Here is a 47,676-nt window from a genome sequence, read left to right on the forward strand (position 1 = left end):
AGTCTTGCTCCATTCCATTGCAGATGTTCATGCAACTTTTCGCGAAATAGGTTAATCTCTTTCACAGGGGTTTTATTGGCGATGTGGTTATCTTTTATAAAACCCCTTCCTGCCTACTTTTGCAACTTTTTGTCCTGTACTAAGAGGACTGCTATATACTTCATTGCTATTGTTCATTGCTGCTTCCAGTCTTGTTGCTAGGTTTGTCCATCAAGCAATCAGTGGTATTGAACTATCCTTGTGAATGCAGGTTTACCCATGGGGCGACCTCTGATACTGTCCAGTCTTTACTTGTTTCCACTGTTGAAGCAAAGACGACTCTATCTACAGTTCGGGCTTGGTGTCCCTAGGGGCAAAACGAGTTTATCTCTGCTTTTGCTTGTTTGGATTGTAGTAAAGATTTTATCCTTTACTTTTCTTCCTAGATACAAGGGGCAATTCATGAACTGCCCCTACAGTTCGTTCTTTTGCATAAGTCTTATTTCTTTAAATACTTTCAATGAGATTGATCGCCTGATTAAACAGATCTTTCCGATTAACCATTGTGTCTAATTCTTGAGGTTCATAGCGACCTTCAAATATTTCTAAAGAAGCGCCATCGATCGCATCGTTGTAAGCCTCGTGCAAAATATCCAGCAAATCTTCTTGATCTAAATAAACCCCACCAGACTTGCGGCGTTTATTTTTGCGCTGAATTTGGCGGATCGAATTACGAATCGAAAGATCCCAAGAACGAGTAGTACGATTTTCTATTTGTTGTTTAATCAGATGCATGAGTAAGATGATTGCGTAGCTAGTAATATTGTTGATTTTATCGTCTTTGCTCATTTCTTCCATCTCATCAACAATGGCTAACGCTCCAGATACGTCACCCTTGATCAATAAGTCTCTCAATGTTAATAATTCTTCCATTGCGATTCTCCAATGATTGCCAAGAGGCTCGCCAAGCGAGCCTCTTGATATTTACGCATTAACTAGTTCCTTCATTGGTGCAGCGAGAGCTTCTTCCAATGGTGCGCGTCCAAGACGCTCCTCTAGAATATTCATCACGGTACGCCCGAAGTCGTCATCATCACGCTTCCATGCTTCTAAACAGACTTCACCAAAGAAAGAACCCAGAGGCTCAGGATTCCAAAGTAGCTTCTTGGCCGTCCAAGGCATCATGCTCATAGGGTTGTAGTCGGGTTTGAGAATGTTGTTTTTGAAAGCATAGTCTTCCAGATGGGTATGGGGTTGTAAGCCAATGAAGAAGATCGCAGGTTCCACTTTGTCGGCTCCGAAAATCGCTTCCAGTTCTCGGTGATAGGCGATCGTCTGGCGAATTGTTTCTAGGGTTTCATCGATAACATTAAAGGAATAGTTAACCGATACCAACTCATTAAAACCTGCGGCTTTGAGATCGCGACAATTTTGTAAAACAGACTTGAGGTTATAGCCCATTCGCATTTTACGAACAAGCTCTTGCGAACCGCTAGTGATGCCAATCTCAAAATAGCTCATGCCTGTCTCCACCATTAACTGACAGAGGTAAGGCGTAAGATTGTCCGCACGGATATAGGCTGCCCAATGGATGTCAGTCATACCCGATGCTTTTACTTTTTCTAATAATTCAACGGCATCATCAATGAATTTTTTTGCAGGAATAAACTGAGCATCGGTAAACCAGAAATTGCGAACACCGCGATCGTAGAGTGTTCGCATTTCCTTGATCACTTCATCGGTGGGATTGATGCGAACCTGTTTGCCTTCGATAACGGTGTAAATGCAGTAGCAACAGTTATGGGGACAGCCGCGCTTAGTTTGCACACCTATATAAAAGTCGCGATCGCGGAAATAGTAATTAAAATCTTCCCAAATCGATTCGATATATTCGTAATCGCAAGCGCTTTTTTCAATCGGTGCGGGTTGCTCATGGATTAATCTAGCGCGAGGCTTCGTTTCACCGACCACATAGCAGCGATCACTTTCAATTTCTCTCCCTTGCACCAAACGCTCTAGTAATGATTCACCTTCACCAACCGAAATAATCGTGCCTTTGGGTAAGACATTACCTAGCTGTTCATAAAAAACGCTGACCGCACCGCCACCGATCACGGCTTTAGCCTCAGGGTGATAGCGTCTAGCACGAGCTAATCCGCGTTTGATTAACTGTGAATTGCGCCAAAGTTCGGTGTAGTAAGAGGTAAATAGACGTAATCCATTCACAGCCCCACGTAATTTCTTAAAAGGATTTTTGGCGTAGTAAAACTCAAAGGCATTTTGCAGAGGATTACCACCGCGTCCGCCCACAGGCGCATAAATCTGAATATCGCGCCATGAAAATACTAATAAGTTGGGTTGAAACTTGTCGATCGCCCGATCTAGAGCTGCATAAAAATCAAGGGGTGGCACAGTACCTAAATCAAAAATATTTTGCTGTACATGGGGCGCAACCTTATGAATGTGATCGGATAAATAAACTACGCCAATCGGAAAAATCGGGTTGCATGGTAGGCGAATGTAGAGAATGCGATCGCAGCCCACAGATACACCAGATCGATCTCTCGTTAAATCAAGGGGATTTCTTATGGAATCAGTGGTGGACATAGGATTTTATCTCTGATCTAAATTTTTTCTTAAGGTTTTTATTATTTTTGGGGATTTCATCGCAATTTCTACACTGAGAAATCGCAAAATATTGAGCGCTAAGTCTTTACATATCTTAATTATATTCACTTTACGGCTAGTTCGGTAATCATGGGGATCAACAAAGTGGGGATCAAATTAGTGATCGCTGAATTATTAGTTGGTAGTAGTGTTTACAATCGTTAATTAGCCTTGAGTGTTAGTTTTATGTACGAGCAAAATGGCAAGATTAGTATTCTTGTTAATTTCAAAGAGATCGGCAGGGTCTGTTTGACTTGATTAAGGATATTTTTGGATTTATGACTAATCTAGGTTAGTTTGAGGTTCAAAAATCTTGTTAATTTTTGCTTAAACAACTTTATATAAAAAATACTATGTCCATATTTGATCCGTTACCTGCTGATTTACACGACAAAATAATTGTCTGCTCCTATGTAAATGCCACTAGCAAAATCCAAATAGCGCGGATTACTAATGTCCCACAGTGGTATTTCGAGCGGGTCGTGTTTCCTGGTCAAAATCTCATCTTTGAAGCGATCGCGTCGGCACATGTTGAGATTCATACAGGCATGATGGCAAGCTCCATACTTTCGGATACAATTCCCTGTGTCCAATTACAGGTAGAAGAAGCTAGCTCCACCTTACCAAGCTGGGTTCCCATTAAACATCTTGATGATGACCTACTTGATGATCCTTCGGTGCTGCTAAATCTGCCTAAGCCTGAAGTAGTCTCCTAACGATGGATTTTCTACCCCTCCAGTTTTCTCAGTTTTTGTCTGGCATAAAAATGGATTTTTTATCCCTTGATTATGCTCAATTCCTGATTATCACAACAATTGTTTATTGGCTCTTACCCAATGTGCAAGCACGCTTGTTAGTTATTTTGACGGCAAGCTTAATGTTTTACTCATTTATCCAGAGACAGTATGTCTGGCTATTGCTAGTGATGTTGGCAGTTAATTTCTGGCTAGGAGGAGAAATTCGCAAAGGAGATAAATTCCTAAAGCAGTGGCTGCTGTTTGTGGGGATATTTTTTGACGTGCTACTGCTATTTGGTTTTAAATACATTCCGTTTGTAGCGACGGCGATCGGCAATATTACGGGTTTACCAGTGGGGAGTTCGCTAGCAATCTGGGCGAAGGCAAACATCGTACCGCCGATCACCCTCAGCTTTTTTGTATTTGAGTTAATTGCTTACCTGATCGATACCTATAGCGGTAATAGCCCCGCCAAGGATTTTCTCCACTTTGCCGCTTATAAGTTATTTTTTGCCAAGCTACTATCGGGGCCAATTACCCGTTATCAAGAATTTGCGCCCCAACTCATTACGCGATCGCGCCCTGTTTTGCCTGACATTGCCGAAGGTATCTGGCTATTCGCCTGTGGAGCCGTCAAAAAAGGGATCATCGCCGACAATATGGCGCGACTCGTCGATCTGACTTTTCGGAATACGGAACGCGCAGGTAGTGTTGATCTATGGCTAGCACTCTTCGCCTATGGCATTCAGATTTATTGCGATTTTAGCGGCTATATCGATATGGCAAGGGGTAGCGCTTTGTTACTAGGTTTCAAGCTACCCCCAAATTTTGATTTCCCCTATTTTTCCGCAAGCATCTCTGATTTTTGGCGACGTTGGCACATGACCCTCGGCGCATGGATGCGAAATTATCTTTATATTCCCCTCGGCGGCTCACGGGGTGGGCTTTGGCGCACTTGCCTGAACTTGATGATCATCATGCTCGTAGTTGGCATTTGGCATGGAGCTAACTGGGGCTTCATTATTTGGGGAGTCTGGCATGGGGCGGCGCTAGTAGTACATCGCCTCTGGATGGAAGTTTGCAGCGTATTTGAAGGTTTACATAAGATTTGGAAACCTTTACCAATGCAGATTTTAGCAATTGTGATCACGCAGTTAGTGGTCTTTTTAGGATGGATTCCTTTCCGTTTACCCAATTTAGCCGATACCAATATGTTTTTGCAAAGGCTTTGGGGCTACGAAAGCGATCCCCAATTTGGTGTGAAAATCTATGTGGAGTCCCTTGGGATCACGGTGGGGCAAATCTCGTTATTAATGTTTACGATAGTTCTTTTGTCACTGATTGCCTATCGCTGCGATCGCGCTAAGTGGCAATTAAACTGGCAAGTCAAATTATTCCTAGTCCCCGTCAGCCTATTTCTAGTGAGCATCCTCAGCCCCGACAAGAAACTACCCTTTATCTACTTTGATTTTTAGATTTTATATTTCTACTGCCTCTTGAAAAATGCGATCGCCTATGCAATTACAAATTCAGGTAAAACACTTTGAAAATTAATGTAAGTAAGAAACAACTCTTCGCCCTCAGAATTCTCTAGAGCATCTACATAAGATTCAATGCCTCTAGGTTGTGGGATTGGTTCGTTATCGTTGGCGATCGCTTGCAAATGAAATGATAAAGCAGATTGCATATTATTCCGATTTTCTTCTAAAGTTTCACCTGTAGTAATACAGCCCAAAATATCAGGGGAATAAGCCGAGAAACCCGTAATGCTTTTTTTTAAACGATAAGGTATTTGTCTATTTACTTTAATCCTGCTTGCTTGAGAATGCTGTTTAATGTTCCTTTTTTAACATCATCAGGCACTAGACAGTTAAAGCGGGATCGACGTATTTACGTCTTTTTTGTCGGCATGAAATTGGCGTTTCAGCAGCTATCCCTGATTAGCTGACCAGTACCTAATAGTTAGAGCGATATTAAGATAAAAAAACAAATCTCAAAGAGAGTGCTGGTGCAACTCTCTTTGAGATTTTGGCTATAGATATATCTAATTTATTTAGAAAGTGAAAGTTGTGCGGATAGCGCCAACAGTGATCGTGTCGCTGCCTGAAGTTTGCACAGGATTAAAAATAAATAGTACCCCTGGAGTAATACTAATATTGTCATTCAAACGCATCCGATAAAACAACTCTAAATGAGTAGTTGAGGCAGGCTGACCGCCAAAGTCACCAGGGGCAACACCAGCCAAACCGATCGCACTAGGAATGTTAAACGCAGGTACGCCATTTTGAGTAAGGTTACTGCTGGTAATCTTAGGAGGTTGTCCCACGTAGATACCGCCCAAGTTACCTTCAGCAAACAAGTCGGGGAAGTTTAAAAACGCCATCCAGTTAAATGTGTCAACTGAACCACCGAGTCCTGCATCTCTAGTAGCGGATGTAGTGTAGCCAGCCCATCCACCCAAAGTAATTTGAGGAGAGATTCTCCATGTTGCCGTACCACCAAAGGCATTGGTTGAAAAACGTCCTGCGATTGGACCGATTAAGTTATCACCAACGCCTGTGTTTAAGCTGGCATTGGTAGTATAGGAATTAAGGTAATACAGTGCAAGATCAATAGCATCACTGGGTGTGAGGGCAAGTTGTACGCCTGCGGTAAAGGGACCACCTGTTAAACCATTGTTTGGATCTGAAGCTAATGCTGCTGCATAAACACCTTGCAAGCTAATGTTATCGCTGATTTGCCAGTCAAAGCCAATACCAGCTTGCCCTGGGAAGTTGAGGATGGGGTTGCGTTGAGCAAAGGCGGAGAGCGCACCTTGACCCGCACTTTCATAACGGTTGGGACCACGAAATACACTTGATGGAGCAACTCCTGCTGCACCCACGATCACCGCAAGGTTATCGCCCACTAAAAATCGATAGGACAAATCGCTCAATTGGATTGAATTGGCTGTATCCAGCTCATATCCAAGGCGAGTATAGGTATTGGTCAGAAAGTTATTGTTGGCAAAAAGGGTGGAAGCAGTAGAAGCATTTCCTGCTTGAATACCTGTTAACAAAAGACTGCGATTGTCAAACTGGGTGACTAAGCTGAGTTGCAGGTTATAGCCAAAGGTAAGATTAGTCGCATCATCGACGGTGTTGCGTGTACCATCTCTTGGAGTGAGATTGCCAGTATTTGGCAATCGGCTTTGCAGTCCAAAAATAGCTTGCCCAAACAGCTTCGTTGTTGTCGAGAATTGCTGAGCCTCTAGCTTGGCGGTTTTTGCTTCGAGTGCATCAACTCGACCGCGCAAAGTCGCAAGCTCGGCAGCAAATTCCTCTTGCAGTTTTTTCAACGTGGCGAGATCTTCTTGGCTAACTTTGTCAGCTAGCCCTGCGGAGATGATTTCGTTGATTTTGTCGAGACAAGCGTTTAAACCTGCAGCAAATTCATAACGGCTTGTGGCTTGTCTACCACGAAAGGTGCTATCGGGATATCCTGCAATGCAACCATAGCGCTCAACGAGAGATTGTAATGCTGTAAAAGCCCAGTCTGTAGGTCTGACATCACTTAGTTGCGAAACTGAGGTAACACCCTGCGCGTTAAGATTTGGTTTGGTGCGATCGCTGGTTTTGACTGGTTTTGACTGTACCAATTCAGTATTAATCGCCCGAATAACTTCTGAATCAGTACTAGGATTGGTGGGAGATTGCAATGTCTGTGATTGATTAGCCGTGGTGGTAGGCATGATCATTGGATCATAGCCAATTGACCGCACTAGTTCAGATTCATTTGAGGCGATCGCTGCTTCTTTTTGAACTTCAGCCTGAGCATAGTTGGGATGTAAAGCACTTAATATTAATGTTGATGAGATCGTTGTTGCTGTCAGCGCAACTAAATTGATTGAGGCTTTAGGTTTGATTTTAAGCATAAAAGTTTACAATCCTCACATGGTCACTTTTTTAGATACAGAAGCACACTTCTAGCGAAAGACGAATTTTAAAAAGATTAGTTCCTAAATATTTAAAACATTTTTGCGAACTTTTACAACCCTTGAAAACATAATTACACCATTTGTACTAGAAATGCCTCGTATTCCCAATCTCACCTACGATCGCGGAACCTTAATTCTCCATCCACCACCTAAAGGCAAATCATGGATTGAATTTGCTACATGGGATGATCGCATTGAGAAGTTTCGCATTCCTGCTAATCGTTATCGTGAGTTGATTTTGACTCTGCGCTCAGAAGGCATCGCCATCGAAGATAAGTCACGGGGATATCAAGAAGTTAACTTGATTTCTCACACCAAAATGGAACCATATCCACATCAGAGTGAGGCTCTAGCCGCATGGCAGCGAGTCGGCAAATGTGGCGTGGTTGTTTTACCGACAGCCGCAGGTAAAACTTATTTAGCGCAGTTAGCGATGCAAGTCACCAATCGCAGCACCTTAGTGATTGTGCCGACTCTCGATCTGATGCATCAGTGGTATGCCCATTTATTAGCGGCGTTTCCTGATGTGGAGATTGGTTTATTGGGAGGTGGTTCACGCGATCGCACAGCAATTCTCGTTTCAACCTATGACAGTGCCGCAATTCAAGCGGAAGCTTTAGGCAATCTCTACGGCTTGATCGTGTTTGATGAATGCCATCATTTACCTACTGATTTTAATCGCGTGATTGCTGAATATGCGATCGCCCCTTATCGGCTGGGATTAACCGCCACACCTGAACGTAGCGATGGCAAACATGCAGATTTAGAATTTCTAATTGGTGAAGAAGTCTATCGCAAATCTGCTGACGACCTAGCAGGTCAAGCTTTAGCCGAACATAAAATTGTTCAGATCAAAGTTTCTCTTTCGGAAAAAGAACGCGAGCGCTATGATTCTCTAATTCAAAGTCGCAATCAGTTTTTAAAGGAATCAAAAATTTCTCTCGGTAGTCTTGAAGGCTGGCAAAGATTTGTCCAAGCAAGTGCGCGATCGCAAGCAGGTCGAAGAGCAATGCTTGCCCACCGTGAATCGAAGGAATTATCTTTAGGAACAGAATCAAAATTACGAGTCCTGTCAGATTTGTTGGCTCAACATTTCGGCGAAAGAATACTGATTTTTACCAATGACAACGCTACGGTTTATCGCATTTCACAGGATTTATTAATTCCAGCCCTTACTCACCAAACTCCCGTGAAGGAACGCCATGAAATTCTAACGTTCTTTCGAGAAGGTAAATATAAGACTCTAGTTGCTTCCCATGTTTTAAATGAAGGTGTTGATGTGCCTGATGCACGAATTGCCATCCTCCTATCGGGTACAGGTTCAGCCAGAGAATATATTCAGCGTTTGGGGCGGGTGTTGCGGCGTGGTACTGAGGCAAACAAGCAAGCAATTCTCTATGAAGTGGTGACTGAGGATACTAGTGAAGTAAGAACTTCAGAAAGACGAAGGGGAATTGAGCGATCGCGTCCCGAACCGAAACAGGACAATGTGGTGCAAATAGGAATTAAGTACGATTCAGATATCCATAAAACACAACCAATCGCTGCGGAAATTTCCAACGATTACGACAAAAAATAGAATGGGGCGCTTCGCGCCCCATTCTATTTTTTTGCTTGCTAACGAGCTACAAGAAAAAAAATTTGAAAGCGTTGTGATACAACGCTTTCAAATTTTTTTTCTTGGTTTGGTTTTGAGCGCAAAGCGCTGTAAAAAACATGTATACATTTTTTGACGTAAGAAACCAGAAAAAATCGTTTAAAATAAGTTAGACCGCAATCATTTGGTAGCCATTATGGAACTTGCAGCATATATATATGATGCATGGGCATATGAACAAGCCAATCAAGGAACGACAGATCACCATCTGCTTACTTGTGATGAGCTTTGTGCTGACGAAGAGCAGGTAAATAAGTTTGACTGGAATTTCATCACGATTAAACAGCAAGCCTATTTACTATCAGCGATCGCCTTTACTAGCCTTAGTGGGATGGGCTGGAATTTAACTCCCGCTATGGCTGCCCATGTACTAGAGCCATCGGTGAATGTTGCGCCTTGGTGTAACAACTTATATATCTGCAATACCAGCTACATGTTAGAGGTGCAGACTTTACTAGCTCAACGTGGATTTGCGGTGGGTGCGATTGATGGGGTTTATGGTCGCTATACTAAGCAAGCGGTGATTGACTTTCAAAGAACTCAAGCCAATCTCGTTGCCGATGGTATTCCTGGGGAGAAAACCTTGGCTTTGTTACGAAACTCATCAGTGAGTAAGCCTTTAGCACCTCAGCAACCAAATCAACCTACAGGAAACCTGACTCCTAGTGATCGGGTAAGCCAGTCACCAAACCAAACAATTGTGATTGTGCGGTCAAATAACCCTCCAGCCAGCAACTTTCAACAGCCAGCGATAAGTGAGATTGGCAATTTGCAAATGCTACTGAAACAAAGGGGATTTTATCAAGGTGAAATTGATGGACAGTTAGGGCAAACTACAACTAACGCCATACTGAAAGCGCAAAAAGCCTACGCCTTATCTCAGGATGGCTTTGTAGGTCCCTTAACTATTCGCGCATTATTAGCTGGTGGCAACAATCTTCCCCTCACTCAGCCTGCTTTTCCCAGATTGCCAGCTACTCAGGATGTCTTGGCAATTCAAACGTTACTTAAGGAACGAGGCTTTTATGATGCAGATCTTAATGGTTTATACGATATGCAGACTAAGGCAAGTATTTTGAAGGCTCAGCTTGCTTATGGACAAGTCGCCACGGGTGATTTGTCCGCCGATGTAGCGACAGCTCTTAAATCTCAAAATCCTGCTCAGATTATCGCTCAAACCACTTCCAGTAATGCAAATCAAACTGTTCAGACAATTTCCAGTCCTAGCAGCACTCCGTTAGGAAATGGAACTCAAATTCCAACCTCTAGTCAAAATGTGCCAGCAGCTAAAAATTCTAATTCATCCTAAATATCCACATAAAAAAAGTTGAGTAACTTCCGTCAAGTTCTCCCAAGTTCTCTAAATTTTTCTCAATCGCAAATCTTAATTTTTAATCTCCCAAAGGTCTAATTATGGAACTCTTAGCATATATCCAAGAAGAATCTATCTACACTGATGATGCGATCGCCAATGAAAGTACTGAAACCTTCCAAGTATGGTTCAACAAATTAACTACTAAATCTGCCAAACTCAGTTTGAATGTACTCCTGACAGGGACTACTCTCATAATTGGATTAGGTTCGACCCTAAATGTTTTAGCGGCTGAAGCTCCATCGTCGGATGTGAAATATGTACAATCGCTACTAGCAAAAAATGGCTTTGACCCTGGGGCGATCGATGGTGTATCAGGAGCTTCAACAAAAAATGCCATTCTTCGCGCCCAAAAAGCCTTTGGACTTAATCCTGATGGCATTGTAGGTAGTCAAACGATCGCCGCACTCGAAGATGGAAAAGCCCCAGAGGCGATCGCCACAACAGTTGATGTTGCTGAGACTGTTGCCGTAGGTGAAACTACCACCAGCGTCTCATCGACTGTGATGAATCTTCAGAAATTACTGGCTGACCGTGGTTTTTACAACGGTGCTGTCGATGGCATCATGGGATCTCAGACTCGCTCGGCGATCGTGGCAGCTCAGAAAGCTTATAACCTCACAGCCGATGGTGTTGCAGGTCCGCAGACCCTAGCGGCGCTAGAGTCAGATGGCAGCAGCAAATCTACAGCTACCCTCATCAGCGCTACAGCAACTACTAAAAGTGCCGATGTCTCCAATCTGCAAGAATTGCTCAGCAAGCGTGGTTTTTACAATGGTGCAGTAGATGGCATCATGGGATCTCAAACTCGCGCAGCGATAGTCGCGGCTCAGAAAAACTATGGCTTAGCTACTGATGGTATTGCAGGCGCTCAAACTCTTGCAGCCCTAGAATCGGGAGCTAGCAATGTGAGTATTGCCACCAAGAACACCACCACAACTCCAACTGTGACAACTAGTGACAAAAATGTTGTGGACTTGCAGCAATTACTAGCCAAGCGTGGTTTTTACAATGGAGCGATCGATGGAGTCAAGGGGGCGCAGACTAATGCCGCGATCGCTGCTGCTCAGAAAGCTTATGGCTTAACAACTGATGGCATTGCAGGTGCTCAAACTATTGCTGCATTGCAAGCAGATGCAAGACCATCAGCCACCGTAACACCTACAAGTAATCAAGCTGCTAATAATGTTACTGCGGCTAACGATGGTGGAGTCGCCAATTTACAGAACTTGCTGACCGATCGCGGCTTTTATAATGGCCCAATTACAGGTTTTCTGGGGACACGTACTAGAGATGCAATTATTGCTGCTCAAAAAGCCTATGGTTTAACGGCGGATGGCGTGGCTGGAGCAAGAACGATCGCGGCTCTAGAAGCAGGTGCGCCGAAACAACAGATTGCGGTAACTAATGTCACGCCAACTGTCACGCCAACTATTCGTGTGGAACCCAAGCCACAGGTAACTCCTCAACCAACGACTCAACCCCAAGCAGCCGCAACTCCTCAACCCACAATCCAAGCAACTCCTAAACCGACAACTCCAGTAGTACAGCCCACAACAGCCCCAGTGGCTAAGCCTACGACAGCCCCAGTAGCAACAACTGCCAACACTCAAGTCTCAGAATTGCAAAGATTACTGGCTCAGAGAGGCTTCTACACTGGTAAGGTGGATGGGGTATTGAGTGGCGAAACTCGTAATGCAATCGTTAGAGCGCAAAACTTTTACACAATTAGTCCTGCTGATGGTGCACCAAGCAATAAACTGATTGATAGTCTTAGCAAAGATACATTCATTTCCGAAGGCAATTAATTCAGATGCGGTTTCGTAAACTTGCAATTAATTTAAGTGCGATCGCTGTTTTTGCAGCGATCGCACTCGCATTGCAATTTCCCAAACTTAATCAAAGATTGAGTGGACAAACTTTAGAAGAGACGCAGAAAGCCGTCAGAGATGAAGAAGCGCGTCTTAAACTAATTCGCCAATTGCCGCCCCGTGGATTTGGCTTTAATAACATGATTGCTAACTTTGCTTTTTTGCAATTTCTACAATACTTTGGCGATGATGTTGCTAGAAACAACCTGAAAACGGGGTATAGCCTAAGCCCACTTTATTTTGAAAATATTATTGATCGAGATCCTAGATTTACTAGTAGCTACATATATATGTCAGCGAGTGTTTCAATTTTTGCGGGAGCCGCTAGTAAAGCGATCGAAATTTATAGTAAGGGTTTAAAATTTTTAGACCCTGATCAACAGCCTAGTGCTTATACTGTATGGCGATATAGAGCCACGGATCAGCTATTGTTTTTGGGTGATGCTAAAGGCGCAAGATTTTCTTATCTCCAAGCTGCTAAATGGGCTGATAGAGCTAGCTTGTCAGGCAAGAAACTTGTTGAAAATCCTAAGCTTGTCGCTGAGGCATCTCGCCAATCGGCTAAATGGCTAGAAGAAGAACAGGATTTAACTAAAGCGCAGATTGGCGCTTGGTCAGTAGTTTTACAAAATGCGACTGATAAAAAAACTGTGGAGATTATTGCTCAGGAGCTAGATAAACTGGGCATGAAGATTGAAATTAAAGATGGTGTACAAGCTATTGTGCCGAAATAAAAATAAAAAGGGGTGCATCGCACCCCTTTTTTTCTAGTTAGCAGTCAACCACTTTTGGGCTGTTAAGCGTTGAATCACACCAAATACAAGTAAATCGAGTGGAGCTTTACGCTCATCGATCAAGAAAGGCTCAATTGTACTAGGCGATCGCCCAGCATCAGCACAGGAAAAAGCTTTCTGAGCATTGAGATCTGCTTTAGAAAAATAAACCGTAAACTGGCGTAGCCCTTGCGCCCAGATCCCATGTACTTGAGAATTGCCAAATTCCAATTGCAGATCATCTACACCTTGCTTAGCAAAGGCTTTAGTTAACGCAGGTAGATAATGCTTGTTAATAAATTCGTCAAAGGGTAACTCTTCGATCGCTGGAGGTTTCTCGGCTTTGGGCTTTGCGGCAGGTTTTGCCTTTGGCTCTTCAGAAGTTGATACAGTGTTTTCAGGCATAGTTTTTGAGTATTGCTAAATTTGATAACGAGAATAAACAACGTGCAGCGGTGTCTATATCTCTATTTGGCTTCAGTGTTGACGATCTGCGGTAAACCCATACTGTAGTTAAGCGATCGATGATTGAGATTGTAAGTAACTTCGCCCTCTTGTAATAGCGATCGCACAAAATGCTCTAAATCTGAACCAATGCGACGCAAATTGTAATCAGTCAGGTCTGCGCCTTTATAATCCTCCACAAGCTGATCAAACTTGCGGTATACCTTTTGCAGAGCGCCATCTGTCCAGTTCAGTTCATTATCAGGATCTACATCTAGGGTGAGCATATTTTCGCTATCGATAAGCTCATCATTCTGCTCCTCAACAATGGCAGCATAAATCTGAATATGACGGGTTGTAGATTTGAGCGGCATAAAGATTGTGACTTGGGTAAGTATTGAAGAACTAACTCTAGATTATTGCAAATTTTCAAGGCTTAACTTTTATAACTTTCAATAAAAAATAAGTGCGACTCTAAGAGCCGCACTTATTTTTAACTAGCCAGATACTCTTGCATTCTGGTTTTGCGCTTGCGTAGATAATCCATCGCTTGACGCTCTAATTGTCTTACTTGTTCGCGGCTGAGATCCATGCGCTTGCTAATACTAGCTAACGACATTTCCTGTCCATCCTCAAGCCCGTAACGCAAAATCATCACTTGACGTTGCTTTTCGGGTAACTCCTTAAGCAAGCTTTGAATATCTGTCCGTAAAGACTCGCGCTCTACATAGTTATCAGGAGAACGTCCTGTATCTTCTAATAACTCAGCAAGTTCGGTATCTTGATTATCGCCAATGCGTAAGTCAAGAGAAATTGGCTGACGCGATAGGGATAGACATTCGCGAACTTGATCAGTCTTGATATTTAGCTCATAGGCAATTTCAGCTACCGTGGCAACTCGACCAAGATCTTGGGAAAGTTGGCGTTGGGCTTTTTTGATTTTGTTGAGCTTTTCGGTAATGTGAACTGGTAAGCGAATAGTCCGCGCTTGCTGAGCGATCGCCCTCGTAATCGCTTGACGAATCCACCAATAGGCATAGGTCGAAAACTTAAAGCCCTTAGTAGGATCGAACTTATCTACGGCTCGCTCTAACCCCAGAGTTCCTTCCTGCACTAAGTCCAGAAGTTCTAAGTTCCGTTTTTGATATTTCTTCGCGACAGAGACCACTAAACGGAGGTTTGCCTCGATCATTTTGCGTTTAGCGCGTGTGCCAACGCGAATGAGGCTAAGCAAAATCTCTGGCTCTAGTCCAACAGTTTCCGCCCACTCTTGTTCCGTTGGTAGGCGATCGCTATTTTGAGCAATCTTTTCTTGAACTTCAAACAGCGCCATCATCTGCTGCACTTGCTTGCCATAGATAATCTCCTCTTCATTGCTAAGTAGAGGGATTTTCCCGATTTCATGCAAGTATGTGCGAACCATGTCAGCAGACAGACCGACCTGCTTGTTAGCTTGCCTATCCACTGTCTTTGGTGTGGTTTGGGTCAATGGTTCTTCAGACATATCGCTCCTACTTTTTTTAAACTATGCGTTTTCCAAGAGTGCTTCTCTAAGACTAGAAGTCTGATACTAAAGAAGACCCAGTAATTTTAAAATCCAAATCCATGAGCTTGATAGCTTAAAATCATAATCTTTAAGTTTTATAAAGTTGATCTAATAATGTGTCATTTGCTCCAAAGTTGATTTGTATAATACATGATCAACCTTTTTTTCTCTTGCGTCTGAAGTTACATATTATTACAAATTAACTATAAAAGTCAAAGGACGGCTATTACTATCTCTCTAAAGATTTTGCTAGAATTTGACTAAGTATTTACACTCATTATTTTGGGTATTTTATGATTTTCATGGGATTAAGAAAGCCAACCTGCTGTTATTAATGTAATCGGATCGCCTTAATGCTTAGAAAAGATTACAAACTAAAACTATGAATCTAAAAAATCAAATAACAATTAAAGTTACGTATGCAACTACTTATTTAGATTTGATTAGATTTAATTAAGATTCCAGAAATACAATTGTTGAGAGCAATTGTTCCGATATCGAGATTTGGATAAAGAAAAAACTGAAGCTCTGAATCTCTAAACTTAAAATGTGTAATGGAAATATACACAAGTTTTGGGTAAGAATACCTGACTAGCTTAACTGCCGAAAATGCTTTACTGGTTTTACTGACTGCTAGGTTACATAGGACGCGGGGAATAAACTACAGGTTCCCGACAACCCTAATTTAAGAATTAGCCCTATAACGTTGACTAAAGGGAAAGTTCCATAATATGAACTTCATATTAATTATTCCCTGTGATTACCTTTGGTTATCTTTAATTTTGCTTAAGAAAATTATATAAATTCAGCCAGCACTCCCAATCATCTGATCGATAAACTTTAGTCATTAGCTTTATGATCAATTGTCACAAATGCTTCATTTGAGCGATCACATAATTTGCTAACCTTTATTGTTAAGGAAAATCTGCAAAATGCAATCACTCATCTGGGTGATGTCAAATATCGAAATCAGTAACCTAAAGCCAATTTTTAGATATCATGAAAGTGATTTGATGTAATTTGTTTGTGAATCGTTTTGTAGTGATGATCTAGGGTGTAAAGAGCAACTTCTCTGAGGTTGATTAGGTCATTGTTCGCTAAAACACGGAAGATCTGCAAGTTTGACTTTGACTATAAACTTGAAAGGAGAGGTCGTGTTTTTCGCCACTTCTCCTTTCAAAATAAAAATATTTATAAAAATATTTTTATTTTGAGGGAACTTGTTATCACAACTTCTCGACCTGAAACCTATAATTAGGCTTTAGTAAATTGATGTTGTCCTGTGCTGAAGCTAGTAAAAACAACTGGATAATTACAACTGGGATGATTACAACCATGACTTCAACGAAGACTCACCTTAAAATCAGTATCAAAAGAGCAATCGCTCTCAGCACAATCTGTATAGCATCTGTCGCAAGTCCGACATTTTTGGTGTCTGAGGCGTTTGCTAAATATGGCTTAGGGTTACCAAAATCTGCAAGTTCAGGTGGTGCAACTAGGGGAGACTTACCTCTGATTACGATTCTAGGACTTGAAGATGGAGCAAAGACTTTAGCGGCTCGTCCAACATTGTACTGGTACGTTGCCCCTCAAAATACTGCCACAACTACATCAACGACAGTTCCTCAAATCAATAGTGGTAAAAGCCCATTTAAAGTGACTTTCTTTTTGCGTGATAGTCATGACAGAGCAGCAAAATCAGTTTTTGTAGCTGAAGGTAAAGCCGATGATTCAGGACTCTATAAATTCACCTTGCCAGAAAATGCGCCTGAGTTAATGAAAGGAAAAGCGCAGCGTTGGCAAATTCGTTGGCAAGGTAATGGTGGTGCGTCTCAAGTTGATGTCTATGCTTCCATCCGTCGAGATGATGAACCTGTGGTTTCAAAAGCGATCGCTGCTGCCAAAAATGATTTAGAAAAAGCAAGGATCTATGCAAAAAATGCATATTGGTATGATGCACTCGATGCTTATACTAGTTGGCTATCCAAAAATCCTAAGGATGATGTAGCTCTCACCGAGCGCAGTGATTTAGTAAAGGCTGGTTTAAACAACAACTCAGTTTTTATGAAAAGAGATGAACAAGGTAAACTCATTCTCCCCGCAGAACTAGATCCCAAAAAATTAGCAAACTTCCTCACCAAACTAGATGAAAGCAAAGGTGCTGCATCTATTTTGTTGCAACCTAAAATCGGCACTAGACCATCACTATAGCTGCTTTTTCGTGTTTGCGATGCTGTAAGGCTTTGCGATTTAATAAAGAACCAATTTTTTGTAGTGCGGCTTTGTCGCACCACAAAAAATCGGTTCTTTATTTTACTGTGCGTCCCTAACGTAAACCAAAATGATATGATGTGCCAAAAGTCTCACTGTTTAAGTAATGCTTAAGCACCATTCAATGTTGTTGAGATCGTTAAGGCAAAGCTATGGCAGATAATTCAGGTAATTTTTGGGGAGGCTTTCTCTTCGGGGCTGCTGTCGGTGGCGTAGTTGGCGCATTGGTAGCGATTAAGCTCAGTGAGCCAGAAGATGATCTTGTCGATCAGCAAGCTGATCGACAAGATCACCTCATCGATAAGCCTCAAACTTCTAATGAATTTGCCCGTCGTAATCTCGAAAAGAAAATTGCCCAACTGAATGCGGCGATCGACTCAGTTAGTCAAGAACTAGCTACGGCTGAAGGAAAAAATGGTCGCAAGCAAACATCGATTGAATCATTACGAGATATGACTGTTGATGATAAGGGTTCTACTTAATAAAGAAACCCATTTTCTGTGATGCAGCGAAGCTGCATCACAGAAAATGGGTCTTTATTTGAATTCGAGATCCTATAGTAATTATAAAAAGCCTTATTTCTGTTGCATTCAGTAGAATGATGGTATCTATTTACTCTAATTGTTCTTTAACCTAACCAATCTCCTATGGCAGTTATTCTTGGTACAGTCAGCTCATTCATCTCGATCTATTTGGGCTTGCTCTTTATCCGTGTCTTATTGACTTGGTTCCCCAATATTGATTGGTACAACCAACCCTTTGCAGCGCTCGGTCAGATCACCGATCCCTATCTCAATCTATTTCGTTCGATTATTCCCCCTCTAGGTGGCATGGATTTTTCACCTATGCTGGCTTTCCTTGCGCTTAGTTTCTTGCAACGCGCCCTCGCTCCATTAGCAGCAAGCGCGAGTATGGGCTTTTAAGGTAAGCTTATTTCTAATTACAAATTACGAATTACGCTGCGTTCACGTTAGGAAATATACATGACGGGTTTGTTAGATTTGAGCGGGAAAACTGCTCTTGTGACTGGAATTGCCAACAATCGTTCGATCGCTTGGGGTATAGCCCAAAAGTTACATCAGGCTGGCGCTAAGCTTGGTATTACTTACTTGCCAGATGATCGCGATCGCAACAAAGGCAAAGTTGCTGAGTTGACCGATTCCTTAACACCAGATTTCTTGTTGCCTTGCAATGTTCAGGATGATGCCCAAGTAGATTCATTGTTTGCCTCGGTTGCCGAGAAATGGGACAAGATCGATATTTTGGTACATTGTCTAGCATTTGCTAATAAAGAAGATTTATCTGGTAACTTTACGGACATTTCCCGCTCAGGTTTTCAACTCGCCCTCGATGTGAGTGCCTACTCCCTCATCCATTTATGCCGAGCCGCCAGACCGCTACTCAAAGATGGTGGTAGTGTGATCACTCTTACCTATATTGGTGGCGCAAAAGTTGTCCCTAACTACAATGTGATGGGGATCGCTAAGGCTGCTTTGGAAATGAATGTACGTTACCTCGCCTCCGATATGGGACCAGACAATATTCGGATTAATGCAATTTCTGCTGGTCCGATTCGGACTCTTGCTTCGGCAGCGATTGGTGACTTCCATAAAATGTTGCACCATTACGAAGAAACTGCACCTTTACGTCGCTTAGTTACTCCCGATGATGTCGGCAATGTGGCAACTTTCTTGGGAAGCGATCTGTCAAGTGCTGTAACTGGGCAAATTATTTATGTAGATGCTGGTTACGAAGTGATGGGTGCTTAGTTTGATTGACTAGTACTCCAGAATTCTGAATCAATTGCCTTTCGATGTGTAGCGCAGGCTCTTTGTCTGCATAGCTAATTGCAGGTAAGAGGCTTGCGCTACGGTTCTTACAAGATAAGTCTTTAAAAAAATTCCCATGCAAACGGATATCTTCAAAGAGCTATTTCCACTATTCGATGCTGCTAGCGCCGAAACCTTGGAATGGCTCCTCGCTGAAGCAGTAGAACGTGACTATCCCTCGGGACGAGCGGTACTAATGGAGGATGCTTGGGGCAATGCTGTATATTTCATTCTTTCGGGTTGGCTAAAAGTTAGGTTTTTGCGAAGTCAGGATGCGACCACCCTTGCCATATTGGGAAATGGCGACTTTTTTGGGGAAATGGCAATTCTGGATGAGTCACCTCGATCTACGGATGTTGTGGCTTTTACACCAGTGCGTGTTCTGAGTGTCCCTGCCCAAAAATTTATTCAGTTTTTATTTAAAGATCCCCAGTTGCATCATCGGATGTTGCAGTTGATGGTGAGACGATTACGTAAAACCAATCAACGCATTCAGTTACGTCAACAAGTCCCTGCGGTGCGGATTGCCACTATTCTGACTAGTCTTGCCGATACCTATGGCAGCAAGACTGATGTGGGTATTGATATTTTTAATATCCCCGTACAAGATATTGCTGATCTCTCAGAGGTAAGCCCTGAAGACACTACCAAGGTATTAGATAAACTTAAAGAAAAGGGTTGGATTGCGATCGATCCTAAGCGTCAAGTCATGAGTATCGCTAACGAAAAACAAATGTTGCAACTAGCAACATTTCGCTAAAAAATAAAAAGGCTTGCAAAGCAAGCCTTTTTTATTTTTTAGATGGCGATCACAATCTTTCCTGTCATGGAGCCAGTCTCCAATAATTGATGAGCTTTGGCTGTATCCGCAAGCTGAAACACATCGCTGACATGAATTTTTAGTTTGCCTGAGTCAAATAGTGCTGCACATTCACTCAGAATTTTAGCCTGTTGATTTTGGAGATTGGCTTGTCCAAGCAACATTGGGGTCAGCATCAGTTCAAAGCTAAATCGTAAATTACGGGTACGGGCAACTTTCCAACTGATATCAGTGGATGGTTCAAGAATAGTGACGATATCGCCATAGATTTTGACGGCGGGAAAAGTTTGCTCGATCAATTTGCCGCCAACTGTATCAAAGGCAAGATCTACACCTTCACCCTTTGTCCATGCGATCGCAGATTCTACAAAATCAGTTTGTTTATAGGCAATGGGTAAATCCGCACCCAAATCTCGGACAAATCTTGCCTTAGCTTCAGAGCCAACAGTAGTACAAACATTTGCACCTCTGAGCTTGGCTAGTTGAATAGCCACATGACCAACACCTCCTGCTCCTGCATGGATTAAGACATTGTGATTGGTTGATAATGGTTGTAAATTTCCGCGATCATACAGGGCTTCCCAAGCTGTGATTAGTACCAATGGAGCAGCGGCAGCTTCCTCAAAACTGAGGGATTTGGGTTTATGGGCAGCGAATTTTTCGTCAATCGTGGTTAGTTCTGCATAGTTGCCCTGATGAAAACCTAGACCACCGTTACAAAAATAAACTTGATCGCCCACTTTAAACTTAGTGACCTCTGACCCGATCTCTTCTACGATACCTGCCCCATCGCAACCTAAGATAGAGGGCAAGCAATTGGGCTGAAATGTGCCACGGCTACGCAGTTTAGTGTCTATAGGATTAATGCCTGCGGCTTTGAGTCGCACCAAAATCTCGGTTGGAGTTTGAATAGTTGGTTCTGGTACATCCGCCAGTTGCAGCACATTAGGATCACCTGCTGCGGTCATCAAAATTGCTTTCATAAATTTCTCCTGAATAAAAAAGATTAGCTGTTATCCCAAATCACAAAATGACACAGCTACAGCGCTGGCGCTGGTTTAAACCCCAGAAGACGAGTAGCGCCGCTACTCGCTTTTGGGGTTTATACAAATGACTACAGCTATAAAACCTTACTGGATTTACTGTTAACCCATATAAGTGCTGTCACGCTTGCGTGAATTAGTAAACCAAAATAAGAGAGGTGAAGCCTAGCTTCACCTCTCTTATTTTGGTCTATTGTGGAGGAGGCGTGGGTTGTGGGGCTGTAGTTGGCTTGGCAATAGGACTACTAGGCGGCTGACGGATAACATTGTTGTTGTCGCCAGATCGAGGAGCGCTTTGCACAGAACGAGTTTGCCAATCACCAAAAAAACGATTCATTGCTGTAAAGCCTAAAACTGCTGCACCACTCATAATTGCTAATAACACAATAATCGTTGTCCAAGTCTCTACAATCTCGGCAATGCCATAGCGAGTGCGATAGGGATCGATTTTGCACTGATTATCGCGATCGCGTGCAGTGATGGGACGACGAAACCGTAATCGATGATCGTCAAGCTTTTCTAATAAAATCCATCCTGCTTGTGACTCTTCAGCACAGACTTTGTTTAAAACTTTACGACTGCGGAAACCACCGCTACTAGTACGCAAGATTTTAAATTCCCAGCCCTTGGGCTGATCGCTAGATGTGTTGGACTCGTAGCGAGTAAGATTTTCTTCTTCCACTTCTTCCCGCCGCCTATTACCTTGTTTTGCTCGAAATATTCTGTCGATAATCACGGACTGAATCCCAACATCGAGAATGATAGTACTGATGATGATTGCATTGACGGTCAGCATATGTGCGTGACTAATTCTAATAGCAGCATAGCAGCTTGATAATCAGCAAAAGTATACATGCTGATGAGACTATTGAAATCAAGATTTTGCCTGAAATTCGGCTAGGGATGTCAGAATTTTGGATGATCGCTTAGCGATCGCGATATTATGGTGATTAATAAAAATAAGCCATAAGCTTTTGATAAAACCCTATGAACTCTATTGTCTTAATGGCCGAAGTCCTGACCGATCCAGAGCTACGCCGTACTCCTGATAATCAAAGCTCGATCGCTTCATTTCTCGTCCAGTTTGCAGGTGGACGCGCCGAGGAAGCCCCTTATCGTATCAAGGTCGTGGGTTGGAATAACTTGGCGGATGAAATGGTGGAAAAGTATCACAAGGGCGACCAAGTTGTAGTTGAAGGTCGTCTACGTCTAGATACGGTTGATCGCGGTACTTATAAAGAGAAACGGACTGAGTTGATCGCTCAGCGTGTCCATAGTTTTGGTGCGGGTAGTACTGCTAGCATCTCTACAGATGCATCAGCTACAACTACACGCAATGTTAGAGCCAATCCATCTAGCGCCTCTGTACCGACGGCAACACCAACCTATGTTCCTGTAGCAACACCAGCAAGTGATGCTCCCGATTATGACGATATTCCGTTTTAATTAAAAACAGAGGGGGATGTTTACCCCCTCTTTCGCATAGGAAACAAAGTTAAATGCCTGATTTGTTTAGCCTAAAGTTCGCCTAGCCTACTTCTTCGCCTTAGGTTGTATGAGATTATTTGTTTTTCACAACTCAAAAAGCCTTGCAATGCAAGGCTTTTTGAGTTGTGAAAAATTAAAATAAGCCGATGATGAGATTTGAACTCACGGCCTGCTGATTACGAATCAGACTACCTATTTTATAGATTGTAGTCTGCAAGCCAGTTTTAAGATAGTCATTTTTAGACTAGCCTAAAATCAGGACTAAATTTGCGGGGGGATTAACCATCATTCGAGAACTTTTGCACATCGATCGCAGTGCCAAACATAAGTAGGTCTGGCGGCGATCGGATTCTTTTTGCGGTAATGCTTACCAGCTTTAAAAACACCTTTTGAGCGAAGTTTGAGCAACTGACGGGGAGTAATGCCAAGCTCTACGGCGGCTTGATCTGTTTCTAGCCACTCCTTTTTCATGGTGTCACCTCTTCAGGCTTCACGATCTGGGTAGTACCTTCAATCCAGTTTTTATTCCTTACCTCTAATTGACCATCCTCTCTGATAGCAAGGATTTGAACTCTTTGCCCTGAGAAAAAGCCACTCTTTAGAGAAACAGTTTTTCCCACTTCAAGTTTTTTTGTTTTTTTCTGTGAGTAATTATTAGTTACTTGTAGATTTGGTTCAGTTGGTTCTTTTGGTTCAGAAATGGCGTGGTTGTCAGCTTTTTTTGGTTCAGCACCAAAATTATTTGGTTCAGGATGTAAATTTGGTTCAGCCTTAATTTGGTTCAGGAAAAATGAACCATTATTTTTTGGTTCAGGATTTGCTTCAGCCATTGAAACCCTTTCTATATCTATATTTTCTTTTTCACCTGAATCAAATGAACCAAAATTAGGAGAAATTGCAAAATTTATAGATTGAATACCAATAGCAAAGAATCCATATTCGGTTTTTTCACTGAAACGCACTTTGGGAAAGATTTTGGTTAAGCTTTGCCTCATCAGTCTTGATGCTCTAACCCAAGGATCGAAGCGGCTACCTTCATCTAACCATTGATATTTTTTGTTACCTTTATCGGTAATTTCGATCTCTAAAATGCCTTGCTCTTCATACCAAGCAGTAAGGCTATCAAATAGATCGCCTAATTTAATTCGCCCATTGCCTTGCTCCAACTTGATATCTGCTGCCCATCGGATAAGGTGACAGCTTGCCTCTTTGGCTTCTTGGATTGCCCCAGATAAAGGTTTATAGTCAACACCCTCAGTCATGAGGCGGACAAGAGCATCTAGCAAGCGATTGAGCAAAGCAGGGCAAACATGATCTTGTAGGAAGTCTGGATCGTTCTTAAAACGTGGATCGACGGGTAATTGATCGGGATTTTGGGGATTTTCTTCAAAACTTTTTGTAAATTTAACGATTGCATATCGGGATTCAATAGCCTTCTGTGCGCCAACAATTGAAGGGGCTTCATTACAGTTCAAAAGCACAATGCAAGCGGGTTCGATACTGTAATCATCGACACTTTTACGCTCAATATCGATCGGATCGCCAGTCAGCACATTTTTGAGTGATTGCAGACTGTCAAGACTCAAGCGTGAATGGTTTTCTGATGCCCAATTTATACGGCTAAATTCTAGTTTTGCTAGTGGGAATTTTTTGGCGTTGTCATATTCTTGGAAGTCTCGCAAGGAGCAACCAGTAATACCAAGGGCAAATATTTTAGAAATTGCTGATCTGAGAGAATCTTTGCCGTTGGAGCCATCACCTTGCAGTAATAATCCACGCAAGCGAGAGGGGTTGAACTTGCGAACAGTCCTTAAATCAAATGATGCAGCTATGGTTTTGAGAAATACGTCTCTTTGAGCATCATCTAGGGCAATTAAGAGGCGATCGCATGGTTCAGGATCGGCTTTGGGGTTGTATTTGACCTTTGAGCAATAGGTATAAACTAGCTCTGGGTGATGCTTTCTAAGTGTCCAGCTTGGTATTTTGTCTTTCCATTCAATAGTCAAAATGCCATTAGCAAGATTTAAGCCTGTGGAGTTGACAGTCTGCGGATCGATACCGAATTGGACTTTAGCCCATTTAAGGACAGCGTTAACGCTTTTCTCATCGGCATATTTATAAGTCCGCTTGTTGGTGCGATCATCGTAAACCAGATATTTATTACAAAATTCGCTAATGCGACGCTTTTCGACTGGATCGGGACTTGCCTCGTAATGTGTCCCGGTCCAATAGTGCAAAGTATCGTGGATGCAAACCCAACGGCGATCGCTAAATAGTTTTTTCTGGGCGATCTGGTTGAAATGTTCAGAGATGGGCGGCGCGTCAGGGTCTTCCCGTTCTAGTTCGATAATTTCCTGTTTGCGGTATTCCTCAAAGGTGACAGCTTTCTCGACTAACAGATCTAATATCTGTCCACCTTTGGCGGCGATGAGGTCATCTAATCCCTTGGTTTCATCGTTGTGTTCCCAGATTAATAGCTCTGGGACTGCGCCATGTTTGGCAATGAGTCGAGATAGGCGATCTAGTTCATGCTTTACGGCTGGTTTGATGTGCAGATCGCTATCAAAGGCAAGGTAAACGGATCGACCAGTTCCGACAAAATCTTTAATCATGGGAGAGATGCGCCCATGAAATTGACCATTACTCACACCTGCAATAGAGATGCAGACATAACCATTAGTAATAGTTGCCCCTGCTTTCTTAGCTCCCTCAGTGAGAATGATAGGCACACGGCTATTATTCTTAACCCATTGCCAAAAGCCTTTTTGATAGTCGTCTGGCAGGATCGGAACTTCCCATTTTTTGGCTATTTTTTCCCAGATATGATCGGGGATTTTTAAAAATAGTGGTTCTGGGGGGGCTTCTTTATTAGATTTGATAGGCGATTCATACTTAAAGATTTTCTCTTTATCGCCATTGACAACAATTCGGGGGCTATCAGGCTTAAATTGTATTCCCGAATATTCGAGGTTACGTCCGAGGCTATCACCCCAAACAAACCAACCGCCCCCGTTTTGCCAACCGCTTTTCCAGCGTCCTGTTTTCCAGCCTAAAAGATAGCTGATTGTTCGCTCATCAGTCACAGTGCTGACATTCATCCGCACTATGTCAGGGTCTGTTTGCTCCCATTCTTTGAGGTGAGCTTGAGAAAGTTCATCAATTATTTGTGTTGAGGGCATGGTTTTAAAGCAGTGACATTTGACCAAGACGCTCGGCTTTGAGCCGTTTTTTCAATTTCATTTGTGAGGTGTCGTATCTGGCATGGCATGGGAAGCAGAGAGCTTTTAAGTTTTCGGGTCTGCAATCTTCAGGCTGGTGGTTGAGATGTGCAACGGTGAGAGTAAATCGGTGTGGGCGTTTTTTGTATCCCCATTCCCCAGTCTCATCACAAGAGATATAGTCTGAGGTGTCGTCATACCATCCTGTTTTGCCTTGGTCTAATAGCCACTGAACAAAATCAAACCAAGCAACTTTTGGCTTTCGGCATGGTCTGCCACAGTTTTGACAAGTCCAGTTAGCTGCCTCTTTGATTTGAAGTGCGATCGCTTCCCAATTAGGCGGATAAAGTTTGCGATTCATCGGCATAGGTCGATCCTCATATTTTCAATTTCTCTAATTCCTTTGCTGCAACTAACTCGGTGTGATAAATGGGTTTACCTTTGGTTGTGAAAATTCGCCAATGGATGAAGTATTTTGTCTTGGCACAGTTGGGAACAACATTCAAAATGCATGTTGGGGGAACGGCTAAGAAATGACAGGCTTTAAGGTACAAATCAGCTTTGGTTAAAGGCTTTTTGAGTTTCCTTGGCATGGCAAATCACTTAGTTGGTCTATCTGTTTATCAAAGGCATCAATAATCTTGCGGCGGCGATCTATGTCTCGTTTCATAGCGGCTGTGTAGCCACTGACAAAGGCTGTAGCAATCCTAAATTTTGTGTTTTCGGAATAGGATTTACCGCCGAGATTTTCTATTAGGAAAGCTTAAAAGTCTGCTTTCAGTTCGGGGGGGAATCGGTTTTCATAAAGTTCTTTAAAGTTTTTGAAGTCGGTTGATTTGCTCATATTTTTTAGTGCGATCACCTAAATTCACCAGTCGGAATTAGGCGATCGCGTGATTGGTTAAAGCTTGGTCACAGAAGAAACGCTTAGATAGCCGTCAATAAGCTGGACAAGGATGTTGCCGTCAATGAGTAAGGGGTTGTATTCATGCGGTTCAATCAAATGGCGGCGAATATCATGCTCAAAGGCATCTCTACGCTCTTTAGATTCGGTCAATTGATCGGATAGAGATTCAAAGCGATCCTTTTCCTCTAGATAGGCTTGTACTAATTGGGCTGGGGATAGATTGTTTTCCATAGGTTTGATAAGTGGGTAACGTTTGAGATATTTCAGGAGCTTGACTAGATTGATTTGCACGTAGTTTTCGGTGTAATAAATCTCGCCATCCTCTTCAATTTCGATTTCTTCAAGCCAGATTGTGCGATGGCGCGAAATACCTTGGGAAAGATGAAGAGGCTCATCAAGTCTGTATCTGGGCATTTGCCATCCTCTGAATGACTTTGAGAGTGGCGCGGCAATCACCAAGAGCAGAGTGATCGCCTGATGGCAGTTTTTGCCACTTGTAATTCCCATAGCGATGATTCCACTCACCGACAAACTCGGAATATTGCAGCATTACGCATTCAGCCTGAAAGTCTAGATAGGTTAATCCGTAGGCTCTACAAGCATTTCGCAAAACGCGCAAATCGTAGGGGGCGTTGTAGATAAGCAAGGTGCGATCGCCAATTGCCCAACAAAAATCGTCAAAGATATCAGCAAATGAGGGCGCGTCTTTAACGTCTTGATTGGTAATCCCATGTACGTCAGTAGCTCCTTGGGTAATTGGGATAGAGGGCTTTACTCGCAAAGTAACTAGAACTTTGCCAAGTAGGTCAATAACTCCAATATCTACAGGTTGAGCATTGTGTAAGCCTGTGGTTTCGGTGTCTAAAATGCAGTATTTGTCAGGGTGATCAAGCAAATTCTTAGCCCATTGTTGAGGTGTCATTGCTGCACCTCGTCGGTAATCAATCGGGCTAGGGTCTGGACTAGGATGAGGCTCTCGCGAATGGTGAGAGACTTGAGCCACTGGGTAGTTGTGGCGCTGAGAGAGAGAATCTCAAACCCGTCGATCGCTTCGGTGACTTCGCTTGCTATTTCGTTTAGTAGCAATGCCTTGGAAATGGTGGGAAGCTCGATAATTTCGGCGGTTACGTCTGAGGGCAAGGGCTGAGTAGCGGGAGCAGGTGCGATTGTCATGGCGTGTCACGAATTTATTGATAAAGAATTGGATTTCGACTGGGTTAGGTTTCATGGGTTTGGCGGATGAGGTCTAGGCATTTGCTCCAGATTTCTTGGGGGAGAAATACTTGGGCGGGAGAGCGATCAATAAATCCTGCGGTGATGGCGACATGGATGAGTGCTGCTTCGCGAACTACATCCAGTTCGATAAATCTTTGGATTGAGATGAGTGGTTGGCGCTGGTTTTTGGTTGCTTCTAGATAGGTATCTATATGGAATGTGAGCGCGGGGTTTTCGGTGCAAGTTTTGAAACTGACCATGTTTGTCATGGGTTTAACCTTCAATTGGTGAATTGATGATTTCGGGTGAGTAGCCTTGCTCGATTAGTAGTGCGTACTGTGCATCAAGGGCACGGCGAAATCGAGCAGGGTTTGGGGCGTGGCAATGCCCTGTAAGCACGCCATCATTTGTTCTGAATGTGTATCTGTTGTTGGATACATAGAAAGTTGCTTTAAGATGATTTGGTTGCATGATTACCTCGGCGTTAAATTGCGGTACTGAATGCAAAAAAAAGAAGAGGTCGATTGCCTAGCTCGTAACTAGCGATCGATCTCTTCTTTTTTGTTGGTGAGTTGTTTTTCGAGTTTTGTCAAGAAATGATGACTTGAGAAGCAATGCTCAAGGGCAGCACTCGCAATCGTGCTGTTATCGACATTGTGTTCAGCCGCAAGAAGTCTAAGCTTTTTAGCTAGAGACTCGTTGAGCGAGATTTGAGTTTTTGTTCTAGTAGCGGCGCTCATAGTTACCTTGCATTAAATGAAAGTTACCTTGCATTTAGTTCTAACACATAGCAAGTTAGCTTGCAAGTATTTCAAGTAAGCTTGCAGGCTAGCCATGTTACTGTAGTTGAAAGCTAACTTTCAACATATATGAACCTAGAAGCTAGAGACAGACTTGCTTCTCTGGTCAACCAAGCCAGAGGCAATTTATCCAAATCGGCTTTTGCTGAACTACTAAATGTGAGCCATACATCAGTAGCTTCATGGGAAAAAGGTACTTATATGCCTGATGTAAGGAGCCTTTTGCGAATATCTGAACGTCTTGGGATGACTGTTGAAGAGTTTGTTTTGGCAGTAGAAGGTAAACCCAAGCCAAAAAAACTAGATGAAATGGTAGACAAAATTAAATCTTTGCCCTTAAAGCAATTAGCTGTAGTCGAGAGGGCTGTTAGTGATAGGTTGTTTGCGATCGCGGAGAGTGCAGGTCGTTAGCATGACTTCAACACCACAAAACCACCACAAGATCGACATATTGAAAGGTTAGGTCGATAAGTTGAAGACACAAATTTATTGCGTAGCCGATCAAGTATTAGTGCCTGCGGAAATAAAAAAGTTTAACCAAAAGAGCCTAGATGACTTTATTACATTTTGGCGATCGCGAATCCAGCCACAACTACAGGACGAAGTTTACTGGAACTGGCTAGACAAATATCGAATGTATGGTTCAAAAGATAACTATGAAGCCTATGCCATAGAGAACGAGAGTGAGCAAATAACCCAAGGCATGATGCTAATCGAGACTCAAAATCATAGGTCAAAGTTTAATCGAAAAAGGAGGATAGTCTATGTCGAAACCATTGAAACAGCACCATGGAATCGCCCAAACTCACAACCAGACCCACAATTTAAATGGGTTGGGACAGCCTTATTAAGATTTGCTCAATGGCGAAGCGAACAGCTAGGTTACGACGGAATAATTGGTCTACACTCGTTACCAGAGTCCGAAAATTTTTATAAAAAACGAAAAATGATCAGCGCTGGTCAAGACCCCAAAAAGGACAACCTTACTTATTTTGAATGGTACAACACTGGAGATGAGCTATGACGACAGACGAATTTTTTATTGACGAAGCACAGATTCTCAGGGATATCCAGATCGAAGATGAGTCAGGCTGTGACATCAGAGCAGGAATCAACCACGGCACAAACCTTGGTGGCTATATATGTCAAGCACTCAGTGGCACTACCTATGACAGATTAAAAGAGTTATTAAGCGCCAAAACTGGGAAAGTATTTTCGACCGAAGATGTAGACCAAATTGTATGTGAACTTCAAAGAGAGATGCTAGCCTCAGCCTCAGAGGAAGTATCCATGCCCACGGCAAAATCAGCTTAGACTAATTAGATATGCAATTCCCCTCCGATCCAAATCAAGACAAAGTTACACCCTTGAGCAAAGGCAAAGCCAATCAGAGAGGGGAAGAGCTTATTGGGATAACAGAATTTAGGCTAGAAGAGGCTTTGGACAAAGTGCTTAGCCGACGATTTTATGGGCTACAGCAGCAAAATGAGCAGATTTCCGAGCAAAATGAGCAGATTTCCAACAAGATAGAACGACTGCAAAACAGCATGGATCGCATAATTTCTCAATTTACAGCCATAAAAAATGGAGAAACTCAAGACCCAGCCTTAGTAGTTACAACAGACACTAGCAAAGCAGACCTTGCAGTTGCTGAAGTTAAAATGTATCAAGAGGACTATTACACCTATCTCACCAAAGAGATAGCCAAGGAGCTTAATATCAATATAGACAAAGTGGTGAAGTTGTCTAACAGTCTAGGTTTGCGTAATAACAGCGATTATCACAAAGCAATTAAATCTGGGAAAAATAAATCTGGAGAAAATACTTATGTACAAAAGTATTCTCAGCCTGCATTCGATAAGATTAAGCAGGAAGTAGAGCGAGAAAAGGGAATAAACAAGGAAGGCGATCACTAAACTAGCTCTAGGTATGTTTCCGCCTTCATATTTTGGCTATTTTGTGCGGTTGTAAATAATTCCGATCTGAATTACACAAAACTGCAACAAAGAAGGCGATCGCGGATTATGCGATCGCCTTTCTCGTTGATGGGGTGTTTTAAACTATTTTTCTAAAAATCCAAGCTTGATAAAAATCCAGCTTGATAAAACTTGATCTCTAATGAGTCTGAATATTCACCAAATGCATCCTCAGCTTCTTCATAGGTTTTAAATACACCAGAAAGACGAATACCCCTTGAACTGAAGATGTAAAAGCCATCCTCTTTCATACCTATGTCAGAACATCTTTTAGTGCCATGCAATCTAAGCTTTGTCATTGGATTTTTTGTAACGCCAACCAATCTATTATTACTTAGTCAATGGTAATTAAGCCATTTAAACGAGCAAGGCGATCGCTAAATTAGCGATCGCCTTGCTATGCTGCCAAATCCCGCAAAGTCACACTGGTTAAATATTCGCAAATAGCTGTATAGCAATCATCCTTACAATTTTCGCCATTGCCTAACCGATCGGCGAACTCATTCAGCAATTGCGTAACGCTATTTTTATAAGCCTTTAACTCATCAAATAACCTCAAAACATAATCTCTCTCATCAGCAATTTGTGCAGATTTATCTCGGTCAATATGGTTATTCGCACGGCTTAAACTTTCCGCATTGCGAGACTTTGCGACGGTACGGAATAGGCGACGATCACGTGACAATCTCTGTTTGATATATGCCTGTAATTCTGCAAGGTGTAAGGCATTGCTAACCATAAAACAACCTAAATCAAATAGCGTTACGCTATTCTGTCTAGAAGCATTTAGCACGATATCAGCTAACTCTCGAATCACATCAGCGCTGATATTGCGTCTCTCTTTTTTGAGAAGTTCATACAAATCAACTTGCAGATCTCGATCTGGCAATGTCTCACCAATGGCAACGGCGATCGCTAAACTTATTTCGCCTTGTACCAGATAGTCAAACAAATCATCATGTAGATTGGCGATCGCTAAACCTTGCGAACAGATCGTTTTTTTCATATCGATATTTTTAGGCAAGTTACCAGCGCTTAACTTTCTATCTCGAAAGAACTTACCAGCGTCTATCGCAGTCCCCTTATCATCCGCAATATTTGCGAGCGCACCGATCGCCCTTGCTTCTATATCTGTATCAGCATTGATATATCTAACCCATAAATCACTAACACCTAAATTCATCGCTAGGGTTACGCGATTGTGACCATTAACCACATAGGTTTTACCGTCAAAAGGATCGAGCCATACCAAAATTAAACCTGCTAGATTGCTATCCCATTGCTTAATCTCTCTCAAACTTCCTGTAGAGCCTGTAGAGCCATGAATAAGCTTATATTGAAACCTCTTAGGATCGAGATTTAATAGCGTAACGCTAATCTTACATACTTCATTTTCTGGGATAAAGCTTTGCTGACTATCTGACTCAAGACTTTCTAGATAACTTTGGACTTGGTTAACTAAAGCGATCGGTATCCTTACAGGTTTAGTCTTACCCGCAAAATATTTGTTTTTAAAATTTGGGTTTCCACGTTTAGGCAACTCTAGATCGAGTTCCGTTTGTGATGGATTGAAAAAATGTAATTGCTGACTCATGACTTATTTTAATAGCGTAACGCTATTGACAATATTAGATTATTACCTTAAAGTCAATAGCATTACACTATTAAAACAAGCTAACAGCAATGAATAGATACTACAGAAACAAACAAGGAACTCTCATTAGATTTGAGTACGTCGATCGTGATGGAAACATTGTCAGTAAGGGGCTTTTTACTGATGAATGGTGGTGGCTTGAGCCTATTACTCCCGATCATTTTGCTGCAAACACTATAGAAGTCAGCCATTTATTTGCTTAATCACACAAGAGATAAACCAATGAAAAAAGACGATCGCATTATGGGAACTGGTAAGCGGGAAAACCAGATCGGGACAGTACTAGAAGTTAAGGGCAAAATGGCTCTAATTCAATGGGATAGCTCTCAAGAACAGACTTGGAAACCTATCAAGAAACTAGCTCTTCTTGGTTCCGCTCTATTCGATCTTTCAAGCTTTAGCCAATAAGGGGATAAATCATGAGTCTCACTGAACATTACCAAAAACAAGGATTTCGCCTTGCAACCGTTACGACGGAAAACGGCTATGCATGGTCAACCGCCATTAATGGAACTGATGAAAGTATCTGTGAATATTTTCTAGGCAAGTATTTCAATACAAAGCCGTTCCCTTTTGAAGAGATGTCAATGGTGACATCAGTTTCTATTGATGGCAAAACTTATCAAGGATAGACAATGATTAAATTTTTTCTAATTTCTATCCTTTGCCAAATTGAGTTAAACGCACTCAATAAAATCACATGGGTTTATATTCCCTCATGGGAGGGAAAAAACGAGCTATTGCAATACTTTGAAGAAAGCAAGGCAATAACATCAAAGATTTCTTTTTGGTAAACCAAAAACGCGATCGCCTAATTACGATTTAGGCGATCGCACTCAAAATTATTACAATCAGGATTAATCTATTATGCAATTGTCACTCATTCCCGATCTAGTACCAGCACAAACTACAGCCCCAAAACAGACTGCTAGCAGACAATTAACCCTAAACATCCTTGGCAGTGTGGCAACCGTACCCGCAGACACAAAACCTAAACAGGCTCTAACCACTTCACAAGCTTGGTATAACGGTAAACTTTGCACAATTATTAAACGCTCTAAGGAAGAATTTGACGGTTTAATTATCAAGATTTGCACTATCAAAACTCAATCTGGTGAAGTGCTAGAAGTTCCAGAAAACCACATCACAATTTTATAAATTCATTTATGAATAAAAAAAGAGATAGACTATATTTTTAGCCTATCTCTTTTTTTATTGAAAAATGTCTAACCTTTTGCAAGATTTTGTTGATTTCCATGCCACTTTACAAGGTGATGAAAAATCAGAGTCTCAGATATTTTTAGATCGATTTTTTCAAGCGTTTCACCATAGGGGCGCGATTGAAGCGGGTGCAGTGTATGAGCAAAGGGTTAAAAAGGGTAGTGCTAAGGGTAAGACTGGTTTTGCCGATCTAGTCTGGAAACGTCCTGAGAGTAATGGTAAGGGCGGCGTTTTGATCGAGATGAAGAAACGGGGTGAGGATCTTAATAAGCATTATTCGCAAGCTTTTCAATATTGGACTTATCTCGTACCCGATCGCCCTCGGTATGTAGTGCTGTGCAATTTTGATGAGTTCTGGATTTATGACTTTAATCTGCAAGTTGATACACCTGTAGATACCGTGGCGATCGCCGACTTGCCTAGTCGTTCTAGTGCATTTCGCTTTATGGAGATTGCAGTCAATACGACACCTATATTTAGAAATAACCAAGTAGATGTAACGATTACTAAGGCTAAACGGTTAGGGGTATTGTATACGGACTTAAAGGCGAGAGCAGCTAAAAGTGGATTTACGGATTTAATCGCGCAAAAGTTTATTTTGCAATGTGTGTTAGCAATGTTTGCAGAGAATCGGGGGCTATTGCCTAAAGATATGTTTATTGCCTGTATCCAAGATTGCATCAATGGGGCAAGCACCTACGATTTGCTAGGTGGTTTATTTAAGGAAATGAACGTAAAAGGGATTACACCCGCAGGACGGTATAAGGGTGTTGATTATTTTAATGGTGGTTTGTTTGCGGATATCCATGCCATTGAGCTAACTCCTGAAGAGTTAAGAACTTTAGAGAGTGCTGCTAAGGAAAATTGGGGAATGATTAGACCTGCTATTTTTGGCAGTATTTTTGAGGCGACTTCAGATTCTAAGGAACGTCATGCAAAAGGGATGCATTACACGTCTGAAGTGGACATTATGAAAATTGTTGTACCGACAATCACGCGATATTGGGAGGAGAAAATCGAGGCGGCTAATAAAATCGAGGATCTCAATGCTTTGCAATTAGAGTTGCGAGCCTATCGAGTTTTAGATCCTGCCTGTGGTTCGGGAAATTTTCTATATCTTGCTTACCAAGAGCTAAAGCGGATAGAGATGATGTTGCTTGATAAGGTTGCTGCTATGCAAAAAACCCCACTAGTTCATATCGATTTAGTTACTCCTAATCAGTTTTTCGGAATGGATATAAACCCGTTTGCGGTGGAATTGGCTAGGGTAACTTTGATGATCGCTCGAAAGATTGCGATCGATAAGTATGGTCTATCTGAACCTGCTTTACCTTTGGATACGTTAGATAAAAATATTGTCTGTCAGGATGCTTTGTTTTCTGATTGGTTTGAAGCTGATGCAATTATTGGCAATCCTCCTTTTTTGGGCGGATATCGTATGCGTCAAGATTTAGGTGATGCTTATGCTGAAAAGGTCTTTAAAAAGTTTGTAGATGTTAAAGGAAAAGCTGATTTTTGTACTTATTGGTTTCGATTGGCTCACGATCATATAACAAAAAATGGTTATGTTGGCTTAGTTGGAACTAACTCAATTAGTCAGGGGGTTTCCCGTGAAGCAAGTCTTCAATACATTACTCAAAATGGGGGATATATACATGATGCAATTTCCACTCAAGCATGGTCAGGAGAAGCTTCAGTCCATGTAAGTATTGTCAATTGGAGTAAACAGAAACTCAAGGAAGTAAAGCTAGATCATGCTTTGGTAAGCTTTATTAGTTCCTCATTAAAAGAGAATACTGATGTTGTAAATGCAGTCAAGCTTCAGTCAAACATGAATTATTGTTTCCAAGCGATTGAACCATCTGCGAAAGGATTTTTTATCTCAGAAGTAGAGGTTAATTTATGGAAAAAAGGAAATCCTAAAAATGAGAACGTTCTTAAATTATTAGTAAGTGCTGATGATTTAACAAAAGAGGTTAACGGATTTCCTAGTAGATGGATTATTGACTTTAATGATATGAGTCTTGAAGAAGCTAGTAACTATAAGTTACCTTTTGAACACGTCAAAAAATTTGTAAAGCCTGAGCGTGATAAGAATAAAGAATTATCAAGAAGAGAGCTTTGGTGGCTACATGGGCGATCAAGACCAGCAATGAGAAAAGCATTAGAAAGTTTGAAATGTTATTTTGCTGTTCCAGCACACTCTAAATGGTTCATGTTTATCCCTTGTAAAACTGATTGGTTGCCAAACAACTCAGTTAAAGTTGTTACTTCTGATGACTTCTATATGTTAGGTATCCTTACATCAAAAGTTCATCGACTATGGGTAAAAGCTCAAAGCTCCACACTAGAAGATCGAACTCGCTACACAAATACAACCTGCTTCGAGACATTCCCATTTCCACAAAATAAAACCAGTCCCCTAGTCGCTAAAATTCGCGCTGCGATGCAAGAGCTACATCAATATCGCACAGAGCAAATGGAAAGCAAACAATGGGGCATCACCAAACTCTATAACGAATACTTTCACGAACCCGCAAGCCAACTTTATAAACTCCATGCCAAGCTCGACAAACTCGTAATGCAACTTTACGGCTTTAGCGACAGTGACGACTTACTAGAAAAACTACTACACCTTAATCAAGAAATAGCCAATATGTCTAACGAATCAATTACCGATGAGTAGAAGGGTTGAGTTGAATAGCGTAATGCTATTGACATTCTAGTAAGATACACTTAAGGTTAATAGCATTACATTATTAAAATCCTTTATGGAACTAAAGCGTAAAATACCGCCAAATCCTAACGGCAATCCCAACTTTAAAAGACTTTGGGACAATTTAGGAGAGGCAAAAGCTATTAGATTACCTGAGTCTTTACACTCACTTTTTAGAAGTCTATCAACTGCCATTAATTCGGGCAAAGTCAAAACCACAGACTTAGAGAATATGTGTATTGATTGGGGAAATGTTGAGAGAGAATTGACCGCAATTACTGGTAAGCCATCTCTAAGCATTGTCCAAAATCCCGAAAAGTCTAACAATGAACTGCTCGAAAAATTAGAACAGTTTGAGGCGGCGCAACGCGCCACATGGGGAACATTACCGCAACATCGAGGCGAATTTTCTACAACTTCGGCAAGGTGGGGGAAATACAATGAGTTTAAGGCGTGGTTGGCTAACCAAGGAGAATGACTAAATGAGCATGACATTTGAGCAGATGCAAGAAATACTTGAAAGAACTGCCATACTCACTGAGAGAAATAGTGAGGCAATTGTCAGAGTAGAGCAAGAACTACGGGAAACTCGCTCTATTGTTGACTCTAACGCAAGAGCAATACAGGCAACTAATAACGCCCTAGATGCAAAGTTTAACCAGATCGCCGATGCTGTCATCAGAGGTCAGGACAGACTAGAAAGGTTAGAGCGTAGAGATCGACGGGTTGACAAAGAGATACGAGGGTTACGCATTGAGACAAGACGGATGTTAGAACGATGGTTAGGTGAGCCATTCCCCGACGATCCAGACTTGGACGAGGATGACACCGAATAATTGCTACCCTCACCAATGAGGACACCAAACAACAAGAGAGGCGATCGCTAAATTAGCGATCGCCTTTACTTTTTGAATACATCATTATTGCTGATTTGCTACCTTCACCATTATTTAAGCAGAGACTGCTAAAGGTATGGTATCAAACGTTTTTAGTATAAAAAATTGTATAATTTATTCTTTTTTTGCAAGCTTATGTATAACTCTAATCAAATATTTTCTTGTTTTAAATATTAACCTATTAACCTAATTAACTAACATATAATATTAGTTGAAGAGGCTATTTCTAAACTATACATAAGGTTAGTCTAATTTTCAAAAAAACTTGTCCTTTAAAACAGTTGATTTAGCTTAAGTATTTATTGGTAGCGGAAAAGATACTAACAGTTGATTAATTATGATTCTAGTTGAAAATCCAGTATTTATATTGGGAATTAGCCTTTAGGGGATTCGCCCGATTTCTAATAGCTATTTACATCAATTCTCAAAAATATGAATCAAATTAAATCAAATAACTCTGCCCATGATTTAGGTTGGTGGATTAGCATTCTAACCGCACAACCTCTTTGTTTATATTACTTTGGGGCTTTTTCATTTCGCCAAGAAGCTGAATCAATCCAAGATAGATTTATCGAAGATCTGCGTCAAGAAAAAGCTCTAATCCTTTGCTCGAATATTCGATTTTTACAGCCTAGTCAAGTAACAGTGACAGGAACCGATCTGTTGACGCATATTACTGGATTTCAAAAAATCTCCTAAGTCAGAATTGCCGCAAGATAAGTAGGTGGTTAAAATTATTTACACACTACGACGGTTTAGAACTTATAAACCTTATAACCTTAGAAGGCTTTATGAGTAATTAATTTCGTCCAACTACTTAAAGAAAGGCGATCGCTAATTTAGCGATCGCTTTTCTTATCTACCTTTATTCTCTTCAAGGAAATCTAGACAGTCTTGAATAGTTTTACAAACGCTTCACAAAACGGATACAGGAAGAAATCGAAGAGGTACTGACTTACAATAGATAAGAGGTAGAGAGCGCTATACGCTTGGGGATATCCAGTCCCTTCAGATGGTAAAACCTTGGATCATCTCGAATTATTAGAATCCAAAATAAGTGAAAAAGAGTTTTTTTAACTCAGAGAGTAAAACTGTGATTGAAAGATCGACAAACGAAATCGTAACAGGATACAGCAATGAACATTTAGATTGCGCGATCGAAACATCTAGCCATTTACTACAAAAACATCGTCATCAAGCACCCTATCAGCAAGAGGAAATTAAAGAAGCTTTACACAGTAGTAAATTTTGCAACCAGCTATCGCAACAACAGCTTGAGGTAGTTGTTGCCTACATCCATGGGCTAGCGCCTAAACATCTCAATCATGCTGATAAAATTATATGGACATAAAAAAGTGCAGGGAAGTAAATTCGCTACGATGATTCTGATCTATAGGCTGAACCCAAGTAACATTCTGGCAAACAGTAGAGAGGCGATCGCTAATTAGCGATCGCCTCTCTCGTTTTATCCGCCCACCTCTACAACAAATAAAGTGCATTGCATCTCTAATGCACCCTCTACTTTTTGCCCAGTGTAATAGATGTAATTATTGCTAATCGGTAAATTGTTAGCCGTCAGAACCTGCGGACTAGTCCGCAATTCCAAGCCTGATGGCACACCCGATCCAATATCTATCAAGCCTGTAGTCGTGATCTTTTCATTGGGATTATCAGCAGTGTATCCAAACGTATAGCAGCCTGTCCCTAGGGCATTCAGCCAATAGCCCAAGTCAAATGTATCCAAAGGCTGAATATCAGTCTCAAAAGTTCGGGTGAAGTCATAGGCGGCTGATTCTATCTCGGATGGGGATAGCGCCGAAAAGAACAAAGTAAAAAATGCACTGGGGCTTATAAATTCATCTCCAGAGTCTTCCAACATGGAGCATGTAGCAGAAAATCCTGCTAATCCCTCTACACCATTAGCAGGTTTCCACCAAAGATCGCCGACGTAATTGGCTACTGCAATATACATTTGGTTTTGGCTTTGATCGAAATAAAATAGCCCTTCTTTCTGAGGTCTGCTCTCTGGTGGAAAAAAGCTAACTACCCCACCACCTCCTCCCGCCTCAAGCTCAACGATCGCACCTTGAGCCGTATCCGTAGCGCGATAAATCTTGTTTGTGTCAGAGGCAATAATTAGCTGGTCTGGAAATTCTGGTGAAACATTTGCGGGGTCACCAGAGAACGATCGCACCTTGGCATAGTGCAAATCGTTGGGATTGGTTAGAGTCGAGTGTCTGGTCATATTAGTCCTCAAAAATTACATGGTCATCTGTGGTTAATACCTGTCCATCTTGGACAAGGATTTTATTTAAGATGCTTGCTGCATCAATTTCGGGCATATCTGCACCGATCGCTACCCAATCGGATGGCGAATTAGTGGCGATCGCTAAAAACAAATTCTGATTTGTGTAGTTAAACCAGAATTTCTTGATGCTGGTTGGTGCATCCGTTGGATCGGCATTACTTAGAGTTAAGTCTGTGCCTATGGTGATGTATTGATTAACTGTAAAGTCTTTCAATACTGGGTTACTGATTGGCATAGTTTTTATTTAAGTGGTGGGGTTCCTTTGGGTGCTTCATTGGGCCATAAGTCGAGTCTGATCCGATCCTCTTCTAGCTTTGAGCCATCGGTAAAATTGCGCCCTTCTCCTGTAGTGGGTCGGCGTACAAGCAAAGTGGCATAGGCAGGGTAAACAGTACGAGCCTGTTTCTTCAGATTGATGTTTTTCTTCTCCACCTCCTCCGTAACATTGAGAGCCAAGATTTTCGCTGTTGATAATTCAGCAAGGCGGCGAACAGTCTTTTCCGCCTCACTCTTAGTTGCTCCATAAACCGCCATTTGTCGCCCATTGTCTAGATGGGCAGTAGCTCGGAATTTTCCCCATGTATAGGGCTTAGCAGCTAGCTTGATTTTGCTCCAAGTTAGCCCCAAGTCAGCGTCAGGTATGGTTACTTCATGCTGTTTTGCGGGTTTCCCGTCAGGCTGTCTCCAAGGCGGCTCTTTTTTGTCTTTAAAGACAATGGTTAGCTGTCTCCGTAGAGGTTTCGCTGATAAATAATCTTCGGCGGGCATCCCCACAATTTGCCCAACATCACGATTAGAAATTAAGCGGTAATTGTTTAAGGTTTCCAATACAGACTCTTGTAAATCTGTCTCACCAGCGCTCAAAATCAGAGTTTCATTACGTCGTTTATCGGGCGTAAGTCTTACGGTTCGTTTTTTGCCTGTGGTGGTTTCCTGCGCTCGTTTGGCTTGGGCGTATGCTGCATCAATTTCGTGAGCAACGATCATTCCTGCCTCTGCAAAAGAGTCCCAAGATTCTTCTAAGAAAGCCTCTGTAAATGCTCTCAATTTATTGTCTTTGATGGATTCGACAAATTCTTCCATCTTGGAATTGAATGAGATAACAGGCTGTCCCTCATTCCCCCAGTGGCTTTTGATAAATCCTGCGGTACTAGTTCCGTAGATGCTATTCAATACATTATTGGGGATTGATTTAAGTAGTTTTCTGTAGTTGATATAGCCAGAAATCAAAGCATTATTTGCTAAAGCCCCAACAGTTTGAGATATCGCGCCGCTAATGCCTCTCGTTACCTCTCCGATCGCTTCCTTGCCCACATTAGTCGCAACGGTTTTAGCTAAGGCAGCGCCGCCAATTACAGGACAAAGGAAGCTAATCCCATACCCAATCCCTACACCTGCTAACCACCCAAAAGAACTGCCTAATGCTGAACCCCAAGCTGAGGCAATGCGTACATTTTGGCTCTCCATCAAACCCTCTAGCTCTTTATCTGATGCATTCCAGTTAAAAGCCTTGATTTGTTCGGTGCGATCGCGTAACCAACTAAAAATCCCTGTGACTAGTCCACCTCCAGCCCACCCCAACATATTTAGGGTTCCAGATAAAAAGCCTGTCAGTCCCGAATTGTTGAAAAAATCACCAATTCTATCCAGTGCATTTTTTTCATCAGGTCTGGTTATGGCATGTTTGAGGTCTAGCGATCGCTTACCTTTATTGGGGTTAAGCTTTGTCCTAATTTGGCGGCTAGAAAGGGTTTGCTTGATGATTTTAAGTGCGCTCATTTTGCCCCCCGATTGTTGTCTGGTGGTGTTTCATCTTTGATTTCTGGCTTATCCACACTGTCTTTGTTAAAGCGCGAATTTGGATCATTTATCTCTTTGACAAACGCCTCAAACTTTGCCTCTTGAGCCTTTTCATCATTTGCCATTGAGTTTATTTCCCGTTGCAATTCCTTCTGTTGTCCTTTGCCTCGGAAGAATACAGCTTTGATGATTCCTGCGCTAAACATCAATTTTTGAAGGAATCCCACAACGGTTTCTTTATCCTCTAATTGCCATCCTTGAACATATCCCTTAACTGTTCTCAGCAATTTCTCTAAGACAATTGGCTCTTTGGATTTAGGGTCTAAATTTGCATTTGTAAAGTCAAAGTTATATTGCAATTCTCTGGGTTTGAAGTTTGCCTTATACCCCAAAAATAGAGCATTTGCCCTTGCATAGTCCTGAGTTACTACAGCCGCGTTCTTAGTGGCGATCGCTTCGGCGGCAAGTCTCAAAAGCATGTTTAGCTCTACTTCTTGATTCACAGAGCTTTTAATTACCAGTCCATAAATTTCGGCGATCGCTTCGGCAATGTTGGGTAATTGAATTATTTTGTTTTGATCGCCTTCTTTTAATGGGTCAATATCCTTCACCTCTACATCAATAGGGAATTGTCCAACTAGTCCATCAAACTGATAGGTTAGCCAGTGCAAAAACTCAGCATTTGATTCTAGTTTTTTTACCTTGTCTCCCGTGCCTTGCAAGAGGCTTTCAGGTACTTCAACGGGATAGCTACTCGTACCAATCCGTTTAGCTATCAGATTTACTATTGCTGTAATGCTATCGTCACCAATTCCCACAGCCGCATTAAAAGCTTTTTCGAGTTTCCCAGACCCTAAAATCTTTTTGATTTCCTTAATCTCTTTCAGAAGTCTATCTGTATTATCTTTTGAGTCCTTACAATCGTTACAGCACATATCTTTACCTCTTTTTTTGCGGGTTTCAGGAATTAGCGGCAATGGCGGCGGCGGCGTTGGGTATGCACCTGCATCAGGGCAAGGACTAAAATTTATCCCTGATACATATTCCAAATCCGCACGAATATAAAGGATTATTTCTCCATCAATATCTGTTGCTGGAAATGTTAGTGTTGCCTCTCGAAAAATATAATTTGAAGTGAATTCAACCCCAAATGCTGGTGAAAATTCTTCTATCGATGCAATGGTAAAAGGGCTTGAGGGGAATGTCCCTGACCACTGCCTTGTTATCCTAAGATTTCCTGTTTGCCCGTTTACTACCCTCGTAGTTTCCCCAGCAACTGCACTAACTTGCCGATTCCATCTGTTTGTATTTCTAATTATCCTATTCCTTTCAAAAGCGCACGAAATCGAAACCCACCGATTAGGGGATTGCTCGGCAAACTCAGGCATATCAGGCAAGGGAAAAGACGGAGGGGGATTATCCTCGGGGCCAGGTAACTCACAATTTGGATCGCGCTTGCATATGATAGTAGGCTGAAGTTTCAGCCACATAACAATCGGATAAACGTAAAGGCAAGTCTCACAGGCATTAGTTTTTATCTCAGGTGAAACCCCAAACGGTGATCCAAACGGATCGATCCATTCATTCTCACAGTAGGGAGACGCGGGGTATTTAGCGCAGTCCTTCGCGTCAACGGGTTCGTTAAAATTCGAGATTGACCATTCATCATTAATTGGCTCCAGCACTGGAGCTACTGGCAAATCTCCAATGGGGACTAGTGACTCAAAGGGATTAAACCCATCATCAGGCGCTCTTGTATCTTGAGGCATTTTGAAAGATTTGCCCCCAATCCTTGCGGCTCCTCTCATAGCAGTGTTAGGGGGGTAGGTTGAAGGAGCATATAAGTAGATTGCGGCTCATGAGTAATGAAGCGAATCGCGATTAATTCTGCTTCGACTTTTCCACATCTATAAGGCAATGCGATCGCCTCAACTTCCTTTTGGCGATTCCCACGATTTTCAGGCATAAACCAAGAATCTAAGTCAAACATTAGACAGCCTCTATACCAGTTAGGGTTAACGGATTTGCAGATATTGCAGAGATAGCCCCGCGATACAAATTTGAAAGGTTAATCTCATAGCTACCACCACCCCTCATAAGGGTGATTCCTTTGCCTAGTTCAGCCATACCGCCATAGTTGATATACGCCTCATCAGTCAGGCTTGTATTGACCAGCGTCACCTGTTGGCGATTGGGATTAGCTGGTAATATCAATCGCGAATCTTCATCTATTTCCCAACTGTGAGGCGTTGCAAAGACAATTTCTTTGCTGTCTGTTGGCAAAGTGGTTATCTCTTCTCGCACAGAACCGTATAAAGTAATCCGATCTTCTCCCTCTAACAAACCGTACCCAGCATTAGTAATTTGCGCCCCTATCAGGCAGTCATTTGAAGTGTCAAAGCTAATGTTATCGGTCAAATAAGGCAGTAAATTCACTGAGTAGTAAGGCAAGCGGTTGAGCAAACTCACATCAAAAATCGGTTGCCAAGGACAGGTTGCAGTTTTTAAGAAAAAAGTTATTTGTTTTCGGGGGGACTTCCATTCCATGTTTCGCATGGCAGTAAGTCTCTCAAGCCTTGATGCATCTGCTTCCAAGTTTGGTATGTCTGCTTCGCTAATGCTGCGTATATCTACCTTCATCCGTAGAGAGGTAATAAACCCGTAAAAGCGCAAAGTCTGCACGCGATCGTATGGAGAAATTGCCGAAGGCTGGTAAATGATTCGCTTAGAGGAATCACCTGCGCCAAAGGCAGAGAGGATTTGCTGTGTGCGGTTGTAAGTCTGTTGCAGTTCAGTCATTTTTGTTTAAGTAAATATTCTCTTTCTTCCATCAACAAGCTATAAATTGCGCTTTTACTCATCCCAAGCTCTCTTTGTAACCTTTCTAGAAGATCGCTTCTTGGGCTGTATTGGTACGATCTGCCAAAATTTGTAGTCTTTCGGGATATGGCTCGTTTGCTCCTAGTGCAAAGCTTGGGATATGCGCGTAATACCATGTTTACAATAATTTACAAAGAATTTGGATAGGGCTGAAATTAGCTACGTGCTTATAAAGAACCCAATGGGTTCTATCGAAACTCCTATGATTGATTCTAGCATTTTGCAGTGCTTTGCAGCACTGTATATAGTGTTGCAATTTCGCTCAAATGCGCTAGATTCAATATGCACTGACTACATATAGCGCAAACCTCATGACTGATTTAACTTTCGGCGAATTAAATGATGCCCTCGGTGAAGATGCTTTCTCTGTGTCTGGGTCTGAATTGACGATCGACTTAAACTTGTTGATGGGAGAATCTTCAATCGCTCTCACTGATCAAAAAGTGGCGGAATTTTTAACCAATCTTCTTGACGTTGCGGCGGCGGCTCAAGAAACCTTTAATGCGAACGTTGCAAATACTACAAAGCTAGCCAGTTACCCACAACCTATTTCGGGCGTTCCTTCTGTAGATACTGCTACAGGTGATTTCTACGTTTCTTCTACTTATTCATTCAACAGCCGCGCACCTCTGAATAAAGCTGCCACAACGGCTGTCACTGCCTAGAGCTTTCTCCTAGAGCCTTTTCTAGTCAGCCTTTCTAGCAAACCTTTATTTTTAGGCAATTAATATGACAACAAGTCGTTTAGTTTATGTGGGGCTTGAAGCCCCTTACGCGGATCATAAATATGGTTTTCGCACAACCCTCGAAGCCTCTAAGGGAACTGTTTTAGGACATCAAACTCTTGATGCTTCTACCCCTGTTACTGGTTTGATTTTTAAAGCAAATCATCCAAAGCCCAAAAGAGCCTCCAAAACTTTTGCCACTGGTACTAATTCCAGCTTTATCGCTCCTTCAGCGATCACGGCTGCGATTGCAGCAGGGTGGGATATCGTCAAAGCCAAATCGAATGGTAGAAAATCTAAATCTACTTTTCAAATCCCTGTCTACGTGACGATCAACGGGATTAAATATGCTTGGGGTATGAGAAAGGCTCAAAAAGCAAAGTTAGGGACTAATTTTGCTGCTTTGGGAATTATCGAAGCGACTGGGCAAGAACAAGACTTAGTATTTGGTGCGAGTTTTCCTAAGCCCCCTCATGTCCAATCCATTACTACTAGTGGAAAGGGTGCTTCAGCCACCTCAGTTTCTTCAACTACTTTCTTTGATCCTTCTAAGGATGGCTCTATCCCTGACACCTTCAGGCGATATTCGGGACTTGTTACACCTGCGGATTGGGCGACAGTTGTATGATCGAGCGCCGCCTTATTATGCTTCCTTGTGATGAGGGCTTTCACGACATTCTTAATGGCTCCTTGCCTGTAGATTTTGATGGCTCTCAGTGTGTGGTTCAGCGTGCAGGATCGGGGTTGCTCGAAACTGTTTCCTTTGAGGCGGCGATCGAGTATGCCCTTGGTGGTGAATACGATGAGATTGATGATGATGAAGGAGAAGAACAAAAATGAGTTGGATCAGCGTGACTAGCTTCAATATAGGAGTAGGTCGCGTTGATGCAATTCTTATTCCTATTCTTCTCTCATCTGCTCACATAGCTATTAAGGTCACCGATATTAAGCGGCGCAAATGGCGTAAAGCTGGCTACTTGTGGCAACAGTTCACGGGTGGGGTTAAAGGGGGTAGTCGCTTTGTAAGCTTTGATGAACAGCTAAATTTTGATATGCAGACTGATTTAGGTAGTTACTATTTGAGGTTTCAACCTATTGCATATCATCAAGGGCTATTTGTCGAAGTGTGGCAATGGGTTCCCCCTGCTACCTCCAAGAAATTAGATTTGCTAGAGTTTGACGTGACTTTAAATCCCTATGGCATATAGGCGATCGCCACAACATTTGTTTTTTTGGTTGGAAGCAATGCTAGACAAAATTTTTAAAGTTTTTAGAAAAATGCTCGCGAGTGCTGAGAACGATCGCATTGACAACAAATTCGATCGCCTTGATGTAAAGGTGGATCATCTTGACACTCGAATCGATAGCCTAGAACGCTCTCAAGCTGCACAAAATGAAAAGCTAAGTGCTATCCACTCAGTATCTTTAGCAAACAATGAGGCTTTAGAACAAAAGTTAAATCGCAACACTGTCACGACGGATTCTGTGCGCCAAATTGTTGATGCTCGTATGGAGTCTTTTCAAGCCTCAATTAAACGAGTTGAGGAATTGGTTACTCAGGCTTTGCGTGAAAAATTTCATTGATTGGTGGTTTTGGGCGATCGCTTCGGTTCATCAGTGCATCGTATGCTTTTTGATGATGGCGATCGCTTATCCAGTGGTGATACAAATCACTGTGAACTTTTGCACTATGTCCCATTTGTTGGGCGGCTAGGGAAATATCAAGCCCAAACTCTAGCGATCGCACTGCCCAACAATGGCGCAAATCATAAGGCTTGAATGGAATCCCGTAACGTTTGAAAGCCTTGCTAACTCTTTCTCCTAAATTAACGTTTGCTTTGCCTGTGACTGAGGGTAAGCAAACGTTTTTTATTTTGAAAGTTTCCACCCATTCGGGATAACAAGCCCATACGCGCCTTGCTCCTGTTTTGCCATCGGTTACAGTTGCGATCGGTATGTCTGCGAAATCAAGCAAAAATACCTCATGGGGACGCACCCCATAGGTTGCAATTACTCCATACACCCATTGCCAAGCAGGGTTGGGTATTTTGTAATATGCCTCTTGAATTGCTTCATCGGTTGGCAAGTCTCTAGGAGTTGCTTTGCGTGGTGAATAATTGCCACTGTAGAGCGAGAAATCTGCCTCTAATTTGGCAAATTTGGCTAAAGCATTGCAAACCATCGCGTAATTTTGGCGGCTACGAGTATCGGGCGTAGTTCCTAAAATTAGGTTTTTTAATACTTCGATTGCTAATGGTTCATCGACTGGGAGACGCTTCAACACTTCTAAATAATTCTTTCGCCATGTGGTTTCTGTTTTGGGATTGCGATCGCGCTTTGTAAAATAGTCTTTTTCAAATTTCTCCACCCATTCACCACAAGTTATTGCGGGGGCTTTGGCTTTCAAGTATGGCTGCCATGAAAATTCTTTGCAGTCTAGCAAGGCGGAAATTTTTCGGGCTTCAGCTTCGGCTAGTTTTATGCCTAGTGGGTTTGCATGAAGCCCCAAGGCAAATTTTTGCTGTCTAGGGTTTTCAAATTGTGAGTTTGGTTTGGGCGGAAATGTGCCGCGTAACCACAGTTTTTCGCCTTGCCTTTCTATTTTTACTCCGACTTTTGCAGCTTTTAATCTCCCATTGGCTTGAGCAATTTTCCCGTCAATTTCCATTGTCATAATTATGTTTAGACTAAAATCAGGACTAAAAAAAGGGTGTCGATTAGGTAGTATTGGGTAGTATTAGGTATGATTATTTTAATTTCATAACTCAAAAAGCCTTGCATTGCAAGGCTTTTTGAGTATTTTTAAACACGAAAAATAAGCCGATGATGAGATTTGAACTCACGACCTGCTGATTACGAATCAGACTACCTATTTTATAGATTGTAG

The 47,676-nt window shown here is 42.0% G+C and carries 57 protein-coding genes; 30 read left to right on the forward strand and 27 right to left on the reverse strand.

Translation table 11 applies throughout. The features are described from left to right. Window positions 1-486 precede the first annotated feature (486 nt). Together B9G53_RS00880 and B9G53_RS00885 are read right to left on the reverse strand one after the other, a co-directional pair. A complete protein-coding gene (locus tag B9G53_RS00880; protein ID WP_094528439.1) occupies window positions 487-912 on the reverse strand; it encodes a DUF29 family protein in 426 nt (141 codons plus the stop codon). Window positions 913-963: 51 nt separating this feature from the next. Further along, on the reverse strand, window positions 964-2,586 hold the full coding sequence (locus B9G53_RS00885) for a photosystem II high light acclimation radical SAM protein (RefSeq protein WP_254923502.1): 1,623 nt from the start codon (window positions 2,584-2,586) through the stop codon (window positions 964-966). A 413-nt stretch (window positions 2,587-2,999) separates the two neighbouring features. Here B9G53_RS00885 and B9G53_RS00890 point away from each other — a divergent pair, with 413 nt between their 5' ends. Together B9G53_RS00890 and B9G53_RS00895 are read left to right on the forward strand one after the other, a co-directional pair. Next, a complete protein-coding gene (locus tag B9G53_RS00890; protein ID WP_094528440.1) occupies window positions 3,000-3,362 on the forward strand; it encodes a DUF1830 domain-containing protein in 363 nt (120 codons plus the stop codon). 2 nt (window positions 3,363-3,364) lie between these two features. Next, complete coding sequence (locus B9G53_RS00895) at window positions 3,365-4,858, forward strand: MBOAT family protein (protein ID WP_217901479.1); 1,494 nt, start codon at window positions 3,365-3,367, stop codon at window positions 4,856-4,858. 38 nt (window positions 4,859-4,896) lie between these two features. On the opposite strand, the gene B9G53_RS00900 is transcribed toward B9G53_RS00895, so the two are convergent. Continuing rightward, window positions 4,897-5,118: a type II toxin-antitoxin system HicB family antitoxin gene (locus B9G53_RS00900; RefSeq protein ID WP_217901480.1), complete on the reverse strand. Its 222-nt coding sequence runs from the start codon at window positions 5,116-5,118 to the stop codon at window positions 4,897-4,899. Window positions 5,119-5,436: 318 nt separating this feature from the next. After that, window positions 5,437-7,296 carry an iron uptake porin gene (locus B9G53_RS00905; RefSeq protein WP_094528441.1) on the reverse strand — a complete coding sequence of 620 codons (1,860 nt, stop codon included), beginning with the start codon at window positions 7,294-7,296 and terminating at the stop codon, window positions 5,437-5,439. Between the two features lie 154 nt (window positions 7,297-7,450). Between B9G53_RS00905 and B9G53_RS00910 the strand changes: the two genes are divergently transcribed. From B9G53_RS00910 to B9G53_RS00925, 4 genes are all read left to right on the forward strand, one after another. Continuing rightward, on the forward strand, window positions 7,451-8,938 hold the full coding sequence (locus B9G53_RS00910) for a DEAD/DEAH box helicase (RefSeq protein ID WP_094528442.1): 1,488 nt from the start codon (window positions 7,451-7,453) through the stop codon (window positions 8,936-8,938). Between the two features lie 214 nt (window positions 8,939-9,152). Next, a complete protein-coding gene (locus B9G53_RS00915; protein WP_094528443.1) occupies window positions 9,153-10,325 on the forward strand; it encodes a peptidoglycan-binding protein in 1,173 nt (390 codons plus the stop codon). Window positions 10,326-10,429: 104 nt separating this feature from the next. Next, complete coding sequence (locus B9G53_RS28285; protein WP_094528444.1) at window positions 10,430-12,196, forward strand: peptidoglycan-binding protein; 1,767 nt, start codon at window positions 10,430-10,432, stop codon at window positions 12,194-12,196. A gap of 5 nt (window positions 12,197-12,201) precedes the next feature. Beyond that, on the forward strand, window positions 12,202-12,993 hold the full coding sequence (locus B9G53_RS00925; protein ID WP_094528445.1) for a hypothetical protein: 792 nt from the start codon (window positions 12,202-12,204) through the stop codon (window positions 12,991-12,993). A gap of 33 nt (window positions 12,994-13,026) precedes the next feature. Here the strand turns inward: B9G53_RS00925 and B9G53_RS00930 are convergent, their stop codons facing one another. The 3 genes from B9G53_RS00930 to B9G53_RS00940 form a co-directional block, all read right to left on the reverse strand. Continuing rightward, complete coding sequence (locus B9G53_RS00930) at window positions 13,027-13,437, reverse strand: DUF2996 domain-containing protein (RefSeq protein WP_094528446.1); 411 nt, start codon at window positions 13,435-13,437, stop codon at window positions 13,027-13,029. 62 nt (window positions 13,438-13,499) lie between these two features. Further along, window positions 13,500-13,850, reverse strand: coding sequence for an NAD(P)H-quinone oxidoreductase subunit M (locus tag B9G53_RS00935; protein ID WP_094528447.1), 351 nt, complete (start codon window positions 13,848-13,850; stop codon window positions 13,500-13,502). A gap of 119 nt (window positions 13,851-13,969) precedes the next feature. Beyond that, on the reverse strand, window positions 13,970-14,980 hold the full coding sequence (locus B9G53_RS00940; protein WP_094528448.1) for an RNA polymerase sigma factor, RpoD/SigA family: 1,011 nt from the start codon (window positions 14,978-14,980) through the stop codon (window positions 13,970-13,972). A gap of 1,377 nt (window positions 14,981-16,357) precedes the next feature. On the opposite strand from B9G53_RS00940, the gene B9G53_RS00945 reads away from it, so the two are divergent. The 5 genes from B9G53_RS00945 (at window position 16,358) to B9G53_RS00965 (ending at window position 19,882) form a co-directional block, all read left to right on the forward strand. Then, window positions 16,358-17,233, forward strand: coding sequence for a DUF928 domain-containing protein (locus tag B9G53_RS00945; protein WP_176453042.1), 876 nt, complete (start codon window positions 16,358-16,360; stop codon window positions 17,231-17,233). Between the two features lie 212 nt (window positions 17,234-17,445). Beyond that, window positions 17,446-17,775 carry a hypothetical protein gene (locus B9G53_RS00950; protein WP_094528450.1) on the forward strand — a complete coding sequence of 110 codons (330 nt, stop codon included), beginning with the start codon at window positions 17,446-17,448 and terminating at the stop codon, window positions 17,773-17,775. 165 nt (window positions 17,776-17,940) lie between these two features. Continuing rightward, on the forward strand, window positions 17,941-18,216 hold the full coding sequence (locus B9G53_RS00955; protein ID WP_094528451.1) for a YggT family protein: 276 nt from the start codon (window positions 17,941-17,943) through the stop codon (window positions 18,214-18,216). Between the two features lie 69 nt (window positions 18,217-18,285). Then, on the forward strand, window positions 18,286-19,062 hold the full coding sequence (gene fabI, locus B9G53_RS00960; protein WP_094528491.1) for an enoyl-ACP reductase FabI: 777 nt from the start codon (window positions 18,286-18,288) through the stop codon (window positions 19,060-19,062). Between the two features lie 136 nt (window positions 19,063-19,198). Then, window positions 19,199-19,882 carry a Crp/Fnr family transcriptional regulator gene (locus B9G53_RS00965; RefSeq protein ID WP_094528452.1) on the forward strand — a complete coding sequence of 228 codons (684 nt, stop codon included), beginning with the start codon at window positions 19,199-19,201 and terminating at the stop codon, window positions 19,880-19,882. Window positions 19,883-19,920: 38 nt separating this feature from the next. On the opposite strand, the gene B9G53_RS00970 is transcribed toward B9G53_RS00965, so the two are convergent. Further along, window positions 19,921-20,925: a zinc-dependent alcohol dehydrogenase family protein gene (locus B9G53_RS00970; RefSeq protein WP_094528453.1), complete on the reverse strand. Its 1,005-nt coding sequence runs from the start codon at window positions 20,923-20,925 to the stop codon at window positions 19,921-19,923. Between the two features lie 250 nt (window positions 20,926-21,175). Continuing rightward, complete coding sequence (locus B9G53_RS00975) at window positions 21,176-21,781, reverse strand: hypothetical protein (RefSeq protein WP_094528454.1); 606 nt, start codon at window positions 21,779-21,781, stop codon at window positions 21,176-21,178. A gap of 191 nt (window positions 21,782-21,972) precedes the next feature. On the opposite strand from B9G53_RS00975, the gene B9G53_RS00980 reads away from it, so the two are divergent. After that, window positions 21,973-22,431, forward strand: coding sequence for a single-stranded DNA-binding protein (locus B9G53_RS00980; protein WP_094528455.1), 459 nt, complete (start codon window positions 21,973-21,975; stop codon window positions 22,429-22,431). 327 nt (window positions 22,432-22,758) lie between these two features. Here the strand turns inward: B9G53_RS00980 and B9G53_RS00985 are convergent, their stop codons facing one another. The 9 genes from B9G53_RS00985 to B9G53_RS01020 all read right to left on the reverse strand — a co-directional run bounded on the left by B9G53_RS00985 (window position 22,759) and on the right by B9G53_RS01020 (window position 28,553). Beyond that, window positions 22,759-22,944 (reverse strand): hypothetical protein, encoded by a 186-nt coding sequence (locus B9G53_RS00985; protein ID WP_094528456.1) that lies wholly within the window; start codon window positions 22,942-22,944, stop codon window positions 22,759-22,761. Continuing rightward, a complete protein-coding gene (locus B9G53_RS00990; RefSeq protein ID WP_094528457.1) occupies window positions 22,941-25,652 on the reverse strand; it encodes a DUF3854 domain-containing protein in 2,712 nt (903 codons plus the stop codon). Before B9G53_RS00990 ends, B9G53_RS00985 begins: the two co-directional genes overlap by 4 nt. 4 nt (window positions 25,653-25,656) lie before the next feature. Continuing rightward, a complete protein-coding gene (locus tag B9G53_RS00995; RefSeq protein WP_094528458.1) occupies window positions 25,657-26,058 on the reverse strand; it encodes a hypothetical protein in 402 nt (133 codons plus the stop codon). 534 nt (window positions 26,059-26,592) lie between these two features. Next, window positions 26,593-27,012 (reverse strand): hypothetical protein, encoded by a 420-nt coding sequence (locus B9G53_RS01000; RefSeq protein WP_094528459.1) that lies wholly within the window; start codon window positions 27,010-27,012, stop codon window positions 26,593-26,595. Then, window positions 26,993-27,520 carry a 3'-5' exonuclease gene (locus B9G53_RS01005; protein WP_094528460.1) on the reverse strand — a complete coding sequence of 176 codons (528 nt, stop codon included), beginning with the start codon at window positions 27,518-27,520 and terminating at the stop codon, window positions 26,993-26,995. Before B9G53_RS01005 ends, B9G53_RS01000 begins: the two co-directional genes overlap by 20 nt. Beyond that, a complete protein-coding gene (locus tag B9G53_RS01010) occupies window positions 27,517-27,771 on the reverse strand; it encodes a hypothetical protein (protein ID WP_094528461.1) in 255 nt (84 codons plus the stop codon). Before B9G53_RS01010 ends, B9G53_RS01005 begins: the two co-directional genes overlap by 4 nt. Window positions 27,772-27,815: 44 nt before the next feature. Continuing rightward, complete coding sequence (locus B9G53_RS01015; RefSeq protein WP_094528462.1) at window positions 27,816-28,082, reverse strand: hypothetical protein; 267 nt, start codon at window positions 28,080-28,082, stop codon at window positions 27,816-27,818. A gap of 4 nt (window positions 28,083-28,086) precedes the next feature. Beyond that, window positions 28,087-28,284: a hypothetical protein gene (locus B9G53_RS26575; protein ID WP_141211664.1), complete on the reverse strand. Its 198-nt coding sequence runs from the start codon at window positions 28,282-28,284 to the stop codon at window positions 28,087-28,089. A 68-nt stretch (window positions 28,285-28,352) separates the two neighbouring features. Continuing rightward, complete coding sequence (locus tag B9G53_RS01020; RefSeq protein ID WP_094528463.1) at window positions 28,353-28,553, reverse strand: hypothetical protein; 201 nt, start codon at window positions 28,551-28,553, stop codon at window positions 28,353-28,355. A 129-nt stretch (window positions 28,554-28,682) separates the two neighbouring features. Here B9G53_RS01020 and B9G53_RS01025 point away from each other — a divergent pair, with 129 nt between their 5' ends. From B9G53_RS01025 to B9G53_RS01040, 4 genes are all read left to right on the forward strand, one after another. Then, window positions 28,683-29,024, forward strand: coding sequence for a helix-turn-helix domain-containing protein (locus tag B9G53_RS01025; RefSeq protein ID WP_094528464.1), 342 nt, complete (start codon window positions 28,683-28,685; stop codon window positions 29,022-29,024). A 61-nt stretch (window positions 29,025-29,085) separates the two neighbouring features. Beyond that, window positions 29,086-29,637 (forward strand): GNAT family N-acetyltransferase, encoded by a 552-nt coding sequence (locus B9G53_RS01030; protein WP_141211665.1) that lies wholly within the window; start codon window positions 29,086-29,088, stop codon window positions 29,635-29,637. Then, window positions 29,634-29,927: a hypothetical protein gene (locus B9G53_RS01035; protein ID WP_094528466.1), complete on the forward strand. Its 294-nt coding sequence runs from the start codon at window positions 29,634-29,636 to the stop codon at window positions 29,925-29,927. The genes B9G53_RS01030 and B9G53_RS01035 overlap by 4 nt, the downstream gene beginning before the upstream one ends. 11 nt (window positions 29,928-29,938) lie before the next feature. Further along, on the forward strand, window positions 29,939-30,529 hold the full coding sequence (locus B9G53_RS01040; RefSeq protein WP_094528467.1) for a hypothetical protein: 591 nt from the start codon (window positions 29,939-29,941) through the stop codon (window positions 30,527-30,529). Between the two features lie 152 nt (window positions 30,530-30,681). Here B9G53_RS01040 and B9G53_RS26580 read toward each other — a convergent pair whose 3' ends face one another. Further along, the gene (locus B9G53_RS26580; RefSeq protein ID WP_141211666.1) at window positions 30,682-30,888 is read right to left on the reverse strand and encodes a hypothetical protein; all 207 of its coding nucleotides are present in this window, start codon (window positions 30,886-30,888) and stop codon (window positions 30,682-30,684) included. 98 nt (window positions 30,889-30,986) lie between these two features. Next, window positions 30,987-32,183 carry a hypothetical protein gene (locus B9G53_RS27060; protein ID WP_094528468.1) on the reverse strand — a complete coding sequence of 399 codons (1,197 nt, stop codon included), beginning with the start codon at window positions 32,181-32,183 and terminating at the stop codon, window positions 30,987-30,989. Between the two features lie 89 nt (window positions 32,184-32,272). Between B9G53_RS27060 and B9G53_RS27065 the strand changes: the two genes are divergently transcribed. The 9 genes from B9G53_RS27065 (at window position 32,273) to B9G53_RS01085 (ending at window position 38,427) form a co-directional block, all read left to right on the forward strand. Beyond that, the gene (locus B9G53_RS27065; RefSeq protein WP_176453043.1) at window positions 32,273-32,446 is read left to right on the forward strand and encodes a hypothetical protein; all 174 of its coding nucleotides are present in this window, start codon (window positions 32,273-32,275) and stop codon (window positions 32,444-32,446) included. Between the two features lie 19 nt (window positions 32,447-32,465). Further along, a complete protein-coding gene (locus tag B9G53_RS01050) occupies window positions 32,466-32,651 on the forward strand; it encodes a hypothetical protein (RefSeq protein ID WP_094528469.1) in 186 nt (61 codons plus the stop codon). Between the two features lie 11 nt (window positions 32,652-32,662). Further along, a complete protein-coding gene (locus B9G53_RS01055) occupies window positions 32,663-32,875 on the forward strand; it encodes a hypothetical protein (RefSeq protein WP_094528470.1) in 213 nt (70 codons plus the stop codon). Between the two features lie 235 nt (window positions 32,876-33,110). Then, window positions 33,111-33,401: a hypothetical protein gene (locus B9G53_RS01060; RefSeq protein WP_094528471.1), complete on the forward strand. Its 291-nt coding sequence runs from the start codon at window positions 33,111-33,113 to the stop codon at window positions 33,399-33,401. Between the two features lie 64 nt (window positions 33,402-33,465). Then, the gene (locus B9G53_RS01065; protein ID WP_094528472.1) at window positions 33,466-36,150 is read left to right on the forward strand and encodes a DNA methyltransferase; all 2,685 of its coding nucleotides are present in this window, start codon (window positions 33,466-33,468) and stop codon (window positions 36,148-36,150) included. 85 nt (window positions 36,151-36,235) lie between these two features. After that, window positions 36,236-36,658 (forward strand): hypothetical protein, encoded by a 423-nt coding sequence (locus tag B9G53_RS01070; protein ID WP_094528473.1) that lies wholly within the window; start codon window positions 36,236-36,238, stop codon window positions 36,656-36,658. A 4-nt stretch (window positions 36,659-36,662) separates the two neighbouring features. Then, window positions 36,663-37,016, forward strand: a complete 354-nt coding sequence (locus tag B9G53_RS01075) for a hypothetical protein (protein ID WP_094528474.1) — start codon at window positions 36,663-36,665, stop codon at window positions 37,014-37,016. Between the two features lie 492 nt (window positions 37,017-37,508). Continuing rightward, on the forward strand, window positions 37,509-37,775 hold the full coding sequence (locus B9G53_RS01080; RefSeq protein WP_094528475.1) for a DUF1816 domain-containing protein: 267 nt from the start codon (window positions 37,509-37,511) through the stop codon (window positions 37,773-37,775). Between the two features lie 394 nt (window positions 37,776-38,169). Further along, the gene (locus B9G53_RS01085; protein WP_141211667.1) at window positions 38,170-38,427 is read left to right on the forward strand and encodes a hypothetical protein; all 258 of its coding nucleotides are present in this window, start codon (window positions 38,170-38,172) and stop codon (window positions 38,425-38,427) included. Window positions 38,428-38,541: 114 nt separating this feature from the next. Here B9G53_RS01085 and B9G53_RS01090 read toward each other — a convergent pair whose 3' ends face one another. Genes B9G53_RS01090 through B9G53_RS01115 form a run of 6 tightly spaced genes read right to left on the reverse strand, consistent with a single transcriptional unit; the run spans window position 38,542 to window position 43,983 of the window. Further along, window positions 38,542-39,321: a hypothetical protein gene (locus B9G53_RS01090; RefSeq protein WP_094528477.1), complete on the reverse strand. Its 780-nt coding sequence runs from the start codon at window positions 39,319-39,321 to the stop codon at window positions 38,542-38,544. A 1-nt stretch (window position 39,322) separates the two neighbouring features. Beyond that, entirely contained in the window at window positions 39,323-39,619 is a 297-nt protein-coding gene (locus B9G53_RS01095) for a hypothetical protein (RefSeq protein WP_094528478.1), read from the reverse strand. 5 nt (window positions 39,620-39,624) lie between these two features. Then, complete coding sequence (locus B9G53_RS01100) at window positions 39,625-41,163, reverse strand: hypothetical protein (RefSeq protein WP_094528479.1); 1,539 nt, start codon at window positions 41,161-41,163, stop codon at window positions 39,625-39,627. Further along, window positions 41,160-42,953 carry a hypothetical protein gene (locus B9G53_RS01105; protein ID WP_141211668.1) on the reverse strand — a complete coding sequence of 598 codons (1,794 nt, stop codon included), beginning with the start codon at window positions 42,951-42,953 and terminating at the stop codon, window positions 41,160-41,162. The genes B9G53_RS01100 and B9G53_RS01105 overlap by 4 nt, the downstream gene beginning before the upstream one ends. A gap of 35 nt (window positions 42,954-42,988) precedes the next feature. Next, window positions 42,989-43,174 carry a hypothetical protein gene (locus B9G53_RS01110; RefSeq protein ID WP_094528481.1) on the reverse strand — a complete coding sequence of 62 codons (186 nt, stop codon included), beginning with the start codon at window positions 43,172-43,174 and terminating at the stop codon, window positions 42,989-42,991. Then, the gene (locus tag B9G53_RS01115; RefSeq protein WP_094528482.1) at window positions 43,174-43,983 is read right to left on the reverse strand and encodes a hypothetical protein; all 810 of its coding nucleotides are present in this window, start codon (window positions 43,981-43,983) and stop codon (window positions 43,174-43,176) included. The genes B9G53_RS01110 and B9G53_RS01115 overlap by 1 nt, the downstream gene beginning before the upstream one ends. A gap of 392 nt (window positions 43,984-44,375) precedes the next feature. On the opposite strand from B9G53_RS01115, the gene B9G53_RS01120 reads away from it, so the two are divergent. The 5 genes from B9G53_RS01120 (at window position 44,376) to B9G53_RS01140 (ending at window position 46,373) form a co-directional block, all read left to right on the forward strand. Further along, window positions 44,376-44,729: a hypothetical protein gene (locus B9G53_RS01120; protein ID WP_094528483.1), complete on the forward strand. Its 354-nt coding sequence runs from the start codon at window positions 44,376-44,378 to the stop codon at window positions 44,727-44,729. A gap of 64 nt (window positions 44,730-44,793) precedes the next feature. Next, window positions 44,794-45,417 (forward strand): hypothetical protein, encoded by a 624-nt coding sequence (locus B9G53_RS01125; protein ID WP_094528484.1) that lies wholly within the window; start codon window positions 44,794-44,796, stop codon window positions 45,415-45,417. Further along, a complete protein-coding gene (locus B9G53_RS01130; RefSeq protein WP_094528485.1) occupies window positions 45,414-45,629 on the forward strand; it encodes a hypothetical protein in 216 nt (71 codons plus the stop codon). Before B9G53_RS01125 ends, B9G53_RS01130 begins: the two co-directional genes overlap by 4 nt. Then, the gene (locus B9G53_RS01135) at window positions 45,626-45,997 is read left to right on the forward strand and encodes a hypothetical protein (protein WP_094528486.1); all 372 of its coding nucleotides are present in this window, start codon (window positions 45,626-45,628) and stop codon (window positions 45,995-45,997) included. The genes B9G53_RS01130 and B9G53_RS01135 overlap by 4 nt, the downstream gene beginning before the upstream one ends. A 37-nt stretch (window positions 45,998-46,034) precedes the next feature. Then, window positions 46,035-46,373 carry a hypothetical protein gene (locus B9G53_RS01140; RefSeq protein ID WP_141211669.1) on the forward strand — a complete coding sequence of 113 codons (339 nt, stop codon included), beginning with the start codon at window positions 46,035-46,037 and terminating at the stop codon, window positions 46,371-46,373. Here B9G53_RS01140 and B9G53_RS28290 read toward each other — a convergent pair. Continuing rightward, a complete protein-coding gene (locus B9G53_RS28290; protein WP_254923503.1) occupies window positions 46,342-47,463 on the reverse strand; it encodes an integrase in 1,122 nt (373 codons plus the stop codon). The genes B9G53_RS01140 and B9G53_RS28290 overlap by 32 nt on opposite strands. Window positions 47,464-47,676: the final 213 nt, after the last annotated feature.

The sequence above is a fragment of the Pseudanabaena sp. SR411 genome (assembly GCF_002251945.1).
Classification (GTDB): Bacteria; Cyanobacteriota; Cyanobacteriia; order Pseudanabaenales; family Pseudanabaenaceae; genus Pseudanabaena.

What these genes read in the sequence shown, in the direction of transcription:
- B9G53_RS00880 (WP_094528439.1), bottom strand. Translation starts at nt 912, where the DNA reads ATGGAAGAATTATTAACATTGAGAGACTTATTGATCAAGGGTGACGTA.
- B9G53_RS00885 (WP_254923502.1), bottom strand. Translation starts at nt 2,586, where the DNA reads ATGTCCACCACTGATTCCATAAGAAATCCCCTTGATTTAACGAGAGAT.
- B9G53_RS00890 (WP_094528440.1), top strand. Translation starts at nt 3,000, where the DNA reads ATGTCCATATTTGATCCGTTACCTGCTGATTTACACGACAAAATAATT.
- B9G53_RS00895 (WP_217901479.1), top strand. Translation starts at nt 3,365, where the DNA reads ATGGATTTTCTACCCCTCCAGTTTTCTCAGTTTTTGTCTGGCATAAAA.
- B9G53_RS00905 (WP_094528441.1), bottom strand. Translation starts at nt 7,296, where the DNA reads ATGCTTAAAATCAAACCTAAAGCCTCAATCAATTTAGTTGCGCTGACA.
- B9G53_RS00910 (WP_094528442.1), top strand. Translation starts at nt 7,451, where the DNA reads ATGCCTCGTATTCCCAATCTCACCTACGATCGCGGAACCTTAATTCTC.
- B9G53_RS00915 (WP_094528443.1), top strand. Translation starts at nt 9,153, where the DNA reads ATGGAACTTGCAGCATATATATATGATGCATGGGCATATGAACAAGCC.
- B9G53_RS28285 (WP_094528444.1), top strand. Translation starts at nt 10,430, where the DNA reads ATGGAACTCTTAGCATATATCCAAGAAGAATCTATCTACACTGATGAT.
- B9G53_RS00925 (WP_094528445.1), top strand. Translation starts at nt 12,202, where the DNA reads ATGCGGTTTCGTAAACTTGCAATTAATTTAAGTGCGATCGCTGTTTTT.
- B9G53_RS00930 (WP_094528446.1), bottom strand. Translation starts at nt 13,437, where the DNA reads ATGCCTGAAAACACTGTATCAACTTCTGAAGAGCCAAAGGCAAAACCT.
- B9G53_RS00935 (WP_094528447.1), bottom strand. Translation starts at nt 13,850, where the DNA reads ATGCCGCTCAAATCTACAACCCGTCATATTCAGATTTATGCTGCCATT.
- B9G53_RS00940 (WP_094528448.1), bottom strand. Translation starts at nt 14,980, where the DNA reads ATGTCTGAAGAACCATTGACCCAAACCACACCAAAGACAGTGGATAGG.
- B9G53_RS00945 (WP_176453042.1), top strand. Translation starts at nt 16,358, where the DNA reads ATGACTTCAACGAAGACTCACCTTAAAATCAGTATCAAAAGAGCAATC.
- B9G53_RS00950 (WP_094528450.1), top strand. Translation starts at nt 17,446, where the DNA reads ATGGCAGATAATTCAGGTAATTTTTGGGGAGGCTTTCTCTTCGGGGCT.
- B9G53_RS00955 (WP_094528451.1), top strand. Translation starts at nt 17,941, where the DNA reads ATGGCAGTTATTCTTGGTACAGTCAGCTCATTCATCTCGATCTATTTG.
- B9G53_RS00965 (WP_094528452.1), top strand. Translation starts at nt 19,199, where the DNA reads ATGCAAACGGATATCTTCAAAGAGCTATTTCCACTATTCGATGCTGCT.
- B9G53_RS00970 (WP_094528453.1), bottom strand. Translation starts at nt 20,925, where the DNA reads ATGAAAGCAATTTTGATGACCGCAGCAGGTGATCCTAATGTGCTGCAA.
- B9G53_RS00975 (WP_094528454.1), bottom strand. Translation starts at nt 21,781, where the DNA reads ATGCTGACCGTCAATGCAATCATCATCAGTACTATCATTCTCGATGTT.
- B9G53_RS00980 (WP_094528455.1), top strand. Translation starts at nt 21,973, where the DNA reads ATGAACTCTATTGTCTTAATGGCCGAAGTCCTGACCGATCCAGAGCTA.
- B9G53_RS00985 (WP_094528456.1), bottom strand. Translation starts at nt 22,944, where the DNA reads ATGAAAAAGGAGTGGCTAGAAACAGATCAAGCCGCCGTAGAGCTTGGC.
- B9G53_RS00990 (WP_094528457.1), bottom strand. Translation starts at nt 25,652, where the DNA reads ATGCCCTCAACACAAATAATTGATGAACTTTCTCAAGCTCACCTCAAA.
- B9G53_RS00995 (WP_094528458.1), bottom strand. Translation starts at nt 26,058, where the DNA reads ATGCCGATGAATCGCAAACTTTATCCGCCTAATTGGGAAGCGATCGCA.
- B9G53_RS01000 (WP_094528459.1), bottom strand. Translation starts at nt 27,012, where the DNA reads ATGCCCAGATACAGACTTGATGAGCCTCTTCATCTTTCCCAAGGTATT.
- B9G53_RS01005 (WP_094528460.1), bottom strand. Translation starts at nt 27,520, where the DNA reads ATGACACCTCAACAATGGGCTAAGAATTTGCTTGATCACCCTGACAAA.
- B9G53_RS01010 (WP_094528461.1), bottom strand. Translation starts at nt 27,771, where the DNA reads ATGACAATCGCACCTGCTCCCGCTACTCAGCCCTTGCCCTCAGACGTA.
- B9G53_RS01015 (WP_094528462.1), bottom strand. Translation starts at nt 28,082, where the DNA reads ATGACAAACATGGTCAGTTTCAAAACTTGCACCGAAAACCCCGCGCTC.
- B9G53_RS26575 (WP_141211664.1), bottom strand. Translation starts at nt 28,284, where the DNA reads ATGCAACCAAATCATCTTAAAGCAACTTTCTATGTATCCAACAACAGA.
- B9G53_RS01020 (WP_094528463.1), bottom strand. Translation starts at nt 28,553, where the DNA reads ATGAGCGCCGCTACTAGAACAAAAACTCAAATCTCGCTCAACGAGTCT.
- B9G53_RS01025 (WP_094528464.1), top strand. Translation starts at nt 28,683, where the DNA reads ATGAACCTAGAAGCTAGAGACAGACTTGCTTCTCTGGTCAACCAAGCC.
- B9G53_RS01035 (WP_094528466.1), top strand. Translation starts at nt 29,634, where the DNA reads ATGACGACAGACGAATTTTTTATTGACGAAGCACAGATTCTCAGGGAT.
- B9G53_RS01040 (WP_094528467.1), top strand. Translation starts at nt 29,939, where the DNA reads ATGCAATTCCCCTCCGATCCAAATCAAGACAAAGTTACACCCTTGAGC.
- B9G53_RS26580 (WP_141211666.1), bottom strand. Translation starts at nt 30,888, where the DNA reads ATGACAAAGCTTAGATTGCATGGCACTAAAAGATGTTCTGACATAGGT.
- B9G53_RS27060 (WP_094528468.1), bottom strand. Translation starts at nt 32,183, where the DNA reads ATGAGTCAGCAATTACATTTTTTCAATCCATCACAAACGGAACTCGAT.
- B9G53_RS27065 (WP_176453043.1), top strand. Translation starts at nt 32,273, where the DNA reads ATGAATAGATACTACAGAAACAAACAAGGAACTCTCATTAGATTTGAG.
- B9G53_RS01050 (WP_094528469.1), top strand. Translation starts at nt 32,466, where the DNA reads ATGAAAAAAGACGATCGCATTATGGGAACTGGTAAGCGGGAAAACCAG.
- B9G53_RS01055 (WP_094528470.1), top strand. Translation starts at nt 32,663, where the DNA reads ATGAGTCTCACTGAACATTACCAAAAACAAGGATTTCGCCTTGCAACC.
- B9G53_RS01060 (WP_094528471.1), top strand. Translation starts at nt 33,111, where the DNA reads ATGCAATTGTCACTCATTCCCGATCTAGTACCAGCACAAACTACAGCC.
- B9G53_RS01065 (WP_094528472.1), top strand. Translation starts at nt 33,466, where the DNA reads ATGTCTAACCTTTTGCAAGATTTTGTTGATTTCCATGCCACTTTACAA.
- B9G53_RS01070 (WP_094528473.1), top strand. Translation starts at nt 36,236, where the DNA reads ATGGAACTAAAGCGTAAAATACCGCCAAATCCTAACGGCAATCCCAAC.
- B9G53_RS01075 (WP_094528474.1), top strand. Translation starts at nt 36,663, where the DNA reads ATGAGCATGACATTTGAGCAGATGCAAGAAATACTTGAAAGAACTGCC.
- B9G53_RS01080 (WP_094528475.1), top strand. Translation starts at nt 37,509, where the DNA reads ATGAATCAAATTAAATCAAATAACTCTGCCCATGATTTAGGTTGGTGG.
- B9G53_RS01090 (WP_094528477.1), bottom strand. Translation starts at nt 39,321, where the DNA reads ATGACCAGACACTCGACTCTAACCAATCCCAACGATTTGCACTATGCC.
- B9G53_RS01095 (WP_094528478.1), bottom strand. Translation starts at nt 39,619, where the DNA reads ATGCCAATCAGTAACCCAGTATTGAAAGACTTTACAGTTAATCAATAC.
- B9G53_RS01100 (WP_094528479.1), bottom strand. Translation starts at nt 41,163, where the DNA reads ATGAGCGCACTTAAAATCATCAAGCAAACCCTTTCTAGCCGCCAAATT.
- B9G53_RS01105 (WP_141211668.1), bottom strand. Translation starts at nt 42,953, where the DNA reads ATGCCTCAAGATACAAGAGCGCCTGATGATGGGTTTAATCCCTTTGAG.
- B9G53_RS01110 (WP_094528481.1), bottom strand. Translation starts at nt 43,174, where the DNA reads ATGTTTGACTTAGATTCTTGGTTTATGCCTGAAAATCGTGGGAATCGC.
- B9G53_RS01115 (WP_094528482.1), bottom strand. Translation starts at nt 43,983, where the DNA reads ATGACTGAACTGCAACAGACTTACAACCGCACACAGCAAATCCTCTCT.
- B9G53_RS01120 (WP_094528483.1), top strand. Translation starts at nt 44,376, where the DNA reads ATGACTGATTTAACTTTCGGCGAATTAAATGATGCCCTCGGTGAAGAT.
- B9G53_RS01125 (WP_094528484.1), top strand. Translation starts at nt 44,794, where the DNA reads ATGACAACAAGTCGTTTAGTTTATGTGGGGCTTGAAGCCCCTTACGCG.
- B9G53_RS01130 (WP_094528485.1), top strand. Translation starts at nt 45,414, where the DNA reads ATGATCGAGCGCCGCCTTATTATGCTTCCTTGTGATGAGGGCTTTCAC.
- B9G53_RS01135 (WP_094528486.1), top strand. Translation starts at nt 45,626, where the DNA reads ATGAGTTGGATCAGCGTGACTAGCTTCAATATAGGAGTAGGTCGCGTT.
- B9G53_RS01140 (WP_141211669.1), top strand. Translation starts at nt 46,035, where the DNA reads ATGCTAGACAAAATTTTTAAAGTTTTTAGAAAAATGCTCGCGAGTGCT.
- B9G53_RS28290 (WP_254923503.1), bottom strand. Translation starts at nt 47,463, where the DNA reads ATGACAATGGAAATTGACGGGAAAATTGCTCAAGCCAATGGGAGATTA.